This is a genomic window from Kitasatospora sp. NPDC098652 (genome assembly GCF_044760155.1).
Taxonomy (GTDB): Bacteria; Actinomycetota; Actinomycetes; order Streptomycetales; family Streptomycetaceae; genus Kitasatospora.
This window is the reverse complement of sequence record NZ_JBIWAQ010000007.1, coordinates 277102-332750: the sequence shown is the minus strand read 5'-3', so window position 1 is coordinate 332750 and position 55649 is coordinate 277102. Positions and strand designations below refer to the sequence as shown.

General features: G+C 74.0%; 53 protein-coding genes and 1 riboswitch (2 of these 54 only partly in view). Of the genes, 27 read left to right on the top strand and 26 right to left on the bottom strand.

The window, feature by feature from the left end; genetic code table 11:
* The 3 genes from ACIQWA_RS18880 to ACIQWA_RS18870 all read left to right on the top strand — a co-directional run.
* Positions 1-1043 carry the 3' portion of a hypothetical protein gene (locus ACIQWA_RS18880; protein ID WP_402483822.1) on the top strand. Its footprint begins 247 nt before the window's first position, so only the last 1043 of its 1290 coding nucleotides appear in the window; its start codon lies beyond the left edge, outside the window; it ends in the stop codon at positions 1041-1043.
* 7 nt (positions 1044-1050) lie between these two features.
* Positions 1051-2052 carry an N-acetylmuramoyl-L-alanine amidase gene (locus tag ACIQWA_RS18875; protein ID WP_402483820.1) on the top strand — a complete coding sequence of 334 codons (1002 nt, stop codon included), beginning with the start codon at positions 1051-1053 and terminating at the stop codon, positions 2050-2052.
* A 209-nt stretch (positions 2053-2261) separates the two neighbouring features.
* Entirely contained in the window at positions 2262-3164 is a 903-nt protein-coding gene (locus tag ACIQWA_RS18870; protein ID WP_402483818.1) for a hypothetical protein, read from the top strand.
* Between the two features lie 112 nt (positions 3165-3276).
* On the opposite strand, the gene ACIQWA_RS18865 is transcribed toward ACIQWA_RS18870, so the two are convergent.
* From ACIQWA_RS18865 to ACIQWA_RS18855, 3 genes are all read right to left on the bottom strand, one after another.
* Positions 3277-4338, bottom strand: a complete 1062-nt coding sequence (locus tag ACIQWA_RS18865) for a prenyltransferase (protein ID WP_360228254.1) — start codon at positions 4336-4338, stop codon at positions 3277-3279.
* Positions 4335-5087 carry a class I SAM-dependent methyltransferase gene (locus ACIQWA_RS18860; RefSeq protein WP_360228257.1) on the bottom strand — a complete coding sequence of 251 codons (753 nt, stop codon included), beginning with the start codon at positions 5085-5087 and terminating at the stop codon, positions 4335-4337. Before ACIQWA_RS18860 ends, ACIQWA_RS18865 begins: the two co-directional genes overlap by 4 nt.
* A 98-nt stretch (positions 5088-5185) precedes the next feature.
* Positions 5186-6496, bottom strand: coding sequence for a glycosyltransferase family 4 protein (locus ACIQWA_RS18855; protein ID WP_402483816.1), 1311 nt, complete (start codon positions 6494-6496; stop codon positions 5186-5188).
* A gap of 274 nt (positions 6497-6770) precedes the next feature.
* On the opposite strand from ACIQWA_RS18855, the gene ACIQWA_RS18850 reads away from it, so the two are divergent.
* From ACIQWA_RS18850 to ACIQWA_RS18820, 7 genes are all read left to right on the top strand, one after another.
* Complete coding sequence (locus ACIQWA_RS18850) at positions 6771-7391, top strand: TetR family transcriptional regulator (RefSeq protein WP_402483814.1); 621 nt, start codon at positions 6771-6773, stop codon at positions 7389-7391.
* A 139-nt stretch (positions 7392-7530) separates the two neighbouring features.
* A riboswitch (cobalamin riboswitch) is annotated at positions 7531-7611 on the top strand.
* 113 nt (positions 7612-7724) lie between these two features.
* Positions 7725-8978 carry a prenyltransferase/squalene oxidase repeat-containing protein gene (locus ACIQWA_RS18845; RefSeq protein WP_402483812.1) on the top strand — a complete coding sequence of 418 codons (1254 nt, stop codon included), beginning with the start codon at positions 7725-7727 and terminating at the stop codon, positions 8976-8978.
* Positions 8978-9676 carry an SCO2322 family protein gene (locus ACIQWA_RS18840; RefSeq protein ID WP_402483810.1) on the top strand — a complete coding sequence of 233 codons (699 nt, stop codon included), beginning with the start codon at positions 8978-8980 and terminating at the stop codon, positions 9674-9676. Before ACIQWA_RS18845 ends, ACIQWA_RS18840 begins: the two co-directional genes overlap by 1 nt.
* Positions 9677-9719: 43 nt before the next feature.
* A complete protein-coding gene (locus tag ACIQWA_RS18835) occupies positions 9720-10826 on the top strand; it encodes an energy-coupling factor transporter transmembrane protein EcfT (protein WP_402483808.1) in 1107 nt (368 codons plus the stop codon).
* The gene (locus tag ACIQWA_RS18830; protein WP_402483806.1) at positions 10823-12472 is read left to right on the top strand and encodes an ABC transporter ATP-binding protein; all 1650 of its coding nucleotides are present in this window, start codon (positions 10823-10825) and stop codon (positions 12470-12472) included. Before ACIQWA_RS18835 ends, ACIQWA_RS18830 begins: the two co-directional genes overlap by 4 nt.
* Positions 12469-13305 carry an ECF transporter S component gene (locus ACIQWA_RS18825; protein WP_402483804.1) on the top strand — a complete coding sequence of 279 codons (837 nt, stop codon included), beginning with the start codon at positions 12469-12471 and terminating at the stop codon, positions 13303-13305. The genes ACIQWA_RS18830 and ACIQWA_RS18825 overlap by 4 nt, the downstream gene beginning before the upstream one ends.
* Before the next feature lie 36 nt (positions 13306-13341).
* Entirely contained in the window at positions 13342-14001 is a 660-nt protein-coding gene (locus tag ACIQWA_RS18820; protein ID WP_402483802.1) for a hypothetical protein, read from the top strand.
* A 137-nt stretch (positions 14002-14138) separates the two neighbouring features.
* Here ACIQWA_RS18820 and ACIQWA_RS18815 read toward each other — a convergent pair whose 3' ends face one another.
* Complete coding sequence (locus ACIQWA_RS18815) at positions 14139-14444, bottom strand: putative quinol monooxygenase (protein ID WP_360228284.1); 306 nt, start codon at positions 14442-14444, stop codon at positions 14139-14141.
* 101 nt (positions 14445-14545) lie between these two features.
* On the bottom strand, positions 14546-15001 hold the full coding sequence (locus ACIQWA_RS18810; protein ID WP_360228287.1) for a hypothetical protein: 456 nt from the start codon (positions 14999-15001) through the stop codon (positions 14546-14548).
* 701 nt (positions 15002-15702) lie between these two features.
* Here ACIQWA_RS18810 and ACIQWA_RS18805 point away from each other — a divergent pair.
* Both ACIQWA_RS18805 and ACIQWA_RS18800 read left to right on the top strand, forming a co-directional pair.
* Positions 15703-18549 (top strand): glycoside hydrolase family 3 C-terminal domain-containing protein, encoded by a 2847-nt coding sequence (locus ACIQWA_RS18805; protein ID WP_402483799.1) that lies wholly within the window; start codon positions 15703-15705, stop codon positions 18547-18549.
* Between the two features lie 252 nt (positions 18550-18801).
* Positions 18802-19680: a LysR family transcriptional regulator gene (locus tag ACIQWA_RS18800; RefSeq protein WP_402483797.1), complete on the top strand. Its 879-nt coding sequence runs from the start codon at positions 18802-18804 to the stop codon at positions 19678-19680.
* 89 nt (positions 19681-19769) lie between these two features.
* On the opposite strand, the gene ACIQWA_RS18795 is transcribed toward ACIQWA_RS18800, so the two are convergent.
* Positions 19770-20081, bottom strand: coding sequence for an antibiotic biosynthesis monooxygenase family protein (locus ACIQWA_RS18795; RefSeq protein ID WP_402483796.1), 312 nt, complete (start codon positions 20079-20081; stop codon positions 19770-19772).
* Between ACIQWA_RS18795 and ACIQWA_RS18790 the strand changes: the two genes are divergently transcribed.
* Positions 20080-20361 (top strand): hypothetical protein, encoded by a 282-nt coding sequence (locus ACIQWA_RS18790; protein ID WP_402483868.1) that lies wholly within the window; start codon positions 20080-20082, stop codon positions 20359-20361. The two genes, ACIQWA_RS18795 and ACIQWA_RS18790, sit on opposite strands and share 2 nt — an antisense overlap.
* Positions 20362-20532: 171 nt before the next feature.
* On the opposite strand, the gene ACIQWA_RS18785 is transcribed toward ACIQWA_RS18790, so the two are convergent.
* Complete coding sequence (locus ACIQWA_RS18785; protein WP_402483794.1) at positions 20533-21951, bottom strand: DUF2079 domain-containing protein; 1419 nt, start codon at positions 21949-21951, stop codon at positions 20533-20535.
* Between the two features lie 119 nt (positions 21952-22070).
* On the opposite strand from ACIQWA_RS18785, the gene ACIQWA_RS18780 reads away from it, so the two are divergent.
* Together ACIQWA_RS18780 and ACIQWA_RS18775 are read left to right on the top strand one after the other, a co-directional pair.
* Positions 22071-22748, top strand: a complete 678-nt coding sequence (locus ACIQWA_RS18780; protein ID WP_402483792.1) for a response regulator transcription factor — start codon at positions 22071-22073, stop codon at positions 22746-22748.
* Positions 22738-24336 carry a sensor histidine kinase gene (locus ACIQWA_RS18775; protein WP_402483790.1) on the top strand — a complete coding sequence of 533 codons (1599 nt, stop codon included), beginning with the start codon at positions 22738-22740 and terminating at the stop codon, positions 24334-24336. The genes ACIQWA_RS18780 and ACIQWA_RS18775 overlap by 11 nt, the downstream gene beginning before the upstream one ends.
* Before the next feature lie 89 nt (positions 24337-24425).
* On the opposite strand, the gene ACIQWA_RS18770 is transcribed toward ACIQWA_RS18775, so the two are convergent.
* A complete protein-coding gene (locus tag ACIQWA_RS18770; protein WP_402483788.1) occupies positions 24426-24896 on the bottom strand; it encodes a hypothetical protein in 471 nt (156 codons plus the stop codon).
* 488 nt (positions 24897-25384) lie between these two features.
* Between ACIQWA_RS18770 and ACIQWA_RS18765 the strand changes: the two genes are divergently transcribed.
* On the top strand, positions 25385-26737 hold the full coding sequence (locus ACIQWA_RS18765; RefSeq protein ID WP_402483786.1) for a transcriptional regulator: 1353 nt from the start codon (positions 25385-25387) through the stop codon (positions 26735-26737).
* 81 nt (positions 26738-26818) lie between these two features.
* Here ACIQWA_RS18765 and ACIQWA_RS18760 read toward each other — a convergent pair whose 3' ends face one another.
* Positions 26819-27145, bottom strand: coding sequence for an antibiotic biosynthesis monooxygenase family protein (locus tag ACIQWA_RS18760; RefSeq protein WP_402483784.1), 327 nt, complete (start codon positions 27143-27145; stop codon positions 26819-26821).
* Positions 27146-27302: 157 nt separating this feature from the next.
* Complete coding sequence (locus ACIQWA_RS18755; RefSeq protein WP_360228299.1) at positions 27303-27713, bottom strand: cupin domain-containing protein; 411 nt, start codon at positions 27711-27713, stop codon at positions 27303-27305.
* A 62-nt stretch (positions 27714-27775) separates the two neighbouring features.
* On the opposite strand from ACIQWA_RS18755, the gene ACIQWA_RS18750 reads away from it, so the two are divergent.
* Positions 27776-28252: a MarR family winged helix-turn-helix transcriptional regulator gene (locus tag ACIQWA_RS18750; RefSeq protein ID WP_402483782.1), complete on the top strand. Its 477-nt coding sequence runs from the start codon at positions 27776-27778 to the stop codon at positions 28250-28252.
* Positions 28253-28280: 28 nt separating this feature from the next.
* Here ACIQWA_RS18750 and ACIQWA_RS18745 read toward each other — a convergent pair whose 3' ends face one another.
* On the bottom strand, positions 28281-30356 hold the full coding sequence (locus ACIQWA_RS18745; protein ID WP_402483780.1) for an MDR family MFS transporter: 2076 nt from the start codon (positions 30354-30356) through the stop codon (positions 28281-28283).
* 299 nt (positions 30357-30655) lie between these two features.
* Here ACIQWA_RS18745 and ACIQWA_RS18740 point away from each other — a divergent pair, with 299 nt between their 5' ends.
* Positions 30656-31804, top strand: a complete 1149-nt coding sequence (locus ACIQWA_RS18740; RefSeq protein WP_402483778.1) for a peptidoglycan-binding protein — start codon at positions 30656-30658, stop codon at positions 31802-31804.
* Positions 31805-31810: 6 nt separating this feature from the next.
* Here the strand turns inward: ACIQWA_RS18740 and ACIQWA_RS18735 are convergent, their stop codons facing one another.
* The 4 genes from ACIQWA_RS18735 to ACIQWA_RS18720 all read right to left on the bottom strand — a co-directional run bounded on the left by ACIQWA_RS18735 (position 31811) and on the right by ACIQWA_RS18720 (position 36569).
* Positions 31811-32395: a TMEM165/GDT1 family protein gene (locus ACIQWA_RS18735; protein ID WP_360228311.1), complete on the bottom strand. Its 585-nt coding sequence runs from the start codon at positions 32393-32395 to the stop codon at positions 31811-31813.
* Positions 32396-32599: 204 nt separating this feature from the next.
* Positions 32600-33412 carry an ABC transporter permease gene (locus ACIQWA_RS18730; protein ID WP_402483866.1) on the bottom strand — a complete coding sequence of 271 codons (813 nt, stop codon included), beginning with the start codon at positions 33410-33412 and terminating at the stop codon, positions 32600-32602.
* Entirely contained in the window at positions 33412-35130 is a 1719-nt protein-coding gene (locus ACIQWA_RS18725; protein ID WP_402483864.1) for a phospholipid carrier-dependent glycosyltransferase, read from the bottom strand. The genes ACIQWA_RS18730 and ACIQWA_RS18725 overlap by 1 nt, the downstream gene beginning before the upstream one ends.
* A gap of 125 nt (positions 35131-35255) precedes the next feature.
* Positions 35256-36569 (bottom strand): MFS transporter, encoded by a 1314-nt coding sequence (locus ACIQWA_RS18720; RefSeq protein WP_402483776.1) that lies wholly within the window; start codon positions 36567-36569, stop codon positions 35256-35258.
* A gap of 142 nt (positions 36570-36711) precedes the next feature.
* On the opposite strand from ACIQWA_RS18720, the gene ACIQWA_RS18715 reads away from it, so the two are divergent.
* On the top strand, positions 36712-37293 hold the full coding sequence (locus ACIQWA_RS18715) for a MarR family transcriptional regulator (protein ID WP_360228320.1): 582 nt from the start codon (positions 36712-36714) through the stop codon (positions 37291-37293).
* 187 nt (positions 37294-37480) lie between these two features.
* Here ACIQWA_RS18715 and ACIQWA_RS18710 read toward each other — a convergent pair whose 3' ends face one another.
* The 3 genes from ACIQWA_RS18710 to ACIQWA_RS18700 form a co-directional block, all read right to left on the bottom strand.
* A complete protein-coding gene (locus ACIQWA_RS18710) occupies positions 37481-39310 on the bottom strand; it encodes a glycosyl hydrolase family 18 protein (RefSeq protein ID WP_402483774.1) in 1830 nt (609 codons plus the stop codon).
* Between the two features lie 307 nt (positions 39311-39617).
* Complete coding sequence (locus ACIQWA_RS18705; protein WP_402483772.1) at positions 39618-40232, bottom strand: FxLYD domain-containing protein; 615 nt, start codon at positions 40230-40232, stop codon at positions 39618-39620.
* Between the two features lie 158 nt (positions 40233-40390).
* Entirely contained in the window at positions 40391-40951 is a 561-nt protein-coding gene (locus tag ACIQWA_RS18700) for a DoxX family protein (RefSeq protein WP_360228329.1), read from the bottom strand.
* A 124-nt stretch (positions 40952-41075) separates the two neighbouring features.
* Between ACIQWA_RS18700 and ACIQWA_RS18695 the strand changes: the two genes are divergently transcribed.
* Positions 41076-41708: a MarC family protein gene (locus ACIQWA_RS18695; RefSeq protein ID WP_402483770.1), complete on the top strand. Its 633-nt coding sequence runs from the start codon at positions 41076-41078 to the stop codon at positions 41706-41708.
* An 88-nt stretch (positions 41709-41796) separates the two neighbouring features.
* Here the strand turns inward: ACIQWA_RS18695 and ACIQWA_RS18690 are convergent, their stop codons facing one another.
* Both ACIQWA_RS18690 and ACIQWA_RS18685 read right to left on the bottom strand, forming a co-directional pair.
* The gene (locus tag ACIQWA_RS18690; protein WP_402483769.1) at positions 41797-42336 is read right to left on the bottom strand and encodes an NADPH-dependent FMN reductase; all 540 of its coding nucleotides are present in this window, start codon (positions 42334-42336) and stop codon (positions 41797-41799) included.
* A 116-nt stretch (positions 42337-42452) separates the two neighbouring features.
* A complete protein-coding gene (locus ACIQWA_RS18685; RefSeq protein ID WP_030288688.1) occupies positions 42453-42887 on the bottom strand; it encodes an Lrp/AsnC family transcriptional regulator in 435 nt (144 codons plus the stop codon).
* Between the two features lie 242 nt (positions 42888-43129).
* Here ACIQWA_RS18685 and ACIQWA_RS18680 point away from each other — a divergent pair, with 242 nt between their 5' ends.
* A complete protein-coding gene (locus ACIQWA_RS18680; protein WP_402483767.1) occupies positions 43130-43960 on the top strand; it encodes a tryptophan 2,3-dioxygenase in 831 nt (276 codons plus the stop codon).
* Positions 43961-43989: 29 nt separating this feature from the next.
* The gene (gene kynU / locus ACIQWA_RS18675; RefSeq protein ID WP_402483765.1) at positions 43990-45216 is read left to right on the top strand and encodes a kynureninase; all 1227 of its coding nucleotides are present in this window, start codon (positions 43990-43992) and stop codon (positions 45214-45216) included.
* A gap of 21 nt (positions 45217-45237) precedes the next feature.
* On the opposite strand, the gene ACIQWA_RS18670 is transcribed toward kynU, so the two are convergent.
* On the bottom strand, positions 45238-46197 hold the full coding sequence (locus ACIQWA_RS18670; protein ID WP_402483763.1) for a hypothetical protein: 960 nt from the start codon (positions 46195-46197) through the stop codon (positions 45238-45240).
* A gap of 76 nt (positions 46198-46273) precedes the next feature.
* On the opposite strand from ACIQWA_RS18670, the gene ACIQWA_RS18665 reads away from it, so the two are divergent.
* Positions 46274-46903 (top strand): TetR/AcrR family transcriptional regulator, encoded by a 630-nt coding sequence (locus ACIQWA_RS18665; RefSeq protein ID WP_402483761.1) that lies wholly within the window; start codon positions 46274-46276, stop codon positions 46901-46903.
* A 70-nt stretch (positions 46904-46973) separates the two neighbouring features.
* On the opposite strand, the gene ACIQWA_RS18660 is transcribed toward ACIQWA_RS18665, so the two are convergent.
* Complete coding sequence (locus ACIQWA_RS18660; RefSeq protein WP_402483759.1) at positions 46974-48485, bottom strand: choice-of-anchor A family protein; 1512 nt, start codon at positions 48483-48485, stop codon at positions 46974-46976.
* A 472-nt stretch (positions 48486-48957) separates the two neighbouring features.
* Here ACIQWA_RS18660 and ACIQWA_RS18655 point away from each other — a divergent pair, with 472 nt between their 5' ends.
* The 3 genes from ACIQWA_RS18655 to ACIQWA_RS18645 all read left to right on the top strand — a co-directional run bounded on the left by ACIQWA_RS18655 (position 48958) and on the right by ACIQWA_RS18645 (position 51227).
* The gene (locus tag ACIQWA_RS18655; protein ID WP_402483758.1) at positions 48958-49665 is read left to right on the top strand and encodes a 4'-phosphopantetheinyl transferase family protein; all 708 of its coding nucleotides are present in this window, start codon (positions 48958-48960) and stop codon (positions 49663-49665) included.
* Between the two features lie 172 nt (positions 49666-49837).
* Positions 49838-50320: a DUF2269 family protein gene (locus ACIQWA_RS18650; RefSeq protein ID WP_360228356.1), complete on the top strand. Its 483-nt coding sequence runs from the start codon at positions 49838-49840 to the stop codon at positions 50318-50320.
* 79 nt (positions 50321-50399) lie between these two features.
* The gene (locus ACIQWA_RS18645; protein ID WP_402483756.1) at positions 50400-51227 is read left to right on the top strand and encodes a helix-turn-helix domain-containing protein; all 828 of its coding nucleotides are present in this window, start codon (positions 50400-50402) and stop codon (positions 51225-51227) included.
* Positions 51228-51287: 60 nt separating this feature from the next.
* On the opposite strand, the gene ACIQWA_RS18640 is transcribed toward ACIQWA_RS18645, so the two are convergent.
* Together ACIQWA_RS18640 and ACIQWA_RS18635 are read right to left on the bottom strand one after the other, a co-directional pair.
* Complete coding sequence (locus tag ACIQWA_RS18640; RefSeq protein ID WP_402483754.1) at positions 51288-51716, bottom strand: hypothetical protein; 429 nt, start codon at positions 51714-51716, stop codon at positions 51288-51290.
* Positions 51717-51848: 132 nt separating this feature from the next.
* A complete protein-coding gene (locus ACIQWA_RS18635) occupies positions 51849-52841 on the bottom strand; it encodes an Lrp/AsnC family transcriptional regulator (protein ID WP_402483752.1) in 993 nt (330 codons plus the stop codon).
* Between the two features lie 147 nt (positions 52842-52988).
* Between ACIQWA_RS18635 and ACIQWA_RS18630 the strand changes: the two genes are divergently transcribed.
* Positions 52989-53867, top strand: a complete 879-nt coding sequence (locus ACIQWA_RS18630; RefSeq protein ID WP_402483751.1) for an inositol monophosphatase family protein — start codon at positions 52989-52991, stop codon at positions 53865-53867.
* A 65-nt stretch (positions 53868-53932) separates the two neighbouring features.
* Here ACIQWA_RS18630 and ACIQWA_RS18625 read toward each other — a convergent pair whose 3' ends face one another.
* Both ACIQWA_RS18625 and ACIQWA_RS18620 read right to left on the bottom strand, forming a co-directional pair.
* Positions 53933-54814: an amidohydrolase family protein gene (locus tag ACIQWA_RS18625; protein WP_402483750.1), complete on the bottom strand. Its 882-nt coding sequence runs from the start codon at positions 54812-54814 to the stop codon at positions 53933-53935.
* Positions 54811-55649, bottom strand: the 3' portion of a protein-coding gene (locus tag ACIQWA_RS18620) for an acyl-CoA dehydrogenase family protein (protein ID WP_402483749.1). Its footprint extends 796 nt past the window's final position; only the last 839 of its 1635 coding nucleotides appear in the window; its start codon lies off the right edge, out of view — the gene reads right to left on this strand; the stop codon is at positions 54811-54813. Before ACIQWA_RS18620 ends, ACIQWA_RS18625 begins: the two co-directional genes overlap by 4 nt.

Sequence of the window (55649 nt, the reverse complement as noted above, 5' to 3'; positions counted from 1 at the left end):
CCCCGGGCCCCGGTGCGCCCACCGCCGCCCTCCCCCGGGTCACCCCGCCCCCGGCCGCGCCGTTCCCCTCGCACGCGACCCCGCAGGACCGCGGCGCCCAGGGCGGTCCGCTCCCCGGCCCCGGGTACGTCTACCCGCCGCCGCCCCCGGCCGGCCACCCGTACCAGCAGGCCCCGGACCAGCAGGGCGGGTACGGGTACCCGCCACCGCCCTACCCGCAGACGCCGCAGGCCCCACAGGCCCCGCAAGGCCCGTACGGCGCCCAGCCGTACCCCGCCCGGCCGGACCACCCGGCCGCCCTCCCGCCCGACCACGAGGACGACGGGGACCGCCCGGGCAACCGCCGGGCCCCGCTGCTGATCGGCTTCGCGGTGCTGCTGGTGCTGGCGGTCGGCGGCGGCCTGCTGTACGCGGCCCAGGGCGGCGACCAGGGCGGCCAGGCCGCGCCCGCCCCGTCGGCCACGAACGCGAACAGCTCCGGCAACCCGCCGCCCACCCCGGCGCCCACCGGCACGGACGCCGCGCCCGGCGCCACGGCCACGCCCTCCGACACACCGACCCCGTCCGCGACCACGGCCGGTCCCAACGCCAAGGCCCAGGCCCAGGCCCTGGACGGGCTGCTCACCGAGGGCGGCAACGCCAGAACGCAGATCGGCAACGCCGTCGCCAAGGTCAGCAGTTGCCCGTCGAAGGCCGACATCGAGAGCGCGGCGCAGGTCTTCGACAGCGGGGCCGGCCAGCGCCAGGGGCTGCTCGGCAAGCTCGCCAAGCTGAGCGTCACGGACGTCCCGGGCGGCGCGGACGCGGTGAACTCGTTGAAGTCCGCCTGGCAGTTGTCCGCCGACATCGACAAGGCGTACGCGGCCTGGGCGCGCGCCGTGGCCAAGCAGGGCTGCTCCGGCAACGCGCCGAGCACGCCGGACAAGAAGCACGCGGACGAGCTCAACCCCCAGGCGACCCAGGCGAAGAACGACTTCCTGACCAAGTGGAAGCCGATCGCGGACGCCTACGGTCTCACCCCGCCCACCTCGGACAGGATCTGAACCACCCGTGACCGGCCCGACCTCCCCCGCCCCCCGCCGTTCCGCCCTGCTGCGCACCGCCACCGCGGTGGCGGTGGCCGTTCCGCTCTGCACGGCGGGCTGGTTCGGCTGGCGGTCCCTGGACGGCTCCGGCCCGGCGGCCTCCGCGCAGACGGCCACGGCCGCCGCGCAGCCCGCCGCGGCACCGCCCGCCGGCGCCGCGTCCACCGGCCCGGCCCCGGCGACCCCGCAGGCCCCGTCGACCGGCGGCACCACGCCCGGCACGCCCACCGGCACGCCGGCACCCACCGACACGCCAACACCCGCCGCCACCCCGCCGGCCCCGGCCGGCGGCGCCGACCTGGCCGGGCGCACCGTGGTGCTCGACCCCGGCCACAACCCCGGCAACTTCTCCCACCCCACCGAGATCAACCGCCAGGTGGACGTCGGCAACGGCCACAAGGAGTGCGACACCACCGGCACCGAGACCAACGCGGGCTACACCGAGGCCGACTACACCCTGGACGTCACCCGCCGGGCCCGCGCCCTGCTCACCGCCCGGGGCGCCAAGGTCGTCATGGTGCAGGACGGCGACCGCCCGTGGGGCCCGTGCGTCGACGAGCGGGCCAGGGCGGGCGCCGACGCCCACGCGGACGTCGCGCTGTCGGTGCACGCCGACGGCGCCCCGGCGAGCGGCAGCGGCTTCCACGTGATCATGCCCGCCAAGGTGGTCGCCGGTAAGGCGGACAACTCCGCGATCGTCGAACCCTCGCACCGGCTGGGCCTGCTGCTGCGCGACCGCTTCCACGCCGCGACCGGCGAGCCGTACGCCGACTACATCGCCGACCAGGGCCTGGACACCCGCTCCGACCTCGGCGGCCTCAACCTCTCCGCGGTTCCCAAGGTGTTCATCGAGTGCGGTAACATGCGCAACTCCGCGGACGCCGGACGGATGACGGACCCTCAGTGGCGGCAGCTGGCCGCCCAGGGGATCGCCGACGCGCTGGGCGCCTTCCTGACCACCCACTGACCGGACCGGGCAAGGGAGTTGGGGCGTACGGGGCCGACCGGCGGGCACCCACCGGCTCGGCACGGTTTGCAACGACTTCGACCCGTTCCCGGTCCCGCCGTGCACCGGCAGGACGGTTGGGCCTAGGCTTCTGGTCCGTTCGGGAGTTTCGGCCGGTCGGCCCGACCGCACGAAGCACCGTCCACGACACGTCAACGAGGGGAACGTAAGTGAATCTGCGCGCTCTCACCAGGGGAGACGCCGCCGTCGCAGGCGCGGCCGTCCTGCTGTTCATCGCCTCCTTCCTGCCCTACTGGACCGTGGACTGCAGCGGCCGGTACTGCGGGGACACCTCGCAGAACGCGTGGAGCACCCAGCTGTTCCCCATCCTGCCGTCGATCTACCTCCTGGGGATCGCCGCGGCCGTCCTGATCCTGGTGCAGCGCTTCCAGGGCCCCGCCGCGGCCAACCGCCAGGTGCTCGGCCTGCGGCTGGACCAGTGGGGCATCGCGTTCAGCGTCGCCGCGCTCTGGACCTCGGTCTGGGCGCTCGGCGGAGGCCCGAGCGCCACCACGCTCAGCCACGGCTTCGGCGCCTGGCTCGGCCTCATCTCGCTGGTCGTGCTGGCCGGTGCGGCCGCGGCCGCACCGCTGGTGCCGGCACTCAAGGCCCCGCTGGTCACCGAGCGCCCGGCCGTCCCGTACCAGGGCGGCTACCCGATGCCGGGTCAGCCCGGCCACCCGGGTGCCCCCGGTCAGCCCGGCCCCGGCCAGTACGGCTACCCGAACCAGGGCCACGACCCGGCCTTCGGCGCCCAGCCGGCCGGTGGCTACGGCTACCCGGCCACCGGCCAGCCGCAGCCGGGCCAGCCGGTGCCGGCCGGTCCGCAGGACGCCGCCGTGCCGGCCCCGCAGCCGGCCGCCCCGGCGGCGGACTTCCAGCCCTTCTGGTTCGCCGTCCCGGCCCCGCGCCAGCTGGCCCCGAAGGACAACCCGGCCGGCGCCCCGGTCGGCGAGGTCGTGCCGGGCACCTGGTACCTGGCCGTCGAGCAGCGCGGCGCGGCCCTGGTCGCCCAGCTGCCGGACGGCACCCAGGGCGTGCTGGCCGACACCACCGGCATCCAGCGCGGCTGACACCGCGGCTGACGCCACGGCGCGGACCCGAGCCGCGCGACGCAGACGGGAAGGGGCGGGACCGGATCACCGGTCCCGCCCCTTCCATGTGCCACCGGCAGCGGTCGTGCCGTCAGCAGCAGTCCTGGACCACCAGCCCGGCGGGCAGCTGGTCCCCGCCGAAGACCGCGACGGTCGCCGGGTCCCCGCCGAGCGCGGCCACCGCGAGCAGCAGCGCCCCGGCCGTCCAGGTGGTGCGCTCCTCGGGCCAGATCGCGTCGTCCTCGAAGACGTACCCGGTCCAGTACGAGCCGTCCTCGTGCCGCAGGTGCCGCTGGATCCAGCGCAGGATGTCCACCGCGCGGTCGGACTGGCCGATCGCCCAGAGCGCCAGCGCCAGTTCGGCGCTCTCGCCGCCGGTCACCCACGGGCGGTCGCTGACGCAGCGCACGCCGAGGCCGGGGACGACGAAGCGCTCCCAGTCCCGCTCGATCCGCGCCACCGCCGCGTCGCCGCGCAGGCCGGTGCCGAGCACCGGGTAGTACCAGTCCATCGAGTAGCGGTCCTTGTCGAGGAACCGCTCGGGGTGGTGGGCGATGGCGTGCCGCAGCCGGCCGGCCGCGAGCTCCCAGTCGGGCTGCGGCTCCTCCAGGTAGTCGGCGACGGCCAGCCCGCAGCGCAGCGCGTGCAGGATGCTGGACGAGCCGGTGAGCAGCGCCTCCCCGGTGGCGGCGCCGCTCTCGTCGACCCGCCAGGCGATCGGGCCGCCGGGCAGCCGCAGGCCGACGATGAAGTCCAGCGCCCGCCGGACCACCGGCCAGATCCACTCCAGGAAGGCGTCGTCGCCGGTGCTGAGGTGGTGGTGCCAGACCCCGACCGCGATGTACGCGCAGAAGTTGCTCTCCTTGGCCCGGTCGGTGACCGCGCCGTCGGTGTACGCGGCGTACCAGGAGCCGTCCGGGTTCTGCCGGGAGGCGAGCCAGCGGTAGGCGGCCTCGGCGGCGGCGTGCTCGCCGGCGGTGTCCAGGGCCATCGCGGCCTCGGTGTGGTCCCAGGGGTCGAGGTGGTGGCCCGCGAACCAGGGGATGGCGCCGTCGGGGCGCTGCTCGGCCAGGATGCTGCGCACGGTGTCGGCCGCCTGCTCGGCGTCCAGCACCCCGTCGAGCAGCAGCACCTCGGGGACGGCGGCGGTCACTCCGCTCCGCCCGGTGCGCGCTCGACCTTGTTCGGCTTGGCGGCGTAGGCGACGAAGCTCTTGCCGATGAGCGGGTTGAGCGCCTTCTCGGCGGCCTTGGTGATCGAGCTGATCACCGGGGTGCCGACGATGTCCCAGACCAGCAGCTGGTGGTAGGCCTTGACCGGCAGCGCCTTGTCGTTGTCCACGCCGACCGCGCACTTGATCCACCAGTACGGCGAGTGCAGGGCGTGCGCGTGGTGGGTGCCGTAGGGTTCCAGGCCGGCGTCCTTGAGCTTGCCGAGCAGCTCGTCGCCCCGGTAGATCCGGATGTGGCCGCCCTCGACCTCGTGGTACTCGTCGGACAGCGCCCAGCAGATCTTCTCCGGGAGCCAGCGCGGCACGGTGACGGCGAGCAGGCCGCCCGGCTTGAGGACCCGGAACATCTCGTTGAGCACGCCCTTGTCATCGGGTATGTGCTCCATCACCTCGGAGATGATGATCTTGTCGAAGTAGTCGTCCTCGAACGGCAGCGCCAGCGCGTTGCCCTCCATCGCGACCGCCGACGCGCCCTCGGGGGCCTCGCCGGCCTGCTCCATCGCCGCGAACCACTTCGTGACCTCGGCGATCTCCTCGGCGTTCTGGTCGAGGGCGATCACGTTGGCGCCGCGGCGGTAGCACTCGAACGCGTGCCGGCCCCCGCCGCAGCCCAGGTCGAGCACCCGGTCGCCGGGGGCGAGCGGGAAGCGCGAGAAATCGACGGTCAGCACTGCAGGGCTCCCATTCCTATTGCCACCAAGCGTCCTTGACGCTTCGTCAGGTCACACTCGCCTCAACGCCCGGAGCGACTCGCGCACGGGCGCGCCCCTCAGGGCACGTACCGCCAGCCCGGCCCGGAGCGGGCCCGGGCGCCGACGCCGGTGGCGATCGCCGCGCGGTACGCCTCGGCGGTCAGCTCGGCGGCCCGCTCCCAGGTGAACCGGGCCAGCACCCGCTCCCGGCCGGCCGCGCCGAGCTCCGCGCGCAGCTCCGGGTCGTCCAGCAGCCGGCCGAGCGCGGCGGCCAGGGCGCCCGCGTCCCCCGGCGGCACCGCCAGGCTGGTCACGCCGTCCGGCCCGGCCACCTCGGGGATCGCCCCGCCGGTGGTCGCCACCAGCGGGGTGCCGGTGGCCATCGCCTCGGCGGCGGGCAGCGAGAAGCCCTCGTACAGCGACGGGACGCAGGCGACCTCGGCCGAGCGGTACAGGTCGACCAGCTCCCGGTCGCTCAGCCCGGTGCGGAACTCGATGTGCTCCGCCAGCCCGAAGCCGCGCACCGCCTCGGCCACCGGCCCGTCCTCCTTCTGCGGCTTGCCGACCACCACCAGGTGGGCGTCCCGCTCGGTGCGGACCTTGGCCAGCGCCTCGACCAGGTACACCAGGCCCTTGAGCGGCACGTCCGCGCTGGAGGTGGTGACGATCCGGCCAGGAACCCGCTCGATCCGCGCCGAGGGCGACCAGAGCCGGGTGTCGGCGCCGATCGGCACCACCGAGATCGCGCCGGGGGCGGCGCCCAGGTGCTCGGCGATCTCGCGCTGCGAGGTGCCGGAGACGGTGATCACGTGGTCCAGCCGGGCCGCGACCCGGCGCTGCATCCGGGTGAAGGCGTACCAGCGGCGCAGCGACAGCCGCTTGCCCCGGGTGGTGGCCGCGTCCAGCTCCAACTGCCGGTCCACGGTGATCGGGTGGTGGATCGTGGTGACCAGCGGGAAGCCGTGCCGGGCCAGGCCGAGCAGGCCGTAGCCGAGGGTCTGGTTGTCGTGCACCACGTCGTAGCGGCCCTTGTGCCGGGCCAGGTACTGCCGGGCGCGCAGCGAGAAGGTGAGCGGCTCGGGGAAGCCGCCGGTGCGCATGGTGGCGAACTCCAGCACGTCCACCGGGCCGCGGAACTCGCCGCGTGCCGGGGTGCGGAAGGGGTCGTCGGCGCGGTAGAGGTCCAGGCTGGGCAGCTCGACCAGGCGGACCGAGCCGGGGCCCTCGACCTCGTCCAGCACGGGATAGGGCTGGGCGCCGATCACGTCCACGTGGTGGCCGAGCCGGGCCAGCTCGCGGGAGAGGTGCCGTACGTACACGCCCTGACCGCCGCAGAACGGGTCCCCGCGGTATGACAGCAGGGCAATCCGCAGCGGCTGCGCGGTCATCCTCGGCCCTCATCTCTGGCTGCTATCGGTGCGAGCGGCGCCCAACGGTGGCACCGATCGCTAAAGTAGATCAGGTTTCAGTGGCTGTGGAACTCGTCATCGACCATGTGAACAATGAGAGACCTCGAAGATACCGGCCCGTAGCTTTCGCTCAGGAGCCAGGGCTGGTGATTCCCGCCACGCCGGGCCCGACCGACCGCGGGTCGACCGCGGGTCGACTTCCGGTCGACCTTTCTGGAGCACGCCGCCACCCACGCGCCCCCCGGGAGCACCCTTGCCGTCGCCGACCACGTCCGTGAGCCCCGCCTCCCCCGCGCCGGGCGAGCCGCCGCTGTCCGCGCGCCAGGCCGAGCGGCGGCGGCGCATCCTGCGCGCCGCCACCGCGCTGGCCGCCCGCGGCGGGTACGAGGCGGTGCAGATGCGGGAGGTCGCGGAGAGCGCGCAGGTCGCCCTCGGGACGCTGTACCGGTACTTCCCGTCCAAGGTCCACCTGCTGGTCGCGGTCATGCTGGAGCAGCTCCAGGGGCTCCAGGAGCACATCCGGCGGCACCCGCCGACCGATCCCGAGCCGGCCCTGCGGGTCGCCGACGCCCTCACCCGGGCCTTCCACGCGCTCCAGCGCGAGCCGCTGCTGGCCGAGGCGATGGTCCGGGCACTCAGCTTCGCGGACCGCTCGGTCGGCACCGAGGTGGACCAGGTCAGCGCCGCCACCGGACAGCTCATCCTGGACGCGATCGGGCAGTCCGGCCCGCCCAGCGAGGGCCAGCGCGCGGCCGTCCGGGTGATCGAGCACACCTGGCACTCGGCCCTGGTCGCCTGGCTCTCCGGGCGCGCCTCGATCGCCGAGGTCCGGGCCGACCTGCACACCGCGGCCCGGCTGCTCACGCTGCCCTGAGCGCCCCGGCCGCCGGGGCGGCTACCGGGGGCGATTTCTGGAACCTGTTCCAGCTCTGCGCCGCCCCGGCCGACCCGCGCGCCGCGGCCCGGCGGTTAGAGTCGACGGGCAGCACAACTCCATCCCGCTCCTCCCCCGGGGGAAGCCGGTGCGAATCCGGCGCTGACCCGCAACCGTGAGCCCGACCGCGCCCCCGGCGCCCCGGGCGAGCCGGGGCACCCGGGGAGGGACGAGCGGCGAGCCGGGCACCCGCACCCGCCCGGCACCCGTCGAGGACTACGGAACGGCCCCCGCCGGGGCCCACCACCGCTCACCGAAAGGCACACCCGCACCATGCTGACCGCCGCCCGTCTGGGCGCCGCCGCCCTGTCCGCCGCGCTGCTCGCCGGCCTCGCCGCCGGACCGGCCCTCGCCGACAGCCCGTCGCCCACGGCCGCCGCCCCGGACGGCCTGTACGGCAAGAGCGACCCGACGTACGACGGCGTCTGGCGGCAGTCCCTCGCGCTCACCGCGCTGACGGCGGCCAAGGTCACCCCCGCCGACTCCGCCGTCGGCTGGCTCACCGGACAGCAGTGCGAGGACGGCGGCTGGCCCTCCTACCGGGCCGCCGGCGCGGCCTGCGACCCCAAGACCGAGGACAGCAACGCCACCGCCGTCGCCCTCCAGGCCCTGGTCGCCCTCGGCGGACACCAGAGCGCCGTCGACAAGGGCCTCCAGTGGCTCAAGGCCAACCAGAACGCCGACGGCAGCTGGGCCTACAACCCCGGCAACCCCGGCGACGCCAACTCCACCGGCCTCGTGGTCAACGCGCTGCTCGCCGCCCGGACCGACCCGGCGAGCATCGCCAAGCCCGGCACCGGCGGCGCCGCCGGGAAGAACGCCTTCGACGGCCTCGCCCGCTTCCAGCTCGGCTGCGCCGCCCCCGCAGACCAGCGCGGCGCCTTCGCCTTCCAGCCCGACCCGGCCGCCGGCACCCTCGCCCCCAACACCCTCGCCACCGCCCAGGCCGCCCTCGCCGCCGCCGGCGGGCACCTGCCGGTCGCCTCCTCGGTGCACGCCGACGCCACCGCCAAGCCGCTCGCCTGCGCCGACGGCTCCGCGCCCGCCACCGTGCCGCACGCCGAAGCGGGCGAGGCCGTCAGCGCCTACCTCGCCGCCCAGCTCGGCACCGACGGCGGACACCTCACCCTCACCACCCCCGGCGCCGAACCCAAGCCCGACTACACCGCCACCGCCTGGGCCGCCCTCGCCCTGATCCAGAGCGGCCACCCCGACCAGGCCGCCGACGCCGTCGACTGGCTGGAGGGGCAGGGCGCCACCTGGACCAAGAACGGCACCGACGCCGCGGCCACCGCCACCCTCCTGCTGGTCGACCAGGCCGGCCGCCGCAGCGACGCCGCCCTCCTCGGCCAGCTCACCGCCCTCGGCCCGACGCCCAAGGCCGAGGCCCCCTCGACCACCGCCGCCCCGGCGAAGGAGAAGAGCGGCGGCATCGGGCAGTTCTGGCTGATCATCGTCGGCCTGCTGGTCGGCGTCGGCGGCGGGCTCCTGCTCAGCCTCCAGCGCAAGCGCAACCCGAAGCTCTGATGCGGGCGCAGCGTGACGCCGCCGGGGGCCGCGGCCCCCGGCGGGCACCGGCCGGCCTGACGCTCGCCATGCTCGGCGCCCTGGCGCTGCTGGCCTGCGCCACCCCGGCGCAGGCCGCCGGGTACCGGTACTGGTCGTTCTGGCGCGGGGCCGACGGCGGGGCCTGGACGTACCAGCAGCAGGGGCCCGCGACCGCCGTGCCGCCGGACGGCTCGGTGGACGGCTGGCGGTTCGCCCTCAGCCCGGACGGCGGACAGGACGCCGCGAAGCCGCGCACCGCGGCCGGGTTCGACGGGATCTGCGCCGCCACCCCCGCCCAGGACGGCCGCAAGCGGGTCGCCGTGGTGCTGGACTTCGGCACGGCCGAGGACGCGGGTGCGTCCGCCGCCGCGCCGCCCGGGTCGCGGACCGCCTGCGCGAGCGTCGCACCGCGCGCCACCTCGGCCGAGGTGCTGGCCGCCGTCGCCCCGCCGCTGCGCTACGAGTCCAACGGGATGCTGTGCGCCATCGCCGGCTACCCGAAGGCCGGTTGCGGCGACCAGGTGGACGCGGGCGCCGCCGCGCAACCCAAGGCCGGCGGCGGCAGCGACGGCGGCGACAGCAGCGGCCCCGACCTCGGCCTGGTCGCCGGCGGCGCGCTGGTCGCCGCCCTCGCCGGTGGCGCCGTCTGGCAGGCGCGCCGCCGCCGTACCTCCTGAGGCATGCCGTGGCACGCCCCGACCCCGTTCCCAGGACAGATCCGTGAGCAGCACCATCCGCAGCACCCGCCCGCCCGTCGGACCGCGCCAACTGCACCCCGGGGCCTGGTGGTTGTGGGCCCTCGGGCTGGGCGCGGCGGCGACCCGCACCACCAACCCGGTGCTCCTGCTGCTGCTCGCCGCGACCGCCGGGTACGTGGTCGCGGCGCGCCGCGGCGACGCGCCCTGGTCGCGTTCGTACGGGGCGTTCCTGCGCCTCGGGCTGCTGGTGCTCGGCATCCGGCTGGTCTTCGCGGTGCTGCTCGGCTCGCCCGTCCCCGGCACCCACGTGCTGTTCACCCTGCCCGAACTCCCGCTCCCCAGCTGGGCGCAGGGGGTGCGGATCGGCGGGCGGGTCACCCTCGAAGGCCTGCTCGCAGCGCTGTACGACGGGCTGCGCCTGGCCACCCTGCTGATCTGCGTCGGCGCCGCCAACTCGCTGGCCAGCCCGGCCCGGCTGCTGCGCGCCCTGCCCGGCGCGCTCTACGAGGCGGGCGTGGCCGTGGTGGTGGCGATGACCTTCGCGCCGAACCTGGTCGCCGACGTGCGCCGGCTGCGCGCCGCCCGCCGGCTGCGGGGCCGCACCGACAAGGGCGTCGCGGCCGTGCTGAGCGTCGGACTCCCCGTCCTGGAGGGCGCGTTGGAGCGCTCGATCGCCCTGGCGGCGGCGATGGACACCCGCGGCTTCGGCCGCACCGCCGACGTGCCGCGCCGACTGGCCCGGGTGACGGCCGCGCTCACCCTGGCCGGGCTGCTCGGGGTCTGCCTGGCCGCGTACGGGCTGCTGACCGCCGGGGGCGCCGGCTGGGCGCTGCCGGTGCTGCTGCTGGGCCTGGCCGCCGCCTTCGCCGGGCTGCTGCTCGGCAACCGACGGTCCGTCAGATCCCGCTACCGGCCCGACCCCTGGGCACTGCCGGAGTGGCTGACCGCCGGATCCGGGGCCGCCGCGGCCGCCCTGTTCAGCTACCTCGCGACGCGTGATCCGGCCGCCTTCGCCCCCACCGTCGTCCCGCCGACCGTCCCCGAGCTGCCGCTGGCCGCCGTTCTGGCCGTACTCCTCGGCCTGGTACCGGCGTTCGCCGCCCCGACCCCGCCCCGGAGGGCATCGTGATCACCTTCGAGCAGGTCTCCGTCCGGTACGCGGACTCCGCCGCCCCGGCGCTGGCGGGCCTCGACCTCACCGTGCCGGAGGGCGAACTCTGCCTACTGGTGGGCCCCTCGGGCTCCGGCAAGTCCACCCTGCTGGGCACGGTCAGCGGCCTGGTGCCGCACTTCACCGGCGGGGTGCTGCACGGCCGGGTCACCGTCGGCGGCCGGGACACCCGCGAGCACCGGCCGCGCGAACTCGCCGACCTGGTCGGCACCGTGGGCCAGGACCCGCCGGCGCACTTCGTCACCGACACCGTCGAGGACGAACTCGCCTACGGCATGGAGTCGCTGGGTCTGCCCGGCGACGTGATGCGGCGCCGGGTCGAGGAGACCCTCGACCTGCTCGGCCTCGCCGACCTGCGCGACCGCGCCCTGGGCTCGCTCTCCGGCGGCCAGCAGCAGCGCGTCGCGATCGGCTCGGTGCTCACCGTGCACCCGCGCGTCCTGGTCCTGGACGAGCCCACCTCCGCCCTCGACCCGGGCGCCGCCGAGGAGGTGCTGGCCGTGCTGCAACGGCTGGTGCACGACCTGGGCACCACCGTGCTGATGGCCGAGCACCGGCTGGAGCGGGTCGTCCAGTACGCCGACCAGGTGCTGCTGCTGACCCCGGGCGAACCGCCCGTGCTGGGCGAACCCGCCGAGGTGATGGCGCACTCCCCCGTGCACCCGCCGGTGGTCGGCCTCGGCCGGCTCGCCGGCTGGCGGCCGCTGCCGCTGTCCGTCCGGGACGCCCGGCGCAGGGCCGCCGCGCTGCGCGCCGAGTTGGACGGGCGCGCGCCCGGCGGCCCGGCCGGGCCGTCCGCCAGTCCGTCCGCCGGGCCGTCCGCTATTCCGTCCGCCGGGCCGTCCGCAGCCCCGATCGCCGCCGTCGACCGGCTGGCCGTACGCCGCGGCCCGGTCCAGGCCCTGCGCGGGGTCGACCTGGTGCTGCGCCCCGGCGAGATCGCCGCCCTGATGGGCCGCAACGGCGCCGGCAAGTCCACCCTGCTCGGCAGCCTGGTCGGCCTGCACGCCCCCGACTCCGGCCGCGTCACCGTCGGCGGCCGCACCCCGCACCGCACCCGCCCCGCCGAACTGATCCGGCACGTCGGCCTCGTCCCCCAGGACCCGCGCGACCTGCTGTACGGGGAGAGCGTCGCCGCCGAGTGCGCCGCCGCGGACACGGACGCCGGGGCGGCCCCGGGCAGCTGCCGCGCCCTGGTCGCGCGACTGCTGCCCGGCATCGCCGACACCGCCCACCCCCGGGACCTCTCCGAGGGCCAGCGGCTCACCCTCGCCCTCGCCGTCGTCCTCACCGCCCGGCCCCCGCTGCTGCTCCTGGACGAGCCGACCCGCGGCCTGGACTACGCCGCCAAGGCCCGGCTGGTCGAGATCCTGCGCGGGCTCGCGGTCGAGGGGCACGCCGTCCTGCTGGCCACCCACGACGTCGAACTCGCCGCCGAACTCGCCCACCGCACCCTGATCCTGGCCGAGGGCGAGATCGTCGCCGACGGCCCGACCGCGGAGGTGGTGGTCTCCTCCCCCGCCTTCGCGCCGCAGGTCGCCAAGGTGCTCGCGCCCGGACCGTGGCTCACCGTCCGGCAGGTCGCGGAGGCACTGCACGCATGAGCAGCCGACCCGTACCGCTCGGCCGCCGCTCCGTCGCGGCGCTGTCCCTGGTCTCCCTGGTCGGTGTGACGGCCTTCGGCTGGCCGCTGCTCGCCTCCACCGGTTCGGCCCTGGTCGGCCACTCCGCCGACGCGCCATGGCTGTTCGCCCTGCTGCTGCCGCTGCTGCTGGCCGTCGTCATCGCGCAGATCTCCGAGGGCCGTACGGCGGGCGGCGGGGCGCCGGGCCTGGACGCCAAGTCCGTCGCCCTGCTCGGGGTGCTGGCGGCGGCCGGCGCCGCGCTGCGGCCGCTGGGGGCGGGGACGGCGGGCCTGGAACCGATGTTCTTCCTGATGGTGCTGTCGGGGCGGGTCCTCGGCCCCGGTTTCGGCTTCGTCCTCGGCTCGCTGTCGATGTTCGCCTCCGCGCTGCTCACCGGCGGGGTCGGGCCGTGGCTGCCGTTCCAGATGCTCGCCATGGGCTGGGTCTGCCTCGGCGCGGGCCTGCTGCCCGGCCCGGCCACGCTGCGCGGCCGCCGCGAACTGCTGCTGCTGGCGGGGTACGGCGCCGTCTCCGCCGTCCTGTACGGCACGATCATGAACCTCCAGGGCTGGCCGTACATCGGCGGCCTGGCCGGCTCCATCTCCTTCCACCCCGGCGACCCGCTGCCCGCCAACCTGGTCCGCTTCGCCGCTTACTGCCTCACCACCTCCCTGGGCTGGGACCTCCCGCGCGCCGCCCTCACCGTCGTGCTCTGCCTCACCCTCGGCACCCCCGTCCTGCGCGCCCTGCGCCGGGCCACCCGCCGTGCGGCCTTCGACGCCCCCGTCGACTTCCGGCCGCCGCTAGGGTGACCGTTCGAACCGAGCACCAGAACGGGAGTCCCCCCAGTGTCCGACGCACCCCTCGCCCCCGACTGCGACCTCGGCCCCGACCTCGACGAGCCCGAGGACGACGAGGACACCCCCTGGATCGTCGCGAGCTGCCCCGTCGGCCCCGAACTGGCCGCCCGGCTGGTGGCGATGGCGGACCTCGACTGGACGGACGCCGACGCCGGCGAACGCGCGATGACCGAGGCCGGCTGGCGCTCGACCGGCGACCACCTCGGCGAGCTCAACGAGAAGGCCTGCACACCGGCGGGCCACCTCGTGTACGGCGACGACAGTCTCTTCCTGCCCTTCGCCTACGAGTACTACGTCGACCCCGACGGCGGGATGGCCGAGGACTTCTGGGGCACCCTCCCCGGCTGGCAGCGCAGCACCGACCAGGAGACCGACACCTTCAACGAACAACTGGACGCCGTGGCAGAGCAGTTCACCACCCTGCTGGGCCCGCCCGATCACGACCTCAGCCACCAGCGGGAACCGCACTCGAGCTACCGGTGGCGGTACCGCGTCTGGCGCCGCGGCGACAACGCCCTGGTGGTGGCCCCAGGCATGGACCCCTTCTCGTACTGCCAGTTCGAGCACGCCTTCGTCCAGATCCGCCCGCTCCCGGCGGACGCACCGCTGCCGCCCACCGAGGAACTGCCGGACTTCTTCACCTGGTAGCCGCCGGCGGACGCCGCACCCCTGCCCGACGGACACCACACCCTGCCTGACGGGCCAGACGGTCCGCACGCCCGGGTCGGTTGGCCCGGGCGTGCGGACCGTGCGGACCGTGCGGACCGCGCGAGGAGGACGCGCGGTCAGATGAGGCCCTTGGCCGGGTCTCCGGCGGGGAAGGCGTCCAGGACGGCGACGTCGGCGGGCTCGGCGAGGGCGGCGGCGAGGACCGGGCCGAGCGCGGCCAGCGGCGCTCCGGCGCTGTGGGCGTCGAGGGCGGCCCGGTCGGCCCACTTCTCGACCACGGTGATCCGGTCGGGGCCGGCGTGGACGGCGTAGAGCTCGCAGCCGTCCTCGGCGTGGATGGCCGGGGCGTGCTGCTCGAAGGCGGCCAGGACTTCGTCGCGCCGGCCGGGCTTGGTCCTGATCGTGGCGATGACGACGGGCATGCAACTCTCCAATGATGGTGTGCAGATCATGCTATCGACCCAGCGAGGGGCCCGAGTTGAGCGGAATCGGCCGGCGCCGGCAGGACTCAGCGATCCACGACTCACCAGTCCAGGGCGGACCGGGCCAGGGCGCCGAGCCCGAGGGCGGCCGGGAGTTCGACGAGGAACGCCATCGCGAGGGCGGTGTACCAGGCGCCGCCGCCCTCGGCGGTCATCACGTCGAACCAGGCGTCGAGGAGGAGCAGGGTCGCGGCCGCGGCGGCGGCCAGGGCGGTCAGGCGTGAGCGCCGGACGAGCAGCCTGGCGGTGGCGATCAGACCGGCGACCTGCAGGACATCCATGCCGATCCACACCGTGGACCAGTTCCTGACCTCGGCCTGCCCTCGGGTGGCCGACCCGAGGACCAGGATCCAGGCGAAGAGCAGGAGTGAGACGGCGATCAGCGCCCCGCCCAGGAGTGCGCGGGAGCGCTCCGCCGTCGGATGCGCCGATCCCAGGCGGTCGAGCGCCGCCCGCACCGGCCGCACCGGCCGACCGTCCCCCGTTGTCGTTTTCATGATCGAGAATCTACCCACCCCCTCGCGGGACCCGGCGGGCGGCGCCCGGGGGCCGGGACCGTAGCCCGGTCCCGACGGGTACGGCGACCGCTACTGGGCCCTGGCCACCGGCGCGCCTGCCGCCCGGGGCGGTACCCCGGGCACCCCGCTATCGTCGCCCGGTCGTGGTCGACGGGGGGAGTACGGGGTGGGACTGATCCAGCAGTGGCGGGACTCCAAGGCGCAGGAGCTGCACCGGGAGAGCCTTCGCCTGCTCAACCGGGGGCGCGCGCGGGACGCGGAGCCGGTGGCGCGCGAGGCGGTCCGCATCCGCTCGAAGGTGTTCGGCCCGGGTGATGCCACGACCCTGGCGAGCCGGGTGGTACGGGCGCGCGCACTCGAACGCCTCCAGCGCCGTGCCGAGGCGGAGGCCGAGCTGCGCGAGGTGCTGCGGCTGGCGCCCGACTCGACCGACCGGGGCGAGCTCGTCCGCTGGGCCCCGGATGGGGCTCGCCCAGGTCCTGGCCGAGCTGAGCTGACCCCGGCCCCAGCCCCCCGGGGGCGGACGATGGCGCGCGCACCGCCCGGCGCGCGCCCCGGACATACCCGACACGCCCTGGCGCGCCACCTGCCGTCCGGGGCCGAACCATCGTAGATTTGACGGATCGTCACTTTTAGGCCCGCCCGGCCGTCCACGACTCCGTCGATCGGTGGTGGTTGCCATGCGACGTCCCTCCCTGCGGATGCGGATCCTCCGGATCGGCCTCGGCGGCTGCCTGCTGGCAGCCGCCACGACCGGCAGTGCCGCGGCCGAGCCGGGCGGGCGCCCGAAGGACGCGCCGGGTTCGCCGGAGCAGCGGATCGAGAGCCTCCTCGCCCAGCTCACCACGGACGAGAAGGTCACCCTGCTGCGCGGCCGGGACGCCCCCGCCGGGGTGGACTCCGTCGGCTACGTCGCGGGCGTCCCCCGGCTCGGCATCCCGCCGCTGCTGCTGACCGACGGCCCGGCCGGGGTGCGGGACGGCCGCCCGGCGACCGCGCTGCCCGCACCCGTCGCGCTGGCCGCCGCCTTCGACCCGGTGCTGGCCGCCCGGTACGGCGACGTGCTGGGCCGGGAGGCACGGGCGCGCGGCTACCAGGTGCTGTACGCGCCCATGGTGAACATCGTCCGGGTCCCCCAGGGCGGACGGAACTTCGAGACGCTGGGCGAGGACCCGTACCTCGCCGGGCGGCTCGCCGCCGCCGAGGTGCGCGGCATCCAGGCCCAGCGCGTCGCCGCGCAGGTCAAGCACTACGCGGCCAACAACCAGGAGGACAACCGCCAGTCGTACGGCTCGGAGGTGGACGAGCGCACCCTGGCCGAGATCGAGCTGCCCGCCTTCCGGGCGGCCGTGCGGGAGGGCCGGGCCTGGTCGGCGATGTGCGGCTACAACCCGGTGAACGGCATCTGGGCGTGCGAGAACTTCCCGCTGCTGCGCGACGTGTTGAAGGGCCGTTGGGGCTTCGACGGAGTGGTCGGCTCCGACTACCCTGCCACCCACTCCGCCGTCAACGCCGCCGCGGGCGGGCTGGACCAGGAGTTCGGCGGTTCGAGCTACTTCGCCGCCCTGCCCGCCGCCGTGGCGGACGGCCGACTCGCCCCGGCCGTGCTGGACGACCAGGTCCGCCGGGTGCTGCGGCTGATGGCGCGCACGGGGGCGCTCGACGGCGGACAGGCGCTCCCGGTCGATCCGGCCGCCGGAGCGCGCGACGCCCGGACGGCCGCCGCTGCCGGAACGGTTCTGCTGCGCAACGAAGGGTCCGCCCTGCCGCTGGACGCCACCCGGCTCAAGTCCGTCGCCGTGATCGGCCCCTGGGCGGACCGCGCCTACACCGGCGGCGGCGGCTCCTCGCACGTCACCCCGTACGCCGAGCACACGGTGACGCCCCGCCAGGGCATCGCGGCCCGGGTCGGCCCGAACACCGAGGTGCGCCACGACCCCGGCGACGACCCGGCCTCGGCGGCCGCGGCGGCCACCGGCGCGGACGTCGCGGTGGTGGTGGTCGGCGACCAGGAGACCGAGGGCGCCGACCGCGGCTCGCTGAGCCTCGCCGCGGCGGACGAAGCGCTGATCCGGGCCGTCGCCCGGGCCAATCCGCACACCGTGGTGGTGCTGAACACCGGCGGGCCGGTCACCATGCCGTGGCTGGACGCGGTCCCCGCCGTGGTCGAGGCCTGGTACCCGGGCGAGCAGAGCGGCGCCGCGCTCGCCGACGTGCTGTTCGGCGACGTCGACCCGGCCGGGCGACTGCCCGTCACCTTCCCGACCTCCGCCGACGCCACCCCGATCCGGGACGCCGCCCAGTACCCGGGCACGGACGGCGTCTACCACTACACCGAGCGCCTCGGCGTCGGCTACCGCTGGTACGACGCGAGCGGCACCGCCCCGCTGTTCCCCTTCGGCCACGGCCTCTCGTACACCACCTTCGCCTACGACGGCCTCACCGTGACCGGCCCCGACCCGGCCGGCCGGGTGCGGGTCGGCTTCGACCTCGCCAACCGGGGCACCCGGACCGGCACCGAGGTGCCCCAGCTGTACCTGACCTTCCCGGCCGCGGCCGGCGAACCCCCGCAGCAGCTCAAGGCCTTCGACAAGGTCACCCTGGCGCCCGGCGCCTCGACCCATGTGGAGCTGCGGCTGGACCGCTCCGCCTTCGCCGTCTGGGACGGGGGCGTGCACGGCTGGGGCGTTCCCGGCGGGCGGTACGGCCTCACCGTCGGCTCCTCCTCCCGCGCGCCCCGGTTGCGGGGCACCGTGGACGCCCCCGCGTCCCCCGCCGTCTCCACCTGGTCCGGGCGGATCACCGGCTCCGACGGCGCCTGCCTGGACGCCTCGGCCGCCGCCGGGGACGCCGACCGGTCACTGGAGGCGACGAGTTGCTCGGGTGCGGCCGCCCAGGACGCCACCGTCGGCTCGGACGGCAGCATCGGCGTCCTGGACGGCTGCCTCACCCCGGCCGGTTCCGCCGACGGCGCCGCCGTCCTCCTGCGGGACTGCACCCGGACCGCCGACCAGGAGTGGCGCAGCGGCCCGGACTCCTCGCTGCTGAACCCGTCGACCGGCCGGTGCCTGAGCGACACGGACGGCCGGCTGCTGCTGCAGGCCTGCACGGCGAGCGCCCAGCAGCGCTGGACCACGCCCAGCCCCAGCGGGCCGCTGACCGGCATCGCCGGGCAGTGCACGGACGTCGACGGGGCGCACACCGCCAACGGCACCGCCGTCCAGCTCTACCACTGCAACTCCACCGGCGCCCAGGACTGGACCGTCCGCCAGGACGGCTCGCTCCGGGCGCTCGGCAAGTGCCTGGACATCACCGACGGCCACACCGCCGCCGGCACCCCCATCCAGCTCTACGACTGCAACGGCACCGCCGCCCAGCGCTGGCTCCCGCACCCGGACGGCACCCTGGTCAACCCGGGCTCGCAGCGCTGCCTGGACGCCCGGGGCGGCAGCAGCGCCGACGGGACCAGGCTCCTGATCTGGGACTGCGCGGGCAGCGCCAACCAGCTCTGGAAACTGCCCGCTTGACCGTCCCACCCGCTCGACCCGGTCGGCCACCGCCGCCCCGGGTCGAGCGCCGGCTCCCACGGGTCGCCCCCGGAATCCGCCCCACCGGCGATCGCGCGCGCGGCGTTCGGAATGCCCGAACGCCGCCGTACGCTGTCCCGCGACACCGGCAGGATCATCGCGAACACCTCAACACGAGCCGCAGCACGAACCACCAGCGGGCCGAGCGGGCCCGCGACCGCACGCGGGCGTTCGGGGGGACCGGAGAAACCAGTGGAACTTCGTCAGTTGCGCGTCTTCGAGGCCGTGGCCACCCACCGCACCGTCACCGCCGCGGCCGTGGCGCTCGACCTGGCCCCCTCCTCGGTCTCCGAGCAGCTCCGCACGCTCGAACACAGCCTGGACACCGAACTGTTCGGCCGCGCCCCGCACGAGTTGAGCCTCACCGCGGCCGGCGAGCGGCTGCTGCCCTGGGCCCGCAAGCTGCTCGACCAGGCCGAACAGGCCCGCCGGGAGGTGGTCGCCGACCGCGCCCGGCTCCGGCTCGGCGCGCTGGCGACGATAGCCGCGACCCACGCCCCGGCCGTACTGGCCCGGCTCGCCGAACGCCGTCCCGGCCTGGACGTCGCGCTGCACACCGACACCGCCCGGGACGCCCTGCTCGGCGGCGTCGCGGCCGGGGCACTGGAGGCCGCCCTCATCCTGGACACCGCCGGACCGCTCGGCGAACTCGGCTTCTACCTGCCGCCCGCCCCGCTCGACCACCTCGACCTCAGGGACGTCCCGCTCGCCCTGGTCGCGGCCCCCACCCACCCGCTCGGCGACGCCACCGCCCTCACCCGCGAGGACCTGCGCGGCCAGCGCCTGCTGGTGAACGCGCCGGCCTGCTCCTTCCGGCTGGCCGGCGAGCGCCTGCTCGGCAACGACGTCGAACGCATCCGCACCGGCGGAGTCGCCGTCACCCGCGCCTGCGCCGAACAGGGCCTCGGCATCGCCCTGCTCCCCGACTTCGCCGTCCGGGAACCGCTCACCTCCGGCACCCTCGTCCGCCTCCCCCTCGCTCCCCCGCCCCTCCAACTCCGCCTGGTCTGGCGCGCCGACCGCGAAACCGTCCCCGGCCTGCGCGCGACCCTGTACGCCGCCGCGGCCTGAACTCCCTTGCCGGACACGGCGAGCAAGCAGACGAACGGCGCGCCCCGGAACCCCGGGACGCGCCGTTCGCCGCCTACCCACCCGCCGGGTCAGGCCTTCGGGCCCGCCGACTGCACGACCTCGAAGGACCACAGCGTGGACCCGGAGGCAGCCGGCCGCTTCGGGGCCTCGCCACCCTCGCCGCCACCACGGTGGGCGGCCTGCATCGGGCCCTCCATCCAGGCCTTGAAGTCCTCCTCGCTGCGCCAACGGGTGTAGACCAGGTACTGGTCGGTCCCCTCGACCGGCCTCGACGACTTCGTCCGCAAGGCCCAGCTCTCCCAGTAAGAGGCGGTCCGGGCCCAGTTCGAGGCGTTCGGCCGCAACTTCACCGACGCCGAGAACCCCTCCACCGGCCACATCTACTTCCTCCTCAACTCCCCCTGGACCTCGCTGCACTGGCAGCTGTTCACCGGTACCGGCAACACCCCGGCCCTGCCCACCGACGTCCACCTCGTCGACGACAGGGGCCGGCCCGTGCTGCCCGTCACCTGGTCCGACAACCAGGTCAGCCTCTGGCCCGGCGAGTCCACCACCCTGACCGCGACGGTCCGCAGCGCCGACCTCGCCGGCACTGTCCCGAGCCTGCGCATCTCGGGCTGGAACACGGACACCGTCATCCAGGCGGTCGCCGCCTCCTGACGCACGGCGCAAGGTGTCCGGCCACGGTCTCCGGGCCGGGCCGGGCCGGGCCGGGCCGGACACCTTGCACCCGGTGGGCCCCGTTCGACGCCTCGGCGATGAAATGGCCCGCCCCCTTGACCAGCCGAGCCGCGCGGAACGTGCGGCCACTGCTCGCCGCCGGGGGCCGCGTCATCGGTCGGCGAGTCGGTACAGCTGGATGCCGGACCGCTCCACGACCAGCCGGTAGCCGTGCGCGGGGATCTCCGGCACGCGGGACCGCTCCCAGGGGAAGTCGGGCAGGCCGCCGCGCGCGGGGTCGCTGATCAGCAGCCACTCCGGTTTCGTGCCGCTGTCCAGGACCTCGGGGAACTGGTAGACGTGGGCCCGCGCCGTGAGCTGCGGGGCGAGGAAGTTGGCGGCTCCGACATGGGCGCCGTCGGGGACGACGGACATGACCTCGCGGGCCGCGCCGACCCAGGGGCTGGGCCGCCACGCGGCGGTCAGCTCCCGCAGCGGAAGGAAGGGAAGCGCCAGCAGGCTCACCGTGACACTCACGGCCACCGCCAGGCCGACGAGTCGGCGGCGGTGGAGCCTGCCGAGGGCCTGGGCGAAGGCGACGAAGACGACGGGCATCAGAACGGCGCTGTAGTGGTACTCCAACCCCCAGTACGCCGGGGTCGTCGACCAGAACCGCCAGGCCAGGGTGGGCAGCGCGAGGAGGACCAGCGGTGAGCGCAGGGCCAGGAACGCGGTCGGGGCGAGCAGCGCGACCAGCGTTCCGAGTTTCTGCGGTGGCAGGAACAGCCGGGTGAGGGGATTGCCGGCGGCTTCACTGGCGGAGTGGAGGTAGGCGTAGTGGCCGTCGGGGTTGAAGGCGGGGATGACGACCAGCACGATCAGCAGGCCGGACAGGATGCCGTAGGCCAGGACGGCGGTGCCCAGTCGACGGCGGCCGCTCAGCAGGATGTACAGGCCGACCGCGGCGACGGTCAGCGGCAGGTCCTCCTTGACCAGGACCAGCGGCAGTGCCCAGGCCGCAGCGGCTCGCCAACGACGCAGGGCCAGGTTCTCCAGGCAGAAGGCGAGCAGCGGGACCGCGAAGGCGATCTCGTGGAAGTCGAAGCCGACGGCACTCTGCAGACCCCAGGACAGGCCGTAGGCGATGCCGATCGCGGTGCCGAGCCGCGGGGTGGTCGTGCGGATCGCCAGCCGGGTGACCGGGATGACGGACAGAGCGATCAGCGCAGCCTGGGCGGTGAGCAGGGTCAGGGGGGTCGGGAAGAGCCGGTAGAACGGGGCGAGGGTGGCCAGGATCGGGTGGAAGTGGTCACCGAGGAGGTTGTAGCCGGCGCCCTTGAGTTCGGAGACGGGGACGCGCAACTCGGCGTAGGCGCGCACGGCCTGCTCGAAGATGCCCAGGTCGTAGCCGGTGGATCGGAGCCGGAGGTGCTTGCTGACCGACAGGGTGGCGTAGGCGGCGAAGAACAGCGCCGCGAGCAGCCGGGGGCGGCCGGTGCGCCGCCGGCTGGCGTCGTCGCCGGGCGGCGGCACCGGAGTCGCGAACGGGCGCGGGCGCGGGCGGGCTAGGGACGGGACAGGGGAGGGCACCGGGACTCCTGCGGGGCGCGGACGAGGGCCTCCACCGTCGGTCGGCCGGCGTGAAGCGGCGATGAAGCCGGATGAAGCGATCTTCATGTGCGGATCCGCGCTCATGGCACGATTGCCGCATGTGCGTGCTGGTGATCGAGGACGACGAGCGACTGGCCTCGGTGCTCCGTCGCGGCCTGGAGAGCGAGGGCTACGCCGTCGATGTGTGCCACGACGGCCGCCACGGCCTCTGGATGGCCCGGCAGCGGCCCTACGAAGCGATCATCCTGGACATCATGCTCCCCGGCCTGGACGGGTACCGGGTCTGCGACCGGCTGCGGCGCGAGGACATCCGTGCCCCGATCCTGATGCTCACCGCCAAGAACGGTGAGTACGACGAGGCGGAAGCCCTGGACACCGGGGCCGACGACTACCTGACCAAGCCGTTCTCCTACGTGGTGCTGCTGGCACGGCTACGGGCGCTGATCCGGCGCGGCGGTCCGGTGCGCCAGGCGGCCGTCCGGATCGGGGATCTGCACCTCGACCCGGCCACCCGCCGCTGCCTTCGCGGCGGGACGGAGATCGAGCTCACGGCGAAGGAGTTCGCGGTCCTCGCCTACCTCGGGCTCCGGGCCGGCGAGGTGGTGAGCCGCGCCGATCTGCTGGAACAGGTCTGGGACGCCCACCACCAGGCCGCCAGCAACATCATCGACGTGCACATCAGGGCGCTGCGCCGCAAGATCGACGTCCCGTTCGACCGCTCCACCATCCAGACGGTGCGCGGAGCCGGTTACCGGCTGGTCGACGATGCCCGGTAAACGCCTGCCGATCCGCCTGCGCGCCGCCCTGGCCGCGGCCCTCACCGCCGCCGTGGCCTTCACCACCGGTGCGCTGTGGCTCCGCCACGAGGTCCACGCCTCGACCATGGCCGACAGCCTCAACCAGGCCAGAGCCAGCCTGAACGTGGTCGAGGTCCTCTACCACCAGCTGCGGCTCTTCCGCCGCGGGGTCGACGCCTCGGACACGGCCAACGGCCCCGACCAGGCCGGACCCGGAGCTGCCCTCATCCGGAGCCCCACCAGCTGGGCGGTCGTCGACCACGCAGGCCGGTTCGTGGACGGCGACCCCGACCTGGAGCCTTTCGTACCGCGTCCGCTGGGAGCGCACCCCGACCTGCCGGGACCGACGGAACCCATCGAACGGGACCTCCGCCTGGGCACTGTGAGTGGCGATGCCCCACCCGGAAGCAAGCAGTTCTCCGGCCGCGAGTTCACGGTGGTCTCCTCGACGTTCCGGAGCCGGGACCCGTTCGACGCCAGCGGTCCCACCGAGCCCCTCACCCTGCACATCGTCGTCACTGCCGAGGAAGCCGAGGAGGCCGTCGCCGCCATCGACCGGGTGCTGTACGTCGGCATCCCGGCAGCGGTGCTGCTGGTCGCCCTGATCGTCTGGACCACCACCGCACGGGCCCTGCGCCCCGTGGAGGACATCCAGCAGCGGCTGCGCGCCATCACCAGCCGCGACCTGAGCCTGCGGGTCCCCGTCCCGCCCCGGCGCGACGAGATCGCCCGCCTGGCGGTCACCACCAACGAAACCCTCGACCGGCTGGAACAGGCCGCCGAGCAGCAACGGCGCTTCACCGCCGATGCCTCCCACGAGCTGCGCACTCCCCTGGCCGCGCTGCGAGCGGACCTGGAAGTGGCCCTGCACTACCCCGAGAAGACCGACTGGCCCGAGGTCGTCCGCGGCACCCTCGGCGACGCCGAACGCCTCGAACGGCTCGCCGAGGACCTGCTCCTGCTCGCCGAGCTCGACAACGAGGCACCGCGAACCTCCCGCCCGGTCGACCTGGGAGAGCTGTCCCGGAAGTCGGCCGCCCAGGCGCGCCGACACTCCCCCGCCGGTGTCTCCGTCCGGGTCGACCTCCCGGCGGGCGAGGACGTCACCGTCCACGGCGTGGCGCGACAGTTGGAGCGGCTGCTGCGCAACCTCCTCGACAACGCCGTACGCCACGCCCGCAGTCTCGTCGTGGTCACCGTCTCCTCGCAGGACGCGATTGCGCTGATCGAGGTCCGTGACGACGGCCCCGGCATTCCGCCGGAGCACCGCGAGAAGGTCTTTGAACGGTTCACGCGCCTCGACCCTTCCCGCGACCGCACCAGCGGCGGCACCGGCCTCGGCCTGGCCATCGCCCGTGAGATCGCCCACCACCACCGCGGCACCCTCACCGTCGACGACGCCCCGCCCGGTGCCGGAGCCCGCTTCGTCGCCTCGCTCCCCCGCGCCCGCGGCACACCGGCCGCACCCGCAGCCCCGCGAGTCGGACCGTTCACCGGTCCGCCCGCGCCCGTCGGGGACGAACGCCTGACTCAGGCGTTGATCCACGGGAAACCGCAGGCCGACTGAGAAGCGATCCGCAAACCCATCGCGGGGCTTGGGATTGGCACGAGTGTTCCCGTGTTCCCGATTCGGGTGAGCAGCCCGTCGGACGGCGTTCACGACCTGTCCTTCCTGCGCGCGCGGCGCTTGACCGCCAGGCCGTTCAGCTTCCGCTCCACGGCTTCCAGTTCCACCCGCACCCGGATCGACGGCCCGGTGAACCGCGCGACCTCACCGGCGAAGACCGCCTTGCCCGTGAACGGCCGGTCCGCGTCCAGCGTCCACTTCAAGTAGGCGCGGATCGGCGCGATCACCTGGTCAAGCGTCGCCAGCTGATCAACGGGGATCGCGCACTCCACCGCCTCCAGCAGCTTGACCAAGGACTCCACGTGCGACAACGCGCACTCGGCCGTGGCCAGCAGCGAGGCGCGGTCCATCTCCGCCAACGGCACCCCGGCCCGGATACCTTCGACGGCCCAGTACGCCTCGTCCACCCGCCACTGCCCCAGGCTGAACGCGATGTGCGGAAACCGATCGGCCGGCCGCGACTGGGCACCCGCACCAGCCGCCACGGGAACGGCGGTCACGCCGACACCTCCCCCGCGCGACGCGGGTGCCTCATGTGGACACCCACCTTCTGGCCGTTGACGACGATGTACCGGACCGCCGCCCTCCTCAGCCCCGCACCGCGATCCGGCGCCCCTTCGGCACTCGCGCGTGCACCACCGAGTTCGTCACCAGCTCGGAGAGCACGAGCTCACCGGGTCCCGCGAGAGCGTCCCCGCCCGGGAGACTCCGAAGGAACTCCCGCAGCAGCGACCGCGCGGCCGGCACCGATTGCCGGTGCCGCGGGAGCCAGAAGAACGCCCACGGGGAGGGCGGATTCGCCGCGGCCTCTGCCGATGCATCTGGTCTGTTCACCACATCCGCCCCAACCTCACCGGACTGAATTGGTCCACGAAGCAGCCGTACTGACCTTGCTTCCAGACAACACGCTCACCCGGGGTCGGAGTACTGTTGCAGAGGGAGTTGAACCGTTGTGAATGGTCGTCAGACTGCTGGCAGAGGAACGATCTTGAAGACTCCGAACGCTCAACTCGCCGACTGGCTGGGCCGTACCGGATGGTCGCTCGGGGAACTCGCCCGGCGCGTCAGGGCGAAGGCAGCCGACTGGGGACACCCCCACATCTCGTCGGACCCGTCCAGCGTCAAGCGCTGGCTCGCCGGCCAATCCCCCCGCTGGCCGGTCCCGGACATCCTGTCCGACGTATTCTCCGCCCACTTCGGCTACCGGGTCACCGCTTACGACCTCGGGCTTGAGGAGACGTCCGTCGCGGACCGAACTCTTGTCTACAACCAGTCCTACCCCGCTACGGTGGAGGCAGTTGCAGACCTTGGGAGGGCCGACGTGGATCGACGGAAGTTCCTGACCGGATCGACGTTCGCCGTGGCAGCGGCGGTCGGACCGTCTCGTGACTGGCTGCTCCAGACCCTCGACCAGACCCCGAAGCCCGGACGGCGCGTGTTGCTGGAGGACGTGACCGCCGTCAAGAACATGTTCGGCGCGTTCCAGCAGATGGACAGCTTCCAGGGCGGCGGATCAGGCCGCCTGGCGCTCGCCGCCTACATGAACGAGCACGTGTACCCGCTGCTGCGGCAGACTCACACCGAGGAGGTCCACCGGGCCCTGTGCGAAGCTGCCGCGGAACAGACCTACCTGCTCGGCTGGATGGCCTACGACAACGGCGAGCACGGACCAGCACAGCGCTACCTGATCCAGTCCCTCCGCTTGGCCGAAGAGTCCAAGAATGCGGCGCTCGGGTCGCACGTGCTCGCCGGCATGGCTGATCAGGCCACGCTGCTCGGGCACCCTGACGAGGGCCGTCGACTCGCCCAGGCCGGACGGGCAGGGCTCTCCAAGACCCCCGAGTCGGACGCGTGCCTGGCGGACCTCTGGGCGCTCGAAGGACGCGCGCTCGCCAAGCTCGGTGAGAAGCGCGCTGCAGCTCACGCAGTGGTCGCCTCGGAGCAGGCGTACGAGAACGTCCAACTCGACAACGAGGCCGAGTGGGCCCGCTTCATCGATCCCGCCTACCTCAACGGCGAGCACGCCCACACCTTCCAGGACATCGGCGACGCCGCCGAGTCCGAGCGGTACGCCCGCCTGTCCATCGACCACGCCCGCGCCCAGAAGCGGGCCCGGCGCGGAGCGATGTCCCAGGCGGCCTTGGCCGTGTCCCACCTCCAGCGCCGGGACCTCGAAGCCGCCCACGCAGCCGGCCTGCGCACCCTCTCGCTCACTGGCCAGGTCAAGTCGTCCCGCGCCGTCGAGGCCGTCCAGCACCTCAAGCAGCAAATGGTGCCCTTCGGCCGCCACGCCCTCGTGGCCGACTTCAACGACAGAGCACGCGAACTGCTTGCAGCCTGATCAACGCGAGAAACGCAACGGGCCCTTCCCTGACATCAGGGGAGGGCCCGAAGCGCGAGAAGAAGTACCAGCGGGCCTGTCCTAGACGTTCTTGGGGCCGGTCGACTGGACGACGTCGAAGGACCAGAGGGTGGAACCGGAGGCAGCGGGACGCTTGGGGGCCTCGCCCTCGCCGCCGCCCTGGTGGGCCGACTTCATGGGGCCCTCCATCCAGGCCTGGAAGGACTCCTCGTCGCGCCAGCGCGTGTAGACGAGGTAGTTGTCGGTGCCCTCGACCGGGCGCAGCAGTTCGAACCACTCGAAGCCGTCGGAGTTCTCCACCGCGCCGGCCCGCGAGGCGAAGCGCTGCTCCAGCACCTCGCGCTGCTCGGCGGGCACCGTCAGTACGTTGATCTTGACGACGGACATGCCGCTCCTCACTGATCCGCCGGGGCCCGTACGGCCGTCGGCTCGGTTGCTCACGAGCAGTCTGCTACACCTCACACCCGGCCCGGGGCGGGCACTGCGGGCCCAGGGGGCCGCAAGGGGCAGGGGGCGGCAAGGGGCAGGGGGCAGGCGAGCCGGCTCAGGCGATCCAGGCCGGGAGGAGGCGGTCGGCGTCGCGCGGGGCGAGGGCGCAGGCGCCCTCGGGGGTGCGGGCGTCGGGGTTGTAGGCGTGGGAGGGGGACGGGGAGGCGACGAGGGCGGTGAAGCCTTCGGCGGTGGTGATGCGGCGGGGCAGGTCGGCGGGGAGGGCGAGGGTGTCGCCGGCGGCGACGGTCAGGGTCTCACCCGCGAGGTCGACCTCGGCCGAGCCGGCCAGCAGGGTCCAGATCTGCTCGGTGTCCATGGCGTGCAGCGGCCCCTGCCGGCCGGCGGGCATCTCGACCCGCCACTGGGCGAGGGCGGTCGCGCCCTGGGTGGGCGAGGCGAGGGTGGTCATGACGGCGTTCGGGGTCTCGGTGCGACGGGCGTCGGCGGAGCGGATCACGGGCATGGTGAAGGAATCCCCTAAGATGGACAATGGCGTTGTCTATATGGTCAATGAGGTTGTCTATCGTGTCAAGCGAACCCGCCCCGCCCGGCTTCGAGCTGCCGCTGCGCCTGCTGCTGGCCTTCCGCACGATCATCGACGAGCTGCACGAGCGGATCGCCCGCGAAGGGCACCCCGACCTGCGCCCGATGCACGGCTTCGTCTTCCAGGCGATCGGCCCCCAGGGCACCACCGCCGTCGAACTCGGCCGCCGGCTCGGCGTCTCCAAGCAGGCCGCGGGCAAGACCGTCGAGACCCTGGAGCAGCTCGGCTACGTCGAGCGCGGCAGCGACCCGGCCGACGCCCGCCGCAAGGTGGTCCGGCTCACCGACCGGGGCGTGGACTGCCTGGTCCGCTCGGCGCGGATCTTCGAGGAACTGCGCACCGAGTGGTCCGCCACCCTCGGCGAGGAGCAGCTCCGCCGGATCGAGGACGGCCTGCGACTGCTCGCCCCCGGGGACCCGTTCCGGCTCGACACCCCGCGCTGGTTCGGCAGCCCGTGAAGGGACACCGAACCGGTGCGAAGGACGGCTAGAACGACCGCCCCTCCCCCCGGTACGGCGGCTGCGGACCGGTCGGCGGATCCGGCCGGTCCCGCCGGTCGGCGCAGAGCGCGGAGCTGAGCCGGGTGAGGAGTGCGGCGAGGTCCTCGTACTGCCGCTCGTCCCAGTCCCCCAGCAGTTCCGCGAGCTGGGTGCGCCGGGCGGCGACCAGGCGCAGCGCCGCCTCCGCCCCCGGCTCGGTGAGCCGCAGCGGCAGGCCGCCGGTGCGGGCGGCGAGGCCGCGGCCCTCCACCTCCCGGACGGCCTCCTCGACGACCGGGACCGGAACGACCCGCCGCTCGGCCAGTTCGGCGGGCTCCACCGAGCCGTGGTGGTACATCTGCAGGAGCAGCCAGCTGGAGGCGGGCCGCAGGTCGAGCCCGGCGGTGGCGGTGATCCGCCGGAAGAGGTCGCGCCGGGCCTCCCGGGTGCCCAGGACGGACAGCGCGCGGGCGATCTCGTCCAGGGAGGAGCGCTCGACCGGGTTGATCCCGATCGACTCGCTGAGGTCGGGCGCGGTCACCGTGGAGCGCAGCTTCTGCTCGCGCAGGAACAGCGACAGCACGAAGGCGAGCACCGCGACGGGCACCGCGTACAGGAACACCCGGGTGATCGACTCGGCGTAGGCGTGGTGGACGCCGGCCTGGACGGCCGCGGGCAGCCGGGTGATCAGGCGCGGGTCGGCGGTGATCGCCTCCACCCGGAAGCCCGGCGGCAGCGGCTGCCCGGCCAGGGCGTCGGCGAGCCGGGAGCGCAGGCCGCTGGCGAAGACCGTCCCGAAGATGGAGACGCCGAAGGAGGCGCCGATGGAGCGGAAGAAGGTGGCGCCGGCCGTGGCCACCCCGAGGTCCTGGTAGCCGACCGAGTTCTGCACGATCAGCACCAGCACCTGCATCACCAGGCCCAGTCCGAGGCCGAAGACCAGGAAGTAGAGGCTCATCTCGGCGGTGCCGCTGTGCTCGTCGAGCCGGGAGAGCAGCAGCAGGCCGACCGCGGTGACGGCCGTCCCGGCGATCGGGAAGACCCGGTAGTGGCCGGTGCGGGCGACGATCTGGCCGGAGCCGATCGAGGTGAGCAGCATCCCGAGCACCATCGGCAGCATGTGGATGCCGGACATGGTGGGCGAGACCTGCTGGACCACCTGGAGGAAGGTCGGCAGGTAGGTGAGGGCGCCGAACATCGCGAAACCGACCACGAAGGAGATCACCGCGACCAGGCTGAACGTCCGTGAGCGGAACAGCCGCAGCGGCAGGACGGGCTCGGCGGCCGAGCGCTCCACCTGGACGAAGACGAGCAGCAGCGCCAGTCCGAGCACGCCCAGGCCGACGACCTGCCAGGAGCTCCAGGCCCAGGTGGTGCCGCCGAGCGAGGTCATCAGCACCAGGCAGGTGGCGACGGCGGCGATCAGCGCGGTGCCGAGGTAGTCGATCCGGTGCTCGCGCCGGACCTCCGCGCCGTGCAGCACCGCCGCGATCACCACCAGGGCGACCACGCCGATCGGCAGGTTGACGTAGAACACCCAGCGCCAGCTGAGGTGGTCGACGAACAGCCCGCCGAGCAGCGGCCCGAGGACGCTGGTGACGCCGTAGACGGCGCCGAAGAGGCCCTGGTACCTGCCGCGGTCCCGGGGGGCGACGAGGTCGCCGACGATCGCCTGGGAGAGCACCATCAACCCGCCGCCGCCCAGGCCCTGGAGCGCCCGGAAGGCGATCAACTCGCCCATGTCCTGGGCGACTCCGCAGAGCACCGAGCCGATCAGGAAGATCACGATGGAGGCCTGGAAGAACCGCTTCCGGCCGTACATGTCGCCGAGCTTGCCCCAGAGCGGGGTGGCGGCGGTGGAGGCCAGCAGGTAGGCGGTGACCACCCAGGAGAGGTGCTCCAGACCGCCGAGGTCGCTGACGATGGTGGGCAGCGCGGTGGAGACGATGGTCTGGTCGAGGGCGGCGAGCAGCATCGCCAGCAGCAGGGCCCCGATCGGCACCCAGAGGTTGGGGACGGTGACCTCGGGCGGGCCGGGCGGGTGCGCCGGGCTCCGCTCGCTCGCGGCGCGCGGCTCCGTCATGACGTCTCCACAGGCGGCATGGACTCTCCGTCGGGTCGCGGGGCCGGACGACCGGACGCCCAGGTGGATGATCACTCCCCGTTTCCCATGCTGGCAGATATGTCCCGTTTTGATCCGCCGGGTTGAGCCGAACGTAAGCACCGGACCCGTCGCACACGTCCCGGCGGTTTCTCCCGGGGCCAACCACCACCAACCGGCACAACACCCCCGCCGGGCGCCGGACGCCCCTGTCCCCCCTCCGGGACGTCCTGCATAATCAGGCCCGATCGCGAGACCCGAGAACCGAGGAGGACCGGCCGATGCCGGACCAGCACTGCCCGACGTGCGGCACCGCACGCTCCACCGGGTGCAGCTGCCTCCCCGACCGGGGCCTCGACGAACGGAGCCTCGACGAGACCGCCGTGCTCCCGCACCTGGAGGGCCCGCCGCTGGTCCGCCCGTACGTGCCCCAGGCGCCCGACCAGGTCGCCGACGAGCCGCCGCTGACGGCCGACCCGTTCGCGACCACCGTGCTGCCCCCGGTCGCACCGGCGCAGCCGATGACGCGTCCGGTGCAGCCGATGACGCGTCCGGCGCAGCACGCGCAGCAGATGCAGCCGCCGGTCACGCCCCCGCTCGGGCCGGACGCCGACGCCTACGCGACGACCGTCCTGCCGCCCGTCCCGGGCCCCGCGCCGGACGCGTACGGCAACGGCGCCACCACCGTCCTGCCCCCGGTCCCGTCGGATCCCCGGCCCGGCCCGGGCGCAGCCGGGGAGGAGCTCGGCTACTTCCCGTTCGACCACGGAGCCCCCGAACCCGACTCCGCCCCCACCGGCGGACGGGCCGCGCGCCGGGCCGCCGAGCAGTCCGGGCGCGCCCCCTTCGCCGGGCGCAAGGGCCTGATCGCGGCCGTCGGCGCCGGACTGCTGGCGCTCACCGTCGGCCTCGCGTACGCCGTGACGCCCTCCTCCGAGCCGACCCGCCGGGCCGAGCCGGCGCCCACCACCTCGCTCGCCCCCGCCCCGGTGGACCCGCCGACCCTGGCCGCCCCGGCGCCCAGCGCCCCCACGCCGACCCCCGAGACGCCGAGCCCGAGCGCCACCCGGTCGGCCAGGCCGAGCCCCACCAGGACCCCCACCCCGACGCCGACGCCCACTCCGACCCCCACCCCGACGCCGACCCCGACCCCCACGCCGACTCCGACGCCCACCCCCACGCCCACCCCGACCCCGACGCAGACCCCACGGACCCTGCAGATCGGGATGTCCGGCGTGGACGTCTCGGCGATGCAGACGAAGCTCGCGACCGTTCTGTGCTGGATGGACGTGCCGGTCAACGGCACCTACGACAGCGAGACCGCCGGATACGTCAGCTACTTCCAGCGGATGCAGGGGGTCCAGGGCGACAAGAAGGGCGTCTACGGTCCCAACACCCGCGCGGCCCTGGACAACCGCACCACCTGCTGACCACCGTCAGCCGGTGATCGCCCCGAAGATGCTCACCCCGGCCAGCACCACCATGATCGCCGCCGCCACCCGGATGATCAGCTTCATCGGCACGTACTTGAGCAGCTTCTGCCCGCCCACGATGGCGATCCCGCCGACCGCGCAGAGCGCCAGCCAGGAGCCCAGGCCGACGGCCAGCGGGTCGGCGTACTTGGCGGCCAGGTTGGCGGTCATGATCTGGGTCAGGTCGCCGAACTCGGCGACCGCGACGACCGCGAAGCTGGTCCCGGCCACCTTCCAGAAGCGGTTCGAGGACGGCTCCTTGGCCGCGTGCCCCTCCTCGTCCTCACCGCCGTGGAACAGCAGCATCGCCGCGCCGACCAGGAACAGCACCCCGGTGACGCCCTCCACCCAGCGGTGCGGCAGCAGCGAGAGCAGGTGCCCGGCGACCAGCGCCAGCACCACCTGGACCAGCATGGCGGCGGCCACGCCCGCGAAGACGTAGCTCGCCCGGTACCTGGTACCGAGCACCAGGCTGGCCAGCGCGGTCTTGTCCGGCAGCTCGGCCAGGAAGATGATGCCGAACGTCAACGCGGCAACGGTCACACTCATCGGAGGCACCCCTCGGTCGGCTGCCCGGCCTCCGCAGGTCCGTCAGGGGACGCTTCGGCCCGACAGCACTGGAAATGGTCACAGCACTGCGGCCGAAGGTCTCGCCGGCAGCCGCCGAGCCGGCGGTGCCCCGGGCGCCGGGCCCCTGGGGGCCAGTATGTCGACGGTCCGGTGGAGGGCTACTCCCCTTCAACGCGCCCCAGCCTACCCGACGCCTTGGCCGCCCGGTCCGGCGTCGGCCGTCACCAGCCCCCGCCCGACCAGCTCCAGCACCACCACGATCGCCACCGACTCCACCGCCAGCAGCCCGATCAGTACGAACAGCTGCACCGCGCCCGCCTGCACCGGCGAGGCGCCGCCGAGCAGCATCCCGACGAAGGCGCCGGGCAGGGTGACCAGGCCGACGGTGCGGGTCTGGTCCAGCGCCGGGACCAGCGAGGTCGCGGCCGCCGTACGGCAGATCTCCAGCCGGGCGTCCCGCTCCTCGAAGCCCAGCGCCAGCGCCGCCTCCACCTCGCCGCGCCGCTGCCGCAGCTCGTCCAGGGCGCGCCGGCCGGCGAGCGAGGTGGCGGTGAGCCCGCCGCCGATCAGGATTCCCGCGACCGGGATCACCGACAGGCCCTTGAGCGGCAGCAGCCCGACGGCCGGCAGCAGGACCAGCACCGGCAGCACTCCCGCGCCGATCGGGGCCGCCGCCCAGACCCAGCCGGGGCCCGGGGTCATCCGCCGGCCGGCGGTGCGCACCGCGACCGTGAACATCAGCAGCACGAACAGCGCCGACCACCACAGCGAGGCGACCACCCAGCTGATCACCACGGCGACGGCGGCCAGTTGGACGACCGCCCGCAGTCCGGCCCGCGCCACCGCCCGCCCGTGGCCGAGCAGCCCCCACCCGGCCACCGCCACGGCGGCCAGCAGCAGCACCCCGGTGACCACCCCGAGCACCGGGGTGACCGGCAGCAGCTGCCCGCTGCCGGAAGCCGCCAGCGGTACGGGGGCCGGTACCGACAGCGGCATCAGATCCAGCTGGTGAACCACATCCGGTCCTGCCAGGACGACATCGGGATCACCTCCGCCGTGTACAGCGGGTAGAAGAAGGCGAAGCAGCCGACGATCGCGAACACGATCAGCCCGGCCGCGACCGCCCCGTACCGGCGGCGCTCGGGGCTGCAGCCCGCCGGGCCGAGGATCGCGCCGAGCAGCTGGGCGACGGCCAGGCACAGGAACGGCACCAGCACGACCATGTAGAAGGAGAAGATCGTCCGCTCCTGGTACCGGAACCAGGGCAGGTAGATCCCGGCCACCGCGCACAGCACGGCGCCCGAGCGCCAGTCCCGGCGGAAGAACCAGCGCCACAGCAGGTAGACCAGCGCGAAGCAGGCCGCCCACCACAGGAACGGGGTGCCCAGGCCCAGGATCTGCGCCGCGCAGCCGCCGGGGGCGGTGCAGCCGCGCGTCCCGGTCGGCACCTGTTCCCAGTACATCGAGACCGGGCGGCCGTCGACCAGCCAGGCGAAGGGGTTGGACTGGTAGGTGTGCGGGGTGCTCAGGCCGGTGTTGAAGTCGTACATCTGCGAGTGGTAGTGCCACAGGCTGCGCAGCGGGGCGGGCACCCAGGTCATCGGGACCTGCGGCAGCGGGATGCCGAAGGCGTGGTCCGGGGAGAGTCCGGCGCGGCCGTCCGCCCAGTGCCGGTCGTAGCCGCCCCCGTCGCCGGCACCACTCGCCAGCCAGCCGCTCCAGGCGCCGACGTACACCACCAGGGCCGAGCCGACCATGGCGAGGAAGGCGGGTACGGCGTCCCGGCGCAGCATGGAGCGCCAGGGGTGGCGGGCTCCGGCGGCGCGGCGGCCGGACTGGTCCCAGAGCACGGTGAGGACGCCGAAGGCGGCGAGGATCGGGGCGCCGTTCCACTTGACGGCGCAGGCGGCGCCGACGAGCACCCCGGCGGCGATCCGCCAGGGGCGCCACCCGAGCCGCACCCCGTCGCCGTCGGTGACCCCGGCGAGCCGGGCGCGGACGTGGTCGCGGTCGATCAGCAGGGCGCCGAAGGCGGCGAGCACGAAGAACATCTGGATGCCGTCGAGCAGGCCGACCCGGCTCATCACCAGCTGGAGGCCGTCCACGGACATCAGCAGGGCGGCCGTGCAGCCGACCAGGGTGGAGCCGAAGAGCCGACGGCCGATCCGGGCCAGCATCAGCACGGCGAGGGTGCCGAGCAGGGCGGTCATGAACCGCCAGCCGAAGGGGTGCAGTCCGAACAGCTGCTCGCCGACCGCCATCACCCACTTGCCGAGCGGCGGGTGGGCGACGAACTCGGGCGCGGAGCTGAGCGGGACGGACTGCGGGACGGCCAGGATGTCGGCGTTGGCGTGGTCGGGCCAGGTGCCCTCGTAGCCCTGCTGGAGCAGGGACCAGGCGTCCTTGGGGTAGTACGTCTCGTCGAAGACGAAGGCGTTGGGGTAGCCGAGGTTCCAGAACCGCAGCAGGCCGGCGAAGAGGGCGACGGCGATCGGGCCGAGCCAGCCGGAGCGGTCGGCCGCCCAGCGCAGCAGGCCGCGCGGAGCCGGTGCCGGGTCCGGTTCGGCGGTGGCCTGGACCGCCGGGGGGTGCGTGAGCGCCGCTTGCGTCATAGCCTCGCCGATTCGCCTGTCTGCGGGGCCCTGGGGTTGCTGCACCGGGCCCGGGTCTGCTGCCCCGGCCGGGGCCGGGCGGTCAACAGCCACTGACACTATGTGGCGGTGCCCGGGAAGCCAAGCGCGACGGGCGCCGACCAGGTGACCTGGTCGGCGCCCGTGCGAGCGGCCGTACACATGGCCGCACAAGCGGCCGAATCACGCGCCCGATTCGCTCAGCCGAATCACGCGGCGGTCTGCAGCTCCCGCTCCCGGACCGGGGCCGGGGTGCGGACCACGGCCGGGGCCGCGTTGTCCTGCTCGGCCGTGAGGTACGGGCGCAGGCGCAGCGCCAGCACGACGATCAGCAGCGTCGAGCCCGCCATGGCCGCGAGGTAGAGCGGCCAGGTGCCGGAGCCGACCAGCAGCACGCCGACGGCCGGGCCGACCGCGATGGCGATCTGCTTCACCAGGGCGTACCCGGCGTTGTAGGTGCCGAGCAGCCGGGCCGGGGCGAGGTCGGCGACCATCGGGCCCATGGTGGGCGCGAGCAGCGACTCACCGACGCCGAACAGGGCGTAGATCGAGACGATCGCGACCGTGGCGGCCATGGTCTCGGTCCGGATCAGACCGGCGACCAGGGCCATCGCCCAGGCGGCCAGCCAGACCAGGCCGGCTGCGGCCATCGCGGCGGTGCGGCGGCGGCGCGCCGTGATCCGCACCATGAACATCTGCAGCACCACGATGGTGACCGCGTTGGCGCCGATCGCGAGGCCCAGGGTGGAGGGCGCGGTGCCGACGGTGTCGGTGGCGAAGGCCGCGACACCGGACTCGAACTGGCCGTAGCAGGTGAAGAAGATCAGCCCGGCGAGGATGCAGAGCCGCACCATCGCCTTGTCGGCGAGCAGGGCGCGCAGGCCGGTCGGGCCGGTCGCCGCGCCCTGGACGACGCTCAGCTGGGCCTTCGGTATCCGGGCGGTGCCGGTGACCAGGGCCAGGCCGAGGAAGGTGACCGCCTCGATGGTGAACAGCCGGGTGAGGCTGGCCGGGTCGGCGACGTTCACGATCTGCCCGCCGACCAGCGCGCCGATGCCCATGCCCAGGTTGACCAGGGTGAACTGCAGCGCGAAGGCGTGCGAGCGGGTCGCGGCCGTCGAGCAGCGGACGATCATCGTGGCGAGGGCCGGCTGGCAGGTGGTGACACCCGCGCCGAACAGGAACGAGGAGACCAGCAGGGCCGGCGTGCCGGTGGCGTGGCCGAAGGCGAACGCGCCGGTGGCGGCCAGGGCCGCACCCGCCAGCAGCACCGGACGGGGACCGTACCGGTCGATGCCGCGCCCGGTGAACGGGAGGACGGCGAGCGCCGCCAGCGCGAAGACGGTGAACACCATCCCGGCCGCCAGCGAACCCAGCCCGCGCACCTGGTCCACGTACACGAACATGTACGGCATCGTGAACCCGCTGCCGAACGCGCTGAGCGCGTTGCCGATCTGGACGCGGCGCAGCGGGCCGCCCGCCCCACGTCGCTGCTGCCTCTGCTGCTTCACCGTGCCGGTCACCGTGCACATCCCTTCCTGTTTCCACTGGAACTCTTGAGCCCAGAAGATTTCAGACCTAAACTCTGCCGAGATAAAGTCTTAGCACTGGAAGGCTGCGGAGTCAAAGGCTTAAGGAGTGCACGCCCGTGCGACACTGGTCCGCATGACTACGGACAAGCCGTCGCCGGCTGCTGACAAGCCGCCGAAGGCCACTCCCCTGGAGCTCGGCATCGCCGAGCAAGTGGCCCTCTACCAGCGGGAGTTCCCCACCGTCGACCCCCAGGTCGAGACGATCGTGCAGACCCTCAACCGGGTCTCCCGGCGGATGGGCGTCGCGTACGACCGGCAGCTGACTGTGCTCGGGATCACCTCCGCCGAGTGGGAGGTGCTCAAGGCGCTGGTGGTGAGCGGGAGCCCCTACCGGCTGGGCCCGGGCGAGCTGGCGAAGCGGCTGGGGCTCACCCCGGCCGCGATGACCCACCGGATCGACCGGATGGTGGCCGAGGACCTGGTCACCCGGGAGCGGGACGAGTCCAACCGGGTGCGGGTGATCATCGAGCTGACCGAGAACGGCCGCGACAAGTGGCTGGAGTCGATGCGGATGGCGGCGGTGTTCGAGGAGGAGCTGCTGCAGGACATCAAGGGCGAGGAGCGCACCGCGCTGTCCGGCCTGCTGGCCCGGATGCTGCGGCGGATCGAGGAGAGCCAGCCGGACGCGCTCGGGCGCACGGCCGACCTGGCCTGAGCCGCGGTCGCGGTCGCGGTCGCGGTCGCGGGTCCGGAACGACGTCGCGGTCGCGGACCCGGAACGACGGAGTCCGGCCCGCCGGGGGTGCTCCCCCGGCGGGCCGGACTCCGTCGTTCGTTCAGGTGCCGCGGGGTCCGTCGGGCCTCGGGGCGGTCAGCAGGTCAGCGGTCAGCAGGTGAGCGGGTCAGCAGGGGCCGTTGTCGGCCCAGACGCCCCACTGGCCGCTCTGGGTCGGGTCCTCGCCCTTGGTCCACCACTTGTTGGTGTAGTAGTGGCCCTTCCAGGAGACCTTGGTGCCGCCGGCCGCGTAGGTGGCGTTCGGGTCCCAGCTCGGGGCGGCCGAGCAGGTGGCCGGCGTGGTCGGGGTGCCGGTCGGAGTCCCGGTGGGCGTGCCGGTCGGGGTGCCCGTCGGGGTCCCGGTGGGGGTCCCGGTCGGCGTGCCGGTCGGGGTCTGGGTCGGCGTCGGGCTGCCGGTCGGCGGGGCCGGGCAGCCGGCCGCGGAGCCGTTGGTGGCGTTCACCATCGTGTCGAACAGGGTGGTGTTGGTACCCAGGTCGTACAGCGAGAAGGCGAAGGAGCCGCCGAGGCCGTTGCAGTGCGCGTAGTCCAGCTTGGCCTGGATGGACTTGGCGTTCTCACCGCTCCAGAAGGTGTTGCCGTCGTAGAAGTAGGCGGCCTTGGCGTCGTCGTCCCAGAAGGTCTTGGACGGGTTGTCGACGAAGCCGGTCAGCTCCTTGTACATCTGGATGCCCGGGACGTTGCCGGACATCGCGGCGCCGGCGGCCGGGGCGGTGGCGGGCTGGAAGAGGCCGTTCCTGCCGTTGTTCTGGACGCCGGTCCAGCCGCGGTAGTAGAACGGCACACCCATGTTGATCTTGTTGGCCGGGAAGCCGCCGGGGATGCCGTACTGGGCGTCGCCGACCGTCCACGCCTTGATCGCGTTGTCGATCGAGTACTTGCCGTTGCCCGGCTTGGCCGGGGTCGACGGGTCGTTCGGGCCGGAGTACAGCGGGGCCTGGTGGTTGGTCGGGCCCTGGGGGTCCCAGCCGCCGTGCATGTCGTAGGTCATGACGTCGAGGAAGGTCAGGTACTGACCGATCTTGTCGGTCTCGACGTTCATGATCTTGTCCTGGCCGGCGCCGACCGCCGCCGACAGGGCGTAGGTCTTGTTGTCGGCCTTGCCCTGGGCGTCCAGCTGGTTGCGGAACTCCTGCAGCAGCAGGGTGAAGTTCTGCTTGTCGGCCGGGCTGGAGATGTTGCCGGTGTGGCCGCCGCCGCCCGGGTACTCCCAGTCGATGTCGATGCCGTCGAAGACGCCCTTGCCCGTGCCCGGACCGCCGTAGCCGGCGTCGGACGGGAGGTTGCCCTTGATGAACATGTCGATGCAGGACGAGACCAGGTGCTTGCGCGAGGCGTCCGTGGCGGCCGCCGACGAGAAGTACTTGGAGTAGGTCCAACCGCCGATCGACAGCAGGACCTTGAGGTTGGGGTTCTTCGCCTTGAGCTTCTTGAGCTGGTTGAAGTTGCCCGCGATCGGCTGGTTCCAGACGTCGCCGACGCCGTCCACCGAGATGTCCGCGCCGAAGCTCTTCTGGTAGTCGGCGAAGGCGTCGGCCGCGCCGTCACCGGCGTTGGGGTTGTTGTCGTTGGTGTCGGCGGCCTTGGTCGCCTCGAAACAGCCCAGGTCGGTCGGGGAGATGTTGGCGAAGTCGTAGATCAGGTAGTCCAGCTTCCCGGCCACGCCGGTGTCCTGGATCGTCTTCGGGTAGTACGCGTTGGCGTACACCGACCACTGGTCGTAGTAGGCGACCTTGATGCCGCCGCTGGTGGCGGTCGCGCCGGTGGAGTTGGTGGTCGCGGCGTTGGCCGCGCCGCCGCCGGACAGCGCGAGGCCCGCGCCGAGCAGCAGGGAGGCGGTGGTGCCGGCCGCGACGGCGGCCAGGCTCTTCGGGCGGCGCCGGCGGGGCCCGTCCGGAGCCGGGGTCCCGGCCCTTTCAATGCGTGAGCGCAGCATGGGTGCGTGACTCCTGGGTGTGGGGGTTCCGTCGCCCGGTGGGGTGCGTCCGGGGTGGGGCCGGACGACCGGGACATGACAGATCAGGGGTGGGAATCGAGCGGACAGGCCGTGACGGACACCGGGATGTGCCGAACCGGCGCCCCCGGCACGAGGCCGGTGACGCCGGTTCAGGGGCTCCCTGCACCTGGGGAACAAAAATGGACTAGACCAACTCCCCCGTCAAGGGGTCCCGTTGGCCTTGAGACCCGCTTAAGGTTCCGCACCCGCCCCGCAACGGCGACCCCCGGGACCGCGACGGCGGCGCTCAGAACCGGACGGCGTTCGCCACCTCGGCCTTCACCGTGCCGCTGAGCTCCCGGTTGGCCTGCGCGGTGGCCTGGGCGCTCTGGCCCGCCGCCACGTCCTGGACGGTCACCGCGGTCGCGTCCAGCAGCGTGCCGCTCCCGTCGGTGAAGTTCACCTGGACCACGTACCGGTACGACTCCTGCCCGTGATTGGTGACGGTGAGCTGCGCCTGCGGCTTGCCGTCCGAACCGGTCGACACCGCGCCGACCGAGACGTCCCCCTTGGCGTCCAGCCCGCCCTTGATCCCGGCGACCGCCGAGGAGGCCGCCGAGACCGCCGCCGAGGCCTCGGCCTGCGCCGAGCCGAGCAGCCCGCCCACCCCGCCGGCCGCCGAGGCCAGCGCCGACGCGGCGGAGGCGGCCGCACTCGCCGCCTTCTGCACCTCCCCGGCCGCCGCGGAGGCCTCAGCGCGCGCGCTCTTGCCGGAGGAACAGCCGGCCAGCACCGCCGAACCCAGCACGGCCACCGCCAACACCCCTGCGGCCAGCCGATGGTGACGGGTCGTCGGTTCGGTCGGGCACTGTGCGGTGCGGCGCGGCCCGGAGGTGGCTCGGGTGAGCGGCTGGCGGTCCATGCGGGTCCTCGTTCCTTCCGGCGCCGGGCTGCCCGGCACACCTCCCGCCCACCCTCCGAGCCGCCCGCCGCCCCCGCCAGCAGGGGTGGTGCCTCCGGGTGAGGGCCCGGCCCTCCGGTACGGGCCTCAGGACAGCCCGGAGCCCTCCGGTACGGGCCTCAGGACAGCCCGGAGCCCTCCTGCTCGTCCGCCTCCACCGCGGCCCGCTCCTCGCGCAGCCGCACCAGGTGCCGGCGGCGCGCCACCACCCCGTACGCGCCCGCCGCGCTCGCCAGGAAGGCCAGCGTGCCGACCCACGGCCGGTCGAAGACGTGCCCGGTCAGGTGGTCCAGTGAGTACCGCCCGGGGCCGGCCAGGCCGATCGCCAGGCCGGTCGCGCCGAGGAACGCCGGGTACTCGTAGCCGCCGGACATCGCGAAGAAGCCCGCCGGGGCGTGCACCGCCACGGCCCCGGCCATCGTCCCGGCCACCACCGCACCGGCCGCCGGGGTGGCCAGCCCGGCCACCAGCAGCGCCCCGCCGCCCGCCTCGCCGAGGCCCGCCGCGATGGCGCTCTCCCGGGCCGGGTGGAAGCCCATGTGGTCCATCGCCTGGGTGGTGCCCTCCAGGCCGCCGCCACCGAACCAGCCGAACAGCTTCTGGGTCCCGTGCGCGATCAGCACTCCGCCGACCGCGCTGCGCAGGGCCAGCAGGCCCAGGTCCCTACGGTTCAGGCACATGTCGCATCCTCGTTTCCGCCAGGGGAGTGGTCGTACGTACCTCCATGGCACCCGAGAGCGCCCGCCGGCTCGACCCGGGGCCGCCATCCGGGCGAATCCGACCGCGACAAGGAATGCTGGGCCCATGTTCGTCTTCAACCTGGGCAGCGCCTTCATCACCTTCTTCGCCGTGGTCGGCCCGCCGAAGACCCTGCTGACCTTCGCCAGGCTGGCCGGGGACCGCAGCACCCGGGAGCTCCGGCGGCTGGCCGCCTGGAGCACGGCCGTCTCGGCGCTGATCGGCCTGGTCCTCGGCTTCGGCGCGGACGAGGTGACCACGCTCTTCCACATCAGCGACCAGTCGCTGCAGCTCGCCGGCGGGGCGATCTTCTTCGTCTACGCCGTCGCGCTGGTCTTCGGCCTGCACCTCGGCGCGACCGGCGACGACGACGAGCACCTGGCCAACCCGCTCGCGGACGGCATCCGCGAACTGCTGCTGCCGTATGTCGCCAGCCCGCTCGCGATCACCGCCGTCCTGGTCGCCTCCCTGAACCAGGACAACTGGGGCTGGAAGGCGGCCGTCGCCGGGGCGTACGTGGCCGTCGCGGTGCTCAACTACCTCTGCGTGGCCGTGCTCGCGCCGCTGATGAAGCGCACCCACAGCACCTCGCTGGAGGTGGCGTCCCGGCTGCTCGGGCTGCTGCTCGCGGCGGTCGGCGTCGAGCTCTTCCTGGAGGGCCTGGCCGGGCTCGGGGTGCCGCTGCCCGCCGGGCACTGAGCCGGAGCGCCCGGGCGTGGACTCAAGCGCGGGCTGGGCGCGGGGCTGGGCACGGGCGGGGGGGCACGGCAGGGGCTCGGGCGGTCGCTCAGCCGGCCGCCAGGCGGGTCAGCACCTCGCCGATCCGCCCGCGCACCAGGGGATCGGCGACCAGCCCGTCCGGGCCGACCGCGCCGCGGTCCAGCGGGATCCGCACGCAGGCCTCAGCCAGCACGGCCGCGCCGGTGTAGCCCAGGACGGTGCCCAGGGTGGCCTCGGCGCCCAGGCCGCGGCCCGGCCCGGCGCAGTTGATCCAGGCCGCGGGCTTGTCCGAGATCTCGATCCCGCCGACCGTCCAGTCCAGCAGGTTCTTGAAGGAGCCCGGGAGCGTCCCGGCGTACTCGGGGGTGCAGACGAGCAGCGCGTCGGCCGCCTCGATCGCCGCCCGCAGCGCGGCCACCGGCTCCGGCAGCGGGTCGGTGTCGTGGTCCGGGTTGAAGTGCGGCAGCCCGGCCAGGCCCGCGTAGTACGTGGTCCGGACGCCGGGCAGGTCGTCGGCCACGGCGGCGGCGGTACGCAGCACGGCCTCGTTGGCGGAGCCGGCCCGCAGGCTCCCCGGCAGCAGCAGGATGTGGCGCTCGTTCGGCATGCCGAGGAACCTACTCCTTGACGTCCGCGTCAAGGCCAGCCGGAGGCCGATCGCCGGGGCGGGCGGGCTCGGGCGGGCTCGGGCCGGCGGGCTCGGGCCGGCAGTCCCGGGCGGGGTCAGCTCGGCAGCAGCGGCCGCCAGGGCACCGGGCTGGAGAGGATCATCGAGCTGGCCGGCGGCCCGTACCCGCCGAGCCGGTCGCAGAGCGCCTCGAACTCGGCCATGGTGGCGACCGCGACCAGCAGGACGCAGCAGGCCCCGCCGGTGACCCGGTGCAGCTGCAGCACCTCCGGCCAGGTCGCCACCTCGGGGTCGCGCAGCACGCAGCGCGGGCCGTAGCACTGCACCTGGACCAGCGCGGTGATCGGCAGCCCGGCCCGGGTGGGGTCCACATGGGCGTGGTAGCCGCTGATCACGCCGTCCGCCTCCAGACGGCGGACCCGTTCGGCCACCGCGGGTGCGGACAGGCTCACCCGGCGGGAGAGTTCGTTGTACGAGAGTCTGGCGTCGGCCTGGAGTTCGGCCAGCAGTCGGCGGTCGACGGCGTCCATGGGGGCTCCCGAAGCGGTGGTGATCAGCGGGTGTGATCAGCGGGTGATCAGCGGTTTTTCATTCGTAAAGCAGATCGACCGAACGCCTCGCGAACGACAACCCGAAGCCCTGTTGCGGTGCTCGTCGGCCATTCAAGCGGGGGACCACGGCGCCGCACAATGGGCTCCCCGGTGGAACCAGGACATCCGTCCGCTCCACCGGACCCGGGCGACGCGGCCCGGACGGAGCAGGAGGGATCGGGATGGGGCACGACACGGTGGAGACACCCAACCTGTCGTTCGGTGCGGACGGCCGACCGGGTCGGGGCACCCCGTACGCGCAGTACGTGCGCCTGGAGGAGCTGCACAGCCTCCAGCACCCGCGCAGCAAGGAACCGGCCGAGCTGTCCTTCATCGTCACCACCCAGGTGATGGAGCTGCTCTTCGACCTGCTGCGGCACGAGTGGACGATCGCCCGGCAGGCGCTGCGCGAGGACGACCCGACCGCCGCGCGGGCCGCGCTGCGCCGCGGCACCCACGTCCAGGACGTGCTGGTGGAGTCCTGGGACCTGCTGGCCACCATGACGCCGCAGGAGTTCAACTCCTTCCGCGCCCTGTTCGGCGAGGCCTCCGGCTTCCAGTCCTCGGCCTTCCTGCACCTGGAGTTCCTGCTCGGCAACAAGAACGCCGCGCTGCTGAACATGTACGAGGGGATGCCGGAGACCCAGGCCGAGCTGGCCGAGGCACTGCGCTCCCCCGGCCTGTACGACGAGGCGCTCGGCCTGCTGGCCCGCCGCGGCCTGCCGGTGCCCGCGGCCGCCTCGGAGCAGCGCTACCGGCCCTCCGAAGAGGTCGCCGCAGCCTGGCGCCGGGTCTACACCGAGCCGGAGTTCGCCGACCTCCAGCCGCTCGCCGAGGCGCTGCTGGACGTCGCCGAGCGGGTCACCCGCTGGCGCCAGCGGCACCTCAGCTCGGTGAAGCGGACCATGGGCGCCAAGCCCGGCTCGGGCGGTTCCAGTGGACTGACCTGGCTGCGCAAGGCGGCCGAGCAGGACGTGTTCCCGGAGCTGTGGACGATCCGGGACGAGCTGTGACCGAGCCGGTGGCGAAGGAGAGAACGGGCATGACCACGCGCGAGGACTGCGCGGCGCTGGACGCCGTCGACCCGCTGGCGGCGTTCCGCAAGGAGTTCGCCCTGCCGGACGGGGTGATCTACCTGGACGGCAACTCACTGGGCGCGCTGCCGGTGCGCACGCCCGAGCGGGTGGCCCGGGTGGTCGAGCAGGAGTGGGGCCGGGAGCTGATCCGCAGCTGGAACGATGCCGGCTGGTTCGAGCAGCCGTACCGGCTGGGGCGGCGGATCGCGCCGCTGATCGGGGCCGACCCGGCGGAAGTGGTCGTCTGCGACACCACCTCGGTGAACCTCTTCAAGGTGCTCGCGGCCGCGCTCCGGCTCCGCCCGGGGCGGCGTACGGTGCTCGGCGACGTCGAGGCCTTCCCGACCGACCTGTACATCGCCGAGGGCGTGACCGGCCTGGTCGAGGGCGGGCGCAGCGTGCTGATCCGCCCCGAGGAGCTGGACCGGCACCTCGACGGCGAGGTCGCCGCGGTGGTGCTCTCGCACGTGGACTACCGCACCGGCGAGCTGCTGGACATGCCCGGGATCACCGCCCGGGTGCAGGCCGCGGGCGCCCTGATGATCTGGGACGTCTGCCACTCGGTGGGCGCACTGCCGGTCGAACTCGGCGCCGCCAACGCCGACTTCGCGGTCGGCTGCACCTACAAGTACCTGAACTCCGGCCCCGGCTCGCCGGCCTTCCTGTACGTCGCCGAGCGGCACCTGGCGGCCGGTCCGCGGCAGCCGCTGAGCGGCTGGTTCGGGCACGCCCGCCCGTTCGCCTTCGAGCCCGGCTACGACCCCAAGCCGGGCATCGGGCGCTTCCTGACCAGCTCGCCCTCCCTGCTCGGCCAGGCCTCGCTGGAGGTCTCCCTGGACATCTGGGAGCGGGCCGACCTGACCGCCGTACGGGCCAAGAGCCTGGCGCTGACCGACCTGTTCGTCTCGCTGGTCGAGGGCCTGGACGGGATCGAGGTGGTCACCCCGCGCGAGCACGCCCGGCGGGGCAGCCAGGTCGCGCTGCGGCACCCGGACGGGTACCCGGTGGTCCAGGCGCTGATCGCGCGCGGGGTGATCGGGGACTTCCGCGCACCGGACCTGATGCGCTTCGGCTTCACGCCGCTGTACCTCTCGTACACCGAGGTGTGGGACGCGGCGCAGCAGCTGGCCGAGGTGCTGGCGAGCGGCGAGTGGCGGGAGGAGCGGTTCTCCCGCCGGGGCGAGGTGACCTGACCGGAGGCAGGGGCCCTTCGCTCACTCGCTGGACCGACTGATCGTCAACTCCGCTATCAGTTTCCGGTAGACGTCGAAGGCCGGCTTGCGCGTCCAGTCGTCGCGGAGCAGTCCGAAGTGGTGGAACGGACCGGGGCCGGCGCTGTCGGCGTCCCGGAGGGAGAAGAACGAGTAGCTCCGGACGGCGAGTTCACCGGCCAGCCCGGCCACCGCCCGGACCACCTGCTCCACCACCTCGGCCTGCCGGGCCTCGCTCCGCCCCGGACCGGTGGGCCAGCCGTTCTCGCAGATCCGCAGCGGGACGGCCGGCCCGATCCCGGCCCGGGGCAGCGCGTCGTTCCGGAAGCCGGTGAGCACCGCCCGCACCGCCTCCGCGATCCGGCCTTCCGGGACGGGGCGGAAGGCGTCCGGGAAGAAGTCCAGGCCGACGTAGTCCAGGGCGCGGTGGAAGCGCTCGTCGGCGAGCCGCCCCAGCTCCGGCCAGAAGGTGTCGGCGGGGTCGAAGGAGGGCACCGCGTTGAAGCCGACCGCCAGGTGATCGTAACCACAGGCCAGCGCCTCCTCCTTGGCCGCGACGACGCCCTCGACCAGCGCCCGGCGGACGTTCGGGATGCTGCCGTCGAGGACGGGCAGGTCCAGGTTGGGCTCCTCGCAGATCTGCAGGAGCGCGAGGCGGGGGCCTTCGGCCCGGACGGTCCGCCGGACGAAGTCCAGCCAGCCCGCCAACTCCCCGCTGAGCTCGCGGTACTGGAGCACGAGGTCGAGCTTCCGCCCCTCGGCGGCGTACCGCTCGGGCCGCTCCGGAGTGTGCGCGCCGTCCGGGTACAGGCGGTAGGCGCGCACGAGCAACTCTGCCGCCTCGCCCTGGAGTTCGCGCAGAGCGGCGGTGATCTTCGCAGGATCGTCGGGGCGGGCGGGCTGGATCATCCCGGTCTCGTCGCCGAGCAGTCCACCGGGGTAGATACCGAAGGTGAGTGTCATGGCGACACCGTAGCGGATATTTTTGGTGTCACTGCAAGTTTTAAGTGACACCATGATTTGGCGCTAGGATGCGACCATGGGACTTCGCGAACTCAAGAAGCAGCAGACCCGGGAACTCCTGGCCGACACCGCCATGGGCCTGTTCGCCGAGCACGGCTTCGAGCGGGTCACCGTGGCCGAGGTGGCCCGGGCCGCCGGGGTCTCGCCCAACACGGTGTTCAACTACTTCCCGACCAAGGAGGACCTGTTCTTCGACCGGCAGGACGAGGTCGTCGGCCACCTCGCCGAAGTGGTCCGCCGACGGCCGGCCGGCAGCTCCGCCGTGGACGCCGTCCGGGCCGACCTGCTGGCGGGCCTCGCCGACGGGGAGCCGACGATCGGGCTCACCCCCCGGATGGCCACGTTCTGGCGGATCATCGCGGACAGCCCGGCCCTGCGGGCCCGGCTGCTGGAACTCGGCGAACGCTCCGAAGCGGCCCTGGCGGCCGCCCTGGCCGAGGAGTCGGGCGCCGGACCGGCGGACCCGCTCCCCCGGGTGGTGGCCGGCGCCGTCGCCGGGGCCCACCGGGCGGTGCTCGGCGAGATCCGGCGGGCGATGGTCGCCGGGGAGCCGGCCGAGGAGGTGCGGGAACGGGTCAGGACGGCGGTGGAACGGGCCTTCGACCTGCGCGCCTCCGGACTCGCCGGGTACCGGTCGGGGCACTGACACGACTCGGGCCGCCCGGCCACGGAGGCGGGCGGCCCGAGGGGTACTGGCCGGGGTGTTGGGAGCGCTGCTAGCTGTGGCGGCCGCGGCGGCGGGCAGCCAGCACGGCGAGGCCACCGAGGCCGAGCAGGCCGACACCGGCCAGGCCGAAGACCACCGGCGCGTCACCCGAACCGGTCGAGGGCAACTCGCCGTCACCACCGGGGTGGTGGCCGGTCGGGTGGTGGCTGGTGGGGTGGTGGCTCGTCGGGTGGTGGCTGGTCGGGGCCGGGCCTGCGCTCGACGTGGACGCGCTGGCCGACGCCGAGGTGGTGCTCGCGCTCGGGGAGGTCGGGGACGGCGAGGTCGGGCGCGAGGAGGTGGGGCTCGGGGATGTCGGACGCGGGGACGTCGGGCGCGGGGACGTCGGTGACGGAGAGGTCGGAGACGGGGACGTCGGTGACGGAGAGGTCGGAGACGGGGACGTCGGTGACGGAGAGGTCGGCGACGGCGAGGTCGGCGACGGGCTCGGCGTCACCCGGCAGTCCGGCAGATCCCCGTCGAATGGGTAGCTGTGGATCTCGTAGCCGCCCGTACCGGTGTGGATCAGGTTGCCCGCGAGGTACACCCGGCCGTTGATGCCCGGCTGGGCGAGGGTCGTGGTGCTGCCCGGGTTGCCGGCCATGACCGAGCCCTGGAACTGGGCGCTGCCGAGGATCTGCGGCGAGGTCGCGGTCGGGAAGTTGTACATCAGCTTGGAGCGCATGTCGGTGGTCTGGTCGCCCGCCAGGCCGGTGCCGGTGTAGGTGTTGATGATCGGGCTGTCCCCGAGCATGTTCACCACGACGGTGGCCCCGGCCGGGATGTTGTTGAAGACCAGGCCGATCTGGCCGCCGCTCGGCGAGGCCAGGTTCTGGCTGACGTTGAAGACCTGCTTCATGCTGACGCCGTCGCCGGTGAAGGTGGCCTGGCTGGAGGAGACGTCGACGGTGCCGGTCGCGGTGGCCCGGCCGACACAGTCGGAGACCTCCTCGATCTGGGTCAGCACGTCCTGGTAGGGCGCGGCGGCGTTCGGGTCCTGGATCGACCGGCCGGTGGGGTCGATGCTGACGGTGCCGGTGACGCTGCCCGCGTGGCGCAGGTTGCCGAAGGCGGGGCCGTGGGAGTCGCTGCCGCCGATCAGGATCGAGTTGCCGGTCCTGACGTCGACGTTGCCGCCGCTGGTGACGAAGTCACTGCCGTTGGGCGGTACGACGCGCGAGCCGACGCCCACCACGCCCATGTTGTAGACGCCGCCGCCGTTCTTGTCGACGGTCAGGTTCCCCAGCGTGACGATCTTGCCCTCGGCCTCGGCCGCACGGCCGTTGACGGTGTAGTCGCCGCCGGTGAAGACGTTGATGGTGGCGTCCCGCCCGGTGAAGTCGCCGTTGTTCGGCGGCGGCCAGGTGGCGGGGCAGTCGGGGCCGGAGCAGGCACCCAGCGGCGGGGCGAGCGGGGCGGCCGAACCGACCGTCAGCACGGCGGCCATCGGCACGGCGGCGACGGCGGTCGCCACAGCGATCCGGACGGCCCGGCGACGGCCGGTGGCGGGTGTTCTTCTCACGGCGGTCGCTCGGTGACCCGGCGAACCGGTGGCCTGACCCATCGACAATTCCTCCGCGCAGAGAAAAGGGCAGGCCGGACGACCTGCCAGGTTCCGTCGTATCTCCTGACGATCCCATAGATCAGAGACATTCAATCCTAAAACGGACTATTCACACCCTGCGGACGACTCATCGGTCGGCCCGGCCCGCCCGCCGGGACCACGGCCGCTCCCCCAGGGGTCCGGCTCTCCGCTCGGGGTCCGGCTCTCCGCCCGGCGGCCGGGCGGACTGGGCGTGTCTTGTGGATCAGGTCGGACCAGACCGCGGCGTCAGGGTGCGTGCATCGCAAGGCGGAGGAGGGAGTCCATGCGGTGGGGGCACCTCCCGGCCGAAGGCTGGGGGCCATCGGCGACCGACGACAACGCGGCGAGGTGCGTGCCCTGGCGTCGCGGGCCTGGCCTGATCCACAAGACACGCCCTAAGTTGGAAGGCATGACCACCGAGGCCCAGGAGCAGGACGCGCCGCTCGTCGCCGTCGCGTCCGCCGACGCCGTACTGCGGCACCCCGAGGCGGGCGAGCACCTGCTCACCGAGATCGAGCGGGCGCGCGCCGCGCGCTTCCGGCAGGAGTCCGGGCGGGCCGACTTCGTCGCCGGGCACGTCCTGGTCCGGCTCTGCGCCGCCCGACTGCTCGACGTACCGGTCGCCGGGCTGGTGCTCGCCCAGGAGTGCCCGGACTGCGGCCTCGCCGACCACGGCAAGCCCTACCTGCCCGACCACCCCGGGGTGGAGGTCACCCTGTCGCACACCCGGGGCGTGGTCGCGGCCGGTGCGGGCCGCCGCCCGGTCGGCGTGGACGTCGAGCTGGCCGGCCGGGGCGGCTCGCTGCGTGCCGTGGCCCGCCGGGTGCTCGCCCCGGCCGAGCTGGCCCTGGTCGAGGCGGCGCCGGAGCCGGACCGGGCGTTCCTGCGGCAGTGGGTGCGCAAGGAGTCGCTGATCAAGATCGGGCGGGTCACCCTGGACACCCTCGGGCAGGTCGACCTCTCCGCCCTGCCGCTGGAGGTCCCGCCCGGCGCCCCGCTGCGCAGCCGCTTCGAGGACCTCCACCTGCTCGACTGGACCGACCCCGGGCAGGGCGCCGCCGTCGCGGCCGTCAGCACCGCCCCGCCGCGGATCGTGGAGCTGGTCCCGGCGGGCTGAGCGGGGCACCGGGCCGGGTACCCCAGCACTGGGCCGGGCCAGGCGAGCGCGGGGCCGGGTACCCGAGCGCGGGGCCGGTGAATAAGCGGTGTTAGCGTGCCTGGTCGTGGGCACGCCGAGCGCGCACGCCCGCCGACCCCCAGCTGCCCACCGGATCAAAGGGTGCCCCGCCATGGCCAAGTTCCTGCTGAGCCTGCACGTCCTCGCGTCGGTCCTGTTCATAGGCCCGGTCGCGGTCGCCGTCAGCATGTTCCCGCGCCGGGCGAAGGCCGCCCTGGCCGGCGGCCCGGACCAGGCTTCGGACGCGGGCGTGCTGCGCGTCCTGCACCGGATCACCCAGGTCTACGCGCTGCTCGGCGTCGCGGTGCCGGTGCTGGGCATCGGCCTGGCCCAGGTGATGGACGTGCTCGGCCAGTCCTGGCTGATCGCCTCCATGGTGCTCACCGCGGTCGCCGCGCTCTCCCTGCTGCTCTTCGTGCTGCCCGGCCAGCAGGCCGCCGTGGACGCGCTCGGCCTCGACCCGGCGGACGAGCAGCGCACCAAGGCCGTCAGCGGCCTGCGGCTGCTGCCGATGACCGCCGGGGTGTTCAACCTGCTGTGGGCGGTGGTCGTGGTGCTGATGGTGATCCGCCCCGGCTCGACCACCGGCGCCTGACCCGCCGCTGTCCGAACCCGGCCTCCGAACTCCCGGCACCCTCCCGCGGACGGGGTCGGTTCGAGTACCGTCCTTGCCCATGACGATCATGGCGGGCATGGGCGGCCCGACAGGAACCGGCGTCGGACCGCTGCTGCGCGGCTGGCGGGAGCGGCGGCAGCTCAGCCAGCTCCAACTGGCACTTCGGGCGAACTCCTCGGCCCGGCACCTCAGTTTCGTCGAGAACGGCCGCGCCCGGCCGAGCCGGGAGCTCCTGCTGCGCCTGGCCGAGCAGCTGGACGTCCCGGTGCGCGAGCGCAACTCCCTTCTGCTGGCGGCCGGTTACGCCCCGCACTACCCCGAGACTCCGCTCGACACCCCGTCCATGGACGCGCTGCGCGGCGGCGTCGAACGACTGCTCGCCGCCCACGACCCGTATCCGGCCGTGGTCATCGACGGCACCTTCCAGGTGCTGGCGGCCAACCGCTCGCTCACCCTGCTGCTGGACGGCGTCGCCCCGGAGCTGCTCCGACCGCCGTTCAACGCCGTCCGGGTCGCCCTGCACCCGGACGGGCTGGCACCGCACATCGTCAACTTCCGGCAGTGGCGGCGGCACCTGCTCAGCCGGCTGGAGGAGCGGCTGGAGCCGGGGATCCACGCGGAGCCACTGCGGCGGCTGTACGAGGAGGTGCTCGGCTACCCCGAACCGGAGGAGGATCCGGCCCCGGACGCCGCCGACGAGGGGAACCCCTTCGCGCTGCCGCTGCGGGTCCGGCACGACGGTCGGGTGCTCTCCTTCCTGTCGACCGTCACCACCTTCAACACGCCACTGGACGTGACGGTCTCCGAACTGGCCCTGGAGACCTTCCTGCCGGCCGACCGGGAGACCGTGCAGCACCTGCAGTCCGTGGTCGGCCCGGAGCGGTAGCCCACCTCGGTAGCCCACCACGGAAGGCCCGCGTCGGCAGCCCACCCCGGCAGCCCGGCCCTACCGCCGGGCGCCGCTGCGGCGCAGGGCCGCGAGCTGGAGCACCACGAACAGCGCCACGGCGGCGGCCTGCAAGGGGATCCAGACCGTGCCGGACACGGTCGGCGCGAACCGGGCGGCGAGCGCGACCAGACTGAGCAGCACCCACCCGGTGTTGATCCCCACCACCGCCAGCACCGCAGGCCGCGGCGGGCGGCGGGCGGCCAGCGCGCCGACCACCAGACCGTGGCAGGTCAGCAGCAGCCCGACGACCAGGAGGGTGGGGAGGCCGACCCCGAACAGGCTGCCGAGCGGCCCGGCGAAGGCCAGATAGGCCAGGCCGTTTCCGGTGGTGACCACCGCGTCCAGGGCCAGGACCCCGCGGACCGTCCACGGGGAGAACGCCGCGGCGGACCGGACGGGGGTGACGGGGGGCGCGTTCGCGGGCATGCGGATCGTCTCCTGACCGAGGTGGTGTCCCGGTGGCGCCGACCGCCCGACCGGGTGCCTCCACCCTGCCGGGCCGGACCGTGCACGTCGATTACCCCGCAGGTAAGGCCGCCCGGCCAGGGGCCCCGGCGCTCACCGTCCGCGGGCCGGCCGGTCCAGCAGCACCCCGGCCCGCTTCACCGCGCGGGCGGTGATCGTGGTCTCGGCGCGGGTGACTCCCAGCGGGCCCAGGGTGTCGGTGAGGAAGCGGTAGAGGCCGCCGTGGTCCGGGCAGAACAGCGTGGCCAGCAGGTTGGTCGGGCCGCTGGTGGCGAAGACGCCGTGCACCTGCGGGTGGCGGGCCAGCTCGGCACCGACCTCGGCGAGCCGGCCGGGCGGCACGTCCAGCCAGAGGTTGGCGTCCACGGCCATGCCGAGCAGCCGGGGGTCCACGGTGGCGTGGGTGCGCAGCAGGCCGAGCCCGTCCAGCCGGTGCAGCCGGCGCCGTACGGTCGACTCGGGCGCGCCGACCGCCCCGGCCAGCACCGCGTGGGACTGCCGGGCGTCCTGCCCGAGCCGGCCCAGCAGGGCGCGGTCGAGGTCGTCCAGCGGCGGGGGCACGGCGGGGCGCGGGGCGAGCGGCCGGGCGAGCGCGGCGGCCTCCCGGTCGGTCAGCCAGCCGGCCCGCCACTGCCCGGCGTCCGCGAAGGCATGCAGGACGGCGTGGGTGGTGGTCTCGACGACGGCACCGGTCGCGGGCAGTTGCCCGTACAGCAGGCGGTCCCGGCCGTGGGCGTCGCTCAGCATCACGGCGCCGACCTCGTGGCCGCCGAGCATCACGTCGACGAAGGGCACGTCGGAGCGGTCGGCCAGCGCCCGGGCCAGGGCGTCCACCCGGCCGCGCAGCACCCGGACCCGCAGCAGCAGCGCGCCCACGGCGGCGTCCTCGACGTCGGGCAGCCGCACCACCCGGAGCACTCCGGCCTCGCGCATCCGGCCCAGCCGGCGGGTGACCGTCCGGGCGGAGACGCCCAGCACCTCGGCGATCCGGCCGGGCTCGGCCCGTCCGTCCACTTGGAGGGCGCAGACCAGGCGGCGGTCCAGGGTGTCCAGCACGGTGTCCGGATCCGTCGTGGCGAGGTCCATGGTGTCCGATCTCCGTCGTTCGAAGGCGCTACTGCGTCCTGTTCGGCAGCTCTGACGGTACTCCTTGTCCTGCCCGGCCGGAACGCACCGGTCGGGGCGGACCAGGGCGGACCGGGGCTGACCGGGGCGGAATCGAGGAGGCAGGACATGAACGGACGGGACATGAACGGACAGGACATGAACGGACAGGACATGAACGGACAGGGCATGGACGGACAGGTTGCGGAGCTGTGGGCGCTGACGGAGGCCGTGGAGGCGGCGGTGCGCGAGGTCGGCGCGGGGCTGGCGGCGGCCCGGCCGGTCGATCCGACCCCGGGACGGACGGTCGAGGAGGCGATGGCGCGGTTCGCCGAGCTGGACGGTCCGGCCGCCGCCGAGCTGCGCGAGCGGCTCAGCACGCTGCGCCCGCAGGCCGGGTGGGTGCCGGAGGAACTGGACGGCTCGGTGCCCGCCGAGGGCGAGTGGTGGGTCTGCGACGCGACCGACGGCGCGGTGCAGTACCTGCTCGGGCAGCCGCACTGGGCGGTGACGGCCACGCTGGTGCGCGACGGCGCGGCGGTACTGGCCGTGGTGCACGCCCCGGAGCTGTTCGGCGCGGGCCGGACCTACCGGGCGGTGCTGGGCGGCGGGGCACAGGTGGACGGGCGACCGATCGCGCCGCTGGAGCGCGAGTTGGCGGCCACCGTCGCGGCCACCAGCCAGCCGCCGCTGGTGGCCGCCGACCCGGTGGCGCTGCGCCGGGCCGGCGAGTCGCTGTCCGCGATGGCGGGCGCGGTGCTCGCGGTGCGCAACCTGGGCCCGACCGCGCTCCAGGTGGCCCAGGTCGGCTCCGGGCACCTGGCACTGTTCTGGCAGTACGGGCAGGACGCGGGCAACCTGCTGCCGGGCGCCCTGGTGGCGAGCGAGGCGGGCGCGACGGTGACGGACACCGCCGGGTCGGCCTGGACGGCCGGCTCGGACGGCTTCCTCACCGCCGCGCCCGGACTGCACGCGGACGCGGTCGAGGTGCTGCGGGCGGTCGGGTGAGGCCTCGGGTGGGGCCTCGGGTCGGGGTGGGGTCCCGGGTCGGGGTGGGGACTCGGGCTCAGAGCTCAGGTGAGACCGAACAGCGCGGCCGCGTTGTCGTGGCAGACCGCCCGCAGCCACTCCTCCCCCAGCCCCAGCCCGGCCAGCGCCTCCAGCTGGTGCACGTACCGGTACGGGATGTTGGGGAAATCGCTGCCGAGCAGAACGCGCTCCCGGAGCCCGCGCAGGCGCGGCAGTTCGTCGCGCGGGAAGGGCGCGTCGGCCTCGGCGAAGTCGGTGAACGCGATGGTGGTGTCCACTCGGACGGACGGGTGGCGCTCGGCCAGGTCGAGGAAGTCGCGGTACTCGGGCATGCCGAGGTGGGCGACCACCAGGACCAGGCCCGGGTGCCGGTCCAGCACCGCGCCGATCGGGCCGGGGCCGGTGAACTTGCCCGGCACCGGCCCGGATCCGCAGTGGGTGACCACCGGGGTGCCGGTGTCGGCGAGCAGCCCCCAGACCTCGTCCAGCCGGTCGTCCGTCGGGTCGTAACCGCCGACCTGGAGGTGCGCCTTGAACACCCGGGCGCCGTCCTCGATCGCGCGGGCCACGTAGCCGGCCGCCCCCGGCTCGGGGAAGAAGGTCGCGGTGTGCAGGCACTCCGGGGTGCGGGCGGCGAACTCGGCGGCCCAGGCGTTCAGCCAGCCGGCCATGCCCGGCTTGTGGGGGTACAGCATGGACGTGAACGCCCGGACGCCGAAGTCCCGCAGCCGCTGGACCCGCTGCTCCTCGGCCTCGCGGTAGGTGATCGGCCAGGGGCGGTTCACCAGCGGGCCGGCCGCGTCGAAGTACGCCCAGACCTTGTCGAGGACGTTCTTCGGCATGAAGTGGGTGTGCACGTCGATCAGCCCGGGCAGGCCCAGTTCCTGCCAGAACTCCCGTACGCCTGCGGCCTCCTGGTCGTTCACGCGGGCACCGGGCGGGCGCGGTCGATGATCGCGGCGGTGTCGACGCCGGACGGCAGGGTGCCGAAGGCGGCGCCGTGGTCGCCGCCGAGCCGGCTCGCGCAGAAGGCGTCGGCCACCGCCGGGCTGCCGTACCGGACCAGCAGCGAGCCCTGGAGGGCCAGGGCCATCGACTCGACCAGCCGCCGGGTGCGGTACTCCAGGTCGGTCAGGTCGCTGAGCTGCTTGCGCAGTCCGGCGACGGCCGTGTCCAGCCGGCGGTCCGCCCCGGCCGCCGCGTCGAGCTCGCCCAGAAAGGCCTCGATCGTCTCCGGACGCTTGGCCATGGCGCGCAGGGCGTCCAGGGCGGCGACGTTGCCGGAGCCCTCCCAGATCGACACCAGCGGTGCCTCGCGGTAGAGCCGGGGCATCCCGGACTCCTCGACGTAGCCGTTGCCGCCCAGGCACTCCAGCGCCTCGGCGGCGTGCGCCGGGCCGCGCTTGCAGACCCAGTACTTCGCCACCGCCAGACCCAACCGCCGTACCAGCGCCTCGTTCCCGTCCCCGGCGAGGGTCAGGTCCGTCGCGTGGGCCAGCCGCATCGCGACGGCGGTGGCCGCCTCGGACTCCACCACCAGGTCGGCCAGGACGTTGCGCATCAGCGGCTGGTCGACCAGCGCCTTGCCGAACGCCCGCCGGTGCAGGGCGTGGTGGACCGCCCGGGTGGCGCCGTAGCGCATCCCGGAGGCGGCGCCGACGGTGCAGTCCAGGCGGGTCATGTTGACCATCTCGATGATGGTCGGCACGCCCCGGCCCTCCGCGCCGACCAGCCAGCCGACCGCGCCGTCGTACTCCAGCT

Coding starts and splice junctions, on each gene's coding strand:
- ACIQWA_RS18855 (WP_402483816.1), bottom strand. CDS start 6,496: ATGACCGCGCAGCCGCTGCGGATTGCCCTGCTGTCATACCGCGGGGAC.
- ACIQWA_RS18845 (WP_402483812.1), top strand. CDS start 7,725: ATGCTGACCGCCGCCCGTCTGGGCGCCGCCGCCCTGTCCGCCGCGCTG.
- ACIQWA_RS18840 (WP_402483810.1), top strand. CDS start 8,978: ATGCGGGCGCAGCGTGACGCCGCCGGGGGCCGCGGCCCCCGGCGGGCA.
- ACIQWA_RS18825 (WP_402483804.1), top strand. CDS start 12,469: ATGAGCAGCCGACCCGTACCGCTCGGCCGCCGCTCCGTCGCGGCGCTG.
- ACIQWA_RS18815 (WP_360228284.1), bottom strand. CDS start 14,444: ATGCCCGTCGTCATCGCCACGATCAGGACCAAGCCCGGCCGGCGCGAC.
- ACIQWA_RS18810 (WP_360228287.1), bottom strand. CDS start 15,001: ATGAAAACGACAACGGGGGACGGTCGGCCGGTGCGGCCGGTGCGGGCG.
- ACIQWA_RS18805 (WP_402483799.1), top strand. CDS start 15,703: ATGCGACGTCCCTCCCTGCGGATGCGGATCCTCCGGATCGGCCTCGGC.
- ACIQWA_RS18795 (WP_402483796.1), bottom strand. CDS start 20,081: ATGTGGCCGGTGGAGGGGTTCTCGGCGTCGGTGAAGTTGCGGCCGAAC.
- ACIQWA_RS18780 (WP_402483792.1), top strand. CDS start 22,071: ATGTGCGTGCTGGTGATCGAGGACGACGAGCGACTGGCCTCGGTGCTC.
- ACIQWA_RS18775 (WP_402483790.1), top strand. CDS start 22,738: ATGCCCGGTAAACGCCTGCCGATCCGCCTGCGCGCCGCCCTGGCCGCG.
- ACIQWA_RS18760 (WP_402483784.1), bottom strand. CDS start 27,145: ATGTCCGTCGTCAAGATCAACGTACTGACGGTGCCCGCCGAGCAGCGC.
- ACIQWA_RS18755 (WP_360228299.1), bottom strand. CDS start 27,713: ATGCCCGTGATCCGCTCCGCCGACGCCCGTCGCACCGAGACCCCGAAC.
- ACIQWA_RS18745 (WP_402483780.1), bottom strand. CDS start 30,356: ATGACGGAGCCGCGCGCCGCGAGCGAGCGGAGCCCGGCGCACCCGCCC.
- ACIQWA_RS18740 (WP_402483778.1), top strand. CDS start 30,656: ATGCCGGACCAGCACTGCCCGACGTGCGGCACCGCACGCTCCACCGGG.
- ACIQWA_RS18735 (WP_360228311.1), bottom strand. CDS start 32,395: ATGAGTGTGACCGTTGCCGCGTTGACGTTCGGCATCATCTTCCTGGCC.
- ACIQWA_RS18730 (WP_402483866.1), bottom strand. CDS start 33,412: ATGCCGCTGTCGGTACCGGCCCCCGTACCGCTGGCGGCTTCCGGCAGC.
- ACIQWA_RS18715 (WP_360228320.1), top strand. CDS start 36,712: ATGACTACGGACAAGCCGTCGCCGGCTGCTGACAAGCCGCCGAAGGCC.
- ACIQWA_RS18710 (WP_402483774.1), bottom strand. CDS start 39,310: ATGCTGCGCTCACGCATTGAAAGGGCCGGGACCCCGGCTCCGGACGGG.
- ACIQWA_RS18705 (WP_402483772.1), bottom strand. CDS start 40,232: ATGGACCGCCAGCCGCTCACCCGAGCCACCTCCGGGCCGCGCCGCACC.
- ACIQWA_RS18700 (WP_360228329.1), bottom strand. CDS start 40,951: ATGTGCCTGAACCGTAGGGACCTGGGCCTGCTGGCCCTGCGCAGCGCG.
- ACIQWA_RS18695 (WP_402483770.1), top strand. CDS start 41,076: ATGTTCGTCTTCAACCTGGGCAGCGCCTTCATCACCTTCTTCGCCGTG.
- ACIQWA_RS18690 (WP_402483769.1), bottom strand. CDS start 42,336: ATGCCGAACGAGCGCCACATCCTGCTGCTGCCGGGGAGCCTGCGGGCC.
- ACIQWA_RS18685 (WP_030288688.1), bottom strand. CDS start 42,887: ATGGACGCCGTCGACCGCCGACTGCTGGCCGAACTCCAGGCCGACGCC.
- ACIQWA_RS18680 (WP_402483767.1), top strand. CDS start 43,130: ATGGGGCACGACACGGTGGAGACACCCAACCTGTCGTTCGGTGCGGAC.
- kynU (WP_402483765.1), top strand. CDS start 43,990: ATGACCACGCGCGAGGACTGCGCGGCGCTGGACGCCGTCGACCCGCTG.
- ACIQWA_RS18670 (WP_402483763.1), bottom strand. CDS start 46,197: ATGACACTCACCTTCGGTATCTACCCCGGTGGACTGCTCGGCGACGAG.
- ACIQWA_RS18665 (WP_402483761.1), top strand. CDS start 46,274: ATGGGACTTCGCGAACTCAAGAAGCAGCAGACCCGGGAACTCCTGGCC.
- ACIQWA_RS18655 (WP_402483758.1), top strand. CDS start 48,958: ATGACCACCGAGGCCCAGGAGCAGGACGCGCCGCTCGTCGCCGTCGCG.
- ACIQWA_RS18650 (WP_360228356.1), top strand. CDS start 49,838: ATGGCCAAGTTCCTGCTGAGCCTGCACGTCCTCGCGTCGGTCCTGTTC.
- ACIQWA_RS18645 (WP_402483756.1), top strand. CDS start 50,400: ATGACGATCATGGCGGGCATGGGCGGCCCGACAGGAACCGGCGTCGGA.
- ACIQWA_RS18640 (WP_402483754.1), bottom strand. CDS start 51,716: ATGCCCGCGAACGCGCCCCCCGTCACCCCCGTCCGGTCCGCCGCGGCG.
- ACIQWA_RS18635 (WP_402483752.1), bottom strand. CDS start 52,841: ATGGACCTCGCCACGACGGATCCGGACACCGTGCTGGACACCCTGGAC.
- ACIQWA_RS18630 (WP_402483751.1), top strand. CDS start 52,989: ATGAACGGACGGGACATGAACGGACAGGACATGAACGGACAGGACATG.